Raw genomic sequence first — 48,949 nt, forward strand, 5'->3', positions numbered from 1 at the left:
CCTTGCGGATGCGGAGGGCGCTGGCGCCGAGACTTTCCGGTGGCGGCAATAGGCTGCCATCTGGACGGCTGGCTGCGGTGCTGAGCAGAATGAGCTGAATGTCGGTCAATTTGGTCATAAGCGGTCTCCTCACGGAGCGGCACCCTGCCGCTCCCACCACCCACAGCCCCGCCGATCAGGTCGGTCGGGGCAGCGGCCATATTTATGGGCCGCGATTCGATGACCCACCGTTCGCTCCGTTCGGCAGCGAAGTCGAATGGAATATCGAGGCAGCCTAAAAGCTGGTTATGGACTGTAGCGGCGGGTTCGTCCTTGGTGCGGTCAAGGAGGCCACAGCTATGGACGATCCTGATGCGCATGATCTGATCGGGCATTTGTTTGCGTTGATCACGGCCCGGCTGGAAGATGCAGCCACCTTGGCTGCCAATGGTCAGTCGGCAGACTTGACGCAAACGTCCAGGCTCATCGCTGATATCAGGCGGGAGATAGACGACGCCCTGTCATGCCTTGGCGCGGCGGAGGCGGTCGCTCGTGCAGCTGCCTCTTCGATCGACTGATCCCTTCTCGCCTGCGTGGTGATCTATGATACTTGCATTGGGCGGCCCCGGTCTGCCACTGCATGGGCCGGACTTAACGCGACGGAGCGATGTTGGTGGCCCGCCGGGCAAGACGTAGACGGCCAAGCCGGAAGGCAAGGCGGGTTATCCGCAGACGCCTGGTTGGCTGCGCCATCATCCTTTTTGGTCTGGCGACCGCAGGACTTGTAATCTGGAGTTCGGCGAGTTGGCTTGGGCTAGGGAAACCCGAGGCACCGCTCAACCTCACGATGGACGAGGCGCGCGCCATCAACGCCGACATCCCGTTCGTCGATGGCCCCGTTCGACCAGCGAAGCCCTACATTTTCCGCGGTTTGGCGAAAACCAGGCAGGAAGCCGTGGACTGCCTGGCGACGGCGGCGATCTATGAAACGGGCCGATCATCGGACGGGCAGCGGGCCGTTATTCAGGTCATCCTTAATCGTGTGCGCGGCGCTGGATTCCCGAAGACGATCTGTGGCGTAGTCTATCAGGGATCGGACAAGAGCACCGGATGCCAGTTCAGTTTTGCCTGCGACCGATCACTGACCCGCCGTCGTGAACCGCGTGGATGGGGCGCTGCGCGTCGCCGCGCGAGCCGCGCATTGCAGGGGTATGTGTATGCGGCGGTCGGCACCGCCACGCATTACCATACCGACTGGGTGGTGCCCTATTGGAGTGCATCGCTGGATAAAATTGCGAAGGTGGACACCCACATATTTTATCGCAGACCGATGCCGAGGAAAGGATAGTCAGGGCAACGCCGGTGAACAGGCAGGCACCACGTTCCGGCAAGGCTTGGGACATTGCCGAATGTCCGCTTCAGAGTTACGAACCGACCTTAGCTGACATTCGCGGCGTCCGAACCATCGATCAATCTAATGGGGGCTATCCGTTCTATGTAGGTTGCGCCCAACTTGAGCGTCACCCAGAAGCGGTCGTTGAATAGCTATATCAAAGGTCCAACCCCAGGACCTTATCTGAGGCTTCAAACAGGCGCGATCAATCAAACGGTTGCCACCAAGTGAGACGTGCTGGAGCATGTAGGTGTAATCGTTCCGATGCATCCCGAGTTGCGGTTTCAGCATCCGCGGGTGAAACACACAAACTCTGTAGAATCATAGTAGCCATGTGCTCGATGTAGCGACGCGATCTAGGCGCTCGCGTTAATTGTCGTATGGCTTCGGCTTTAGCGCCCATGATGAGGTCGATCGCCGTATCGAGGTCACTAATCTTAAAATCGCCTGATGCAATTCCAGCATTCAAATCCATCGCGATCTGTCGCAAGGTGCCCGCGTCACGACTAAGAAATTGCGCGTGGGAAACGAAGGATCCCCAATGTCGGTCAATTGCGGCACGCGAGAGAAAAAGCTGAAAACCTGTTGCTGCCCGAAGCTTTGGATCGACCAGATCCTCATAGATCAACGCATAGGACACTGTCAGCTCGTCTGCGAGTTGGGCGCCAAGCTCTTCGACGGCTTGCTCGAGTGACGTAAAATATTTGTAGAACGTCGCACGGGAAAGCTTCGCTACGTTGAGAATGTCGTCAACGACGGCAGGCGAAGAAAGACTTTCGCCAGGGTAAGTCGCCAATACCGCGTCGAGAATCTGGGCCCTCGTACGAGTACGCTTTGTACGAGCCGCCCGCGTGCGGTGGTCCTCGGAACGCTTGGGTTCTGAAAAAGCCAGCTCTGTCATAGGTGCCGCTTATCAATAATATCGCGAGGCTGGCAATCTGCTTCTCATCAAAATAGACATTAACGTACATCTTGACTACGAATGTATGCCTTGATAAGCAGCTTCTTGAGCGGAGGCTGCTGCCAAAAAGAAGGCGCGAAAACGCGTTCTTGTGTTTTCGATAAGACGCCCGACAGCAATTTTTCGCTCCACCATTTGAGCGTTCTTCCCAGGCATGGCGCTGGGGAATGATGCGTTTGGAATGAGCGTTGGCGTGATTTTGCAATTGGCTGAGTCGAGCTCGGTGATTTTTAGGCAGCGTTGGAAGATTAGGTTTTTCTCAAGAGGGGACAGTTGGTGAGAAAGCAGAATATCAAATTCGGATCGTTGGGACTGGGTATTGGTGCCTCCCTGTTTGGTTCGGCCGCACTTGCGCAAACGACTGGCGTGAATGAAACACCGCCAGTGGCGTCTTCGACGACGAGTGGCGGCATTGACGATATTGTTGTGACTGCTGAGCGTCGCGAGCAGAGCGTACAAAAAGTGCCTCTAACCATTCAGGTCGTCAGCGGCACTGAACTGGCTAAATCCGGCGTAACTTCGGCCATCGATCTGAATAAAATTACGACAGGCGTCGAGATAGGAAAGGGTGGATCAAACAATCAGATTTTTATCCGTGGCGTGGGTGCTTTTGCATTTAGCCCTTTGTCCAGTCCAGGCGTCGCTTTCAACGTTGATGGCATTTATGTGGGTCGGCCAAACGGTGTTGACGGCAATTTCTACGACATTGCACGGGTGGAAGTGCTGAAAGGCCCTCAAGGGACACTTTACGGGCGAAACGCAAACGGAGGTTCGATAAACGTCATAACGAACGAGGCGACACTTGGTCGGCGTACCCTGGACTTGAACATTGAAGGAGGAAATTATAGCCTTCTACGCGCAAACGGCGCGATTAATCTGCCGGTGGGAGATAATGCAGCCATTCGCGCCGCCTTTAACCTCGTGCATCGCAATGGATATCTTTCCGATGGCGCGAACGACGATATCCAGCAGTCTGCCCGACTGCGCTTCAAGTGGATGCCCGACCCGGATGTAACAATTCAGCTAAATGCCGACTATTCCCATCTCGGAGGGAAAGGCGGAGATTATGTATATCTTCCGCGTCGACCGGGTGCGAGCCCCTATGAGGCGCAAACTGCGCCGGCAGCAAATGCTTACATGCATGGTTTCGCGCCGCTTGGTCCGTTTGTAGCGGATTTGCAACCTGATACCGCACAAAACACAGTTCTTTATAATTTCAGTGCTCAGGTCGACTGGCGGATCGGTGATTTCGCGACATTGACCGTCCTCCCGGCATACCGACGCGTAGAGGCGCGCTATGTGACTCACTTTGCATCGCGCTTTCAGGGAGACGAGGACACGCGTCAGACTTCCGTGGAGGCGCGCCTGGGCAACAGCACGGCCGACTTTACTTGGGTAGTTGGTGCTTATTACTATAATGAAAAAGCGCCTAACTCAATCAATGACGTTTTTGTAAGCGATGTTCTCCAGAACTTTCACATCGTCTATTCCCCAAAAACCGAAGCTTATGCGACTTTCGGTCAGGCAACCGTCGGAATTGTAGATGGACTAAGGCTGATCGCAGGCGGCCGGTACACGTATGAGATGCGCCGATTGCAAGGATCTCTCACAAGTCTGCTGACCACCCCACCCACAGTTCTGGAGGAGTTTGGCGGCGCCAAGAATTTCCGAGGTTTCACTTACAAAGTGGGAGCTGAGTTTGATCTGTCACCGAGCAACATGGTCTTTTTGACCTACAGCACCGGCTTCAAATCCGGTGGTTTAGCACAGACTGTCGCTCCTCTGGCGGTTTTCAAACCGGAAAAGCTGGCATCCCTGGAGCTCGGTTTTCGGAACCGCTTTTTAAACAATCGTCTCCAGCTTAACTTTGGCGCCTATCATTGGAAATATAAGGCTTTGCAGGATCAGCGCGTCGGCATAGATCCGTTAGGCGTTGCAAATTTTCTGACTTTCAATTCGGGCGCAGCGACGATTTATGGTGCAACTGTCGATGTTTTGGCAAAACTAACGCCATCAGATACGCTGAGCTTTGCTGGCGAATATGCCCATTCACGCTATGACAGTTTCTTCATCCAGACACCTGCGCCTTTTTTCCAGGCAGGAAGTTTAGGGTGTCGCCAAGCTGGGCCGTTTGCACCAGGCGCGTCGCTTCCGTACCGCCAATCCACAGGTAGCACGACCAACGATGGACCGTTTCCCGTATTTGTAAATAATTGCGCCGGACTGCAAGTAGCTCGCGTGCCCGAGTGGACCGGGACGATCTCCTACGGCCATACTTTCGATTTGCCCAGTGGCGCATCTCTGTTAATTGATGCATCCGCAAAATATTCAAGCGCCCGCTGGATAAACACCGAATTCATACCGGTTGAGCGCGATGGTAAATATGCGGTGCTGGATGCGAATGTCACGTACACTGCCGCGGATGGAAAATACTCTATCGGTATTTTTGGCCGTAACCTGACAAAAACTGTATACTACACGGGCGGCGTACAGGCAGTTTTTGTTCCGGGCCTCTTTGCCGCGAATATAGCACCACCACGAACCTACGGCGTGCGAGCAGACTTTAAGTTTGGTCAGTAATCCCTGCTGCTTAGATCTGACATTTATATCTCACGGTGACGGGATAAGCTCAGAAGAACGTCAGAGTATTAATTCTAATCCAAGTAGTTTCCGGCGCTCGTAAAGTATTCTGATATCTAGGCGTCAGAGTTGGATCGCCGTTCCTCGAAATGAAAATCCTGGGAGCTTAATTTGACTCGCAAGCGCATTCTGATTGTTGGTGCCGGACCTACGGGGCTTACCCTCGCGATCCTACTTCGTCTTCGCGGCTTTGATCCGATTGTCGTCGAACGCCGTGAAAGCTTGACCAGCTTCCCGGCGGCGCATGTTATCAATACCCGCTCCCAGGAAATTCTAGCGGAAATGGGGCTCGCCCAGATCGTACACGATCGGGGCGATCCTTCCGCCTTGAGCAGCCTTGTTGCGTGGGTCGAAAGCATGGCGGGGCGGGAATATGGTATCCTGCCTATCCAGGTGCCGACCAGCGACGAGCGCGGACCACTAAGCGCTTTTTGCGCGGTCAATATGCCTCAAAATCACTTTGAACAGCTATTGTATCAAGAGCTAAATAAACTTGGCGGATCAGTCCGGTTTGGCGAAGAAGTTACCGGCATCGACAATTTAGACACGGGCGCTGTCGTGACGACTCAAACATTTGGTGGCTATAGCCAGACCACAATCGAGGCCGATTGGGTTATCGGTTGCGACGGAGCGGGGAGCGTGGTGCGAAGATCGCTTGGTATCGACATGGTTGGGCCGCGTACTATCGCTCGCTTTATGACGATCTATTTTCGAGCAGATCTGGATCGTCTGCGCTTGGGCCGCCAAGGCTTGCTCTATTGGATTGGTGGTAAGGACTCTCGGGGGGTCTTCATCTGCTTCGACAAAGAAGGGCGAACTTGGGCGATGCTCGTCCCGATCGGTGAGGCTTCATTAGAAACATTCGGGGAGGAAGCTGCGCGTAACATCGTCCGGAAAGCGATCGGAAGTGAAGAGGTTCCTGTCGAGCTTCAGGGGCTTAGCAGCTGGAACATGAGTGCGCAGGTAGCAACCAGCTACCGACGGGGGGATGTCCTACTTGCAGGCGATGCCTGTCACCGCTTCCCGCCTACGGGCGGCTTGGGAATGAACACCGGGATTCAAGATGCTCACAACCTGGCTTGGAAGCTATCAGCAGTCATTAAGGGACAAGCCCCAGAGACGCTTCTCGATACATATGAACAGGAACGTCGACCGGTCGCTCAGCGAAACACCGATCAGAGCGTGCATAACCTGCAGAAGATGGGCATGATCGACGAGGCCCTTGGCATTCAGACTTTAGCGCCGGTCAGCCACCAAGCAGGAGAAGGCCCAATAACGCCTTACCCACCCGAAAAGTTGGGGATCGACGGCGGGTCCCAAGCGGCTGTCGCTAGACGGGCGTTGGTGCAAGGCGCCATCGACGAGCAGGCGGAGCATTTCGCCCAAGGAGCCGGTATCGATCTTGGCTTCTCCTACGATGCAGGTGCTTTCATCCCAGATGGATCTGCGCCGCCATCAAATAATCCCTGCCATTATCGTCCAGATGCGCATCCTGGAGCGCGATTGCCTTTTGCATCTGTGGATGGGAGCCATGCGCAGTCCACGCTCGCGGCAGTTCGTCGTGACGGGATCACGTTGTTTGTGAATGGACTTCTATGGTCCGATGTCGTCAATCAAGTTTCCAACGAGACGGGCATTCCTATCTATGCTGTCGTTCTCGATACAAACCGCTTCGGCCCGTCTTGCACAAATTTATTGGGCATCAATCCTGGCGGCGCGGTTGCCGTGAGGCCTGATGGTCACGTTTTGTGGCGATCGCGCGACCTGCCGTCCGACCCCCATACTGCGCTACATCGCGCCGTTCGGGTCGGTCACGGTTGGTCCCTGCAGAACGACGGCCAGAATGATAAGACGCGGCTGAAGGAGACTTTGTAGGATGACTACGACCGATGACGATCTGAGCTATCTATCAATTTCGCAGATTCAGCATGGCTTTTCCGCCGGTTCGCTGACCTCCCTAGTCCTTACGCGAGCATTTCTAGCTCGGATCGCAGCGCATGACGAGCACCTTAGATGCTTCGTTCGGGTCATGGCGGAAAGCGCTCTGGCCGAGGCGAAACAAGCTGACGTCGAGCGGGAGTGCGGGTTTGCCCGCGGACCGCTGCACGGCATTCCAGTAGCGATCAAGGATTTGATCGAAACGAAGGGCGTGGTGACCACGTCGGGAATGCCGATCCGCGCGGATTATGTACCGGACGAAGATGCGGCGGTAGTTAAACGGCTTCGCAACGCCGGCGCCGTAATTCTCGGCAAGCTGGCGATGACCGAAGGCGCAACGCTTTTTCACCATCCGTCGATCGCGGTTCCTCGCAACCCATGGAATCCCGATCATGACCCCGGATTCTCATCCAGTGGGACCGGGGTTGCCGTATCGGCTGGTTTTTGCGTCGCGGCGCTGGGATCCGACACGGGTGGTTCGATCCGCATACCTTCGGCTTACAACGGCATCACAGGTTTGAAGCCGACTTGGGGTCGTGTGAGCCGCCACGGCAGTTTCCCTCTCGTGGAATGTCTCGACACGATCGGCCCTATGGCGAGATCGGCGGAAGCGGCGGCAACCATACTTCGCTATATCGCAGGGCCTGACCCACTTGACCCCTCAGCCGAGAAGGTTGGCGTTCCAGATTACCTCGCTACCATCCGACAAGGCGTCAGCGGAGTGACGATTGGTGTGGATTGGAATGCTATTGAAGGCGATTGCTCCGCCGATGTGGTTCGAAATCTCCGGCATGTCGCGCATACACTTTCCGAAGAGGGCGCGAGATTTCGTTGTGTAACTTTGCCGGCAGCCGACCTCCCACTCATGATGACGGTCGCCGCCGCTGGCGCTGCAGAGGTGCATCGCGCATCCTATAAATCGCGATCGGCAGAATATGGACCTTCCATAAGACCGCTTTTGGATCAGGGATTGAGCGCATCTGGAACAGACGTGGCAACAGCGATCAATTCGATAAATATATATCGCGCTCAGTTACGGGCGTTGTTTACAGAAGTCGATCTGGTTTTGGCACCATCCATGACGACCACAGCGCCGCCGATCGGACTGATTGAGACCGAAACTATGGCCGATCTGAACGCGCTGCTTCGACGCACGGCCTACACCATGCCGTTCAATGCATCGGGGAGCCCGACCATCACCTTTCCAACTGGCTTTGCAGAGGGTCTCCCAACCTCTGCCCAAATTATCGCGCCCCATTTTGATGAAGCGCTGTTATTTCGTGCTGCGCACAGCTTCCAATCGAGAACAGATTGGCATCTTCGTCGTCCTCCGATGTACCACGGCGCAGGTTTAAAAGAACAACCGAGGGCAACTTAAACATTCCGCTTTGAAGTTCGGCGCCAATCGATTTTGGGCATGGTCATAACCACTGTTTATTCCAGCAGTTGAAAACCAATCCCCACAGGCGGCGATCAACACGTTTAGAGAGGGCAATAATATGACGACTGAAACTGTGGATCGGACGCACCCGGGCAGCACAATGGTCAGTCCTAGCAAGCTCGCGCATTTTGTCGTGCGTACCAGTCGGTACGCTGAGATGCTTGCATGGTATAAATATGTACTGAATGCAAAACCGGCCTTTGAAAACGAGTCGTTGGCCTTTCTCTCATATGACGACGAACATCATCGCGTCGCGATCCTCAATGTTCCACAACTCGGTGAGCAGCCAGAGGGGATTGCAGGCATTCATCACGTAGCGTTCACTTACGACAATTTCATAGACCTGTTGGAAAATTACGAGCGGCTGGCAGAGCGCGGAATCAAACCGATCTATTCAATCAATCACGGTCCAACGACATCCCTCTATTACGTCGATCCCGATCAGAACCAGCTAGAGTTTCAGGTCGAGAATTTTGCGACTAGCGAGGAATCAGGAATGTTTTTTTTCTCACCAGCCTTTGCCGAGAACCCAATCGGCGTCGAAATCGATCCAGCCGACTTGCTTGTAAGGTTGCGCGCGGGTGAATCGGCGGAAGAGCTGAAGCGACGGGCGGACGTCGGTAGCCGCGACCTTTCTGATGTGAAGCTGCGTTAAGGAAATGGCCGCCATTGATTTGGACGCCCGCATCGCAATCACCGATGCAATTCACCTCTATTATCACTTTGTCGACTCGGGGCAGGCCTCAAAGGTCGCGCGGCTTTTCGCGGCCGACGCAAAACTGACCTTTGGCAAGGGATCGCCTAAACCCGGCACGATTGAAGGCGCAGCGATTGCGGACGCGATGCGAGATAGAGAGGCCCAGACGGCGGCCTTCACACGGCACGCGGTGACCAATATCGTACTCGATGGGGTCAATGCGGATACAGTTTCGGCCAGCCACATGCTGATCCTCTTTCGTTCCGACGATTCAAGCCGCTCCACGTTACCGACCTTTGTTGCGGATGTCGAAGATTGCTGGGTACTTGATGGCGACGCGTGGGCTATCGCCGATCGATTGATCTCACCACGCTTTGCAGCCTGACGCCATACGACCGAGAGATGAAGCCAATGAAAATACTTTCTTATGTGTATGGAGGTAGCGAGGCTCTTGGAATCATGACCGATGGGATCATCCCAATTGCCCGTCACCTGCCTGAAGCTCCAGCAGACATGATTGCGCTCATCGCGGATTGGCCCAATTGGTCCGATGAAATCGCCTCGCTTGCCTGCGGGCCCGCAGAGATTGCGCTCGATACAGTCCGCCTCCTGCCGCCAATTAGGCGACCAGGGAAAATTTGCTGCATCGGCCTCAACTATGCGGACCATGTTGCCGAATCGAACATGGACTCGCCCTCGGACCAGCTCTGGTTTTCCAAGCCTGCGACTGCGGTGATAGGCCCGAACGATAACATTCGTTTGCCGCGAGTCTCTGAACAGCTCGACTATGAGGCTGAGCTTGTGGTCGTGATCGGCAAGGTGTGCCGCTATGCCAACACTGAAGAGGCGCGCGCCGCGATCTTCGGCTATTGCGTCGGGAACGATGTAAGTGTCCGTGACTGGCAATTCCGGACGTCGCAGTTCATGCTTGGCAAATCCTTTGACAGTCACGCCCCGCACGGACCGTGCATCGCGACCGCTAATGAGATCGACGTTTCCAACCTTCATATTCAGTGCCGTGTTAATGGAGAGACACGGCAGTCCTCAAATACACAGCAGCTGATCTTCGACCCGATCGAGCAGATTCAGCATCTCTCGCAGGTTATGACCCTCGAGCCGGGCGACCTCCTTTTTACCGGTACGCCGAGCGGGGTCGGGGCTGGCTTCAAGCCTCCCCGCTGGCTGCGCGAAGGCGATGTCGTCGAAACAGAAATCTCGGGGATCGGAGCCATGTCGAACCGGGTGATCGCGGACTGAATGTTGGATAGCCGAGAGCTGATTGCTGGAAGCGCAACATTCTGTAATTCGTCAGATCGGAAATCACGGCGGCGATTAGCGCCCTTAATGGGACATTCGCGACAGTCTGCTTCGTTGCGCTCCCTTAAAGGAAGCTGCCGTTCCTCATGCGCGGGACGATTGATAACTGGTCTCGCGACAACGGCGATGATCGGCGTTGACGACAAGTCGCAGACGCTTGTCAGCTTGCCGAGCGACTATAAACGCGACATTCTATTTTCGAAGGAATGCTACTAATGTACTCGACCGCAAGCAGCGGAAATGACGGTCTGGTCGGCCAGAATAGTAGCGGTTTGCAAGCGCTGACGCTTACATCTAAGACGCTGGAGGTAGTTCCCGACTGCCACGTAAGCGAACACCTCTTCATATGATCTTGATATCTGGCTTAGGAAACTGATGCGGCGCGCTACGATGCGACCCGATAGGTAACGACTGCGCGTTCACATGGCCTGACGCGTACTCACGCGTCCTCAATTTCGGCTAATTCAATCGCCTTAACGACAGGCGGCATCAAGACTGATGCCAATGTACCCAGCTTGCTTCGTACTGCGCTCGCTATACTCGGGTCGGCCGCGATCTGGGTGAGCGCTGCGTTCTCGTATTCGCTCCTGTTTTTAAATCGCAGGCCCGTTGCCAGCCTGGTCAAAATCTGCGTGCGCCGAATGGGGTACCGTCGCACGATACCTGCCAAATCTTTCGCTTCGATGAGCGCACTCAGGCGAGCGGCTTCCGCTGGATAGGGCGAGTCTATGGTTATGTTCAGCGGAGCGTCGCCGTTGGCGACCAGCGCATGGCGATCTGGAGCGCAAGAGATGATCGCTTGGCGCACATGCTGCGCGCTAACCATCCCTGCCAGCAATTTGATGTCGGCCTCTTTAAGGCTTTCCAACGCTTTAATTTTTGCGTTTTCGAGCAAGGCCGTTGGATTAGCTTCACTACCCAAAACCTGCCTCACCGCGATCGCGGCCATCACTTCGTCGCTGTAATACAAGCTTTCTACGGAATAGGCTGGTAACGCGTAAATATTGCTGTCGGCTAACGAAGCAATCTTTTCAGCCGTCTGGCTGTCGTTATCGACTAGCCCATAGGCATCGATATGATGTAGGGCTTCCACCATCCTGAGACCCGCGACCGCTTTTTGAACTTCTACGCAGTTATTACGCGAGCGGACTGACACCTCGGGGAAAAGAATTTCGTATAGCGGCTGATCCAGGCTACTTTGAACTCCCTCAACGAACAAAATTCTGCGGCGCGATCCGAGTATATCGATACGAATATCTTCAGGCACTTCTTCAATCGATGGCAACAGGTTCGCGTCCCAGCCAACGACGGTGCCCGCCTCCGTCCAAATGCAGCCGCGCACGAGCAGTGCTTGCGCATTTTCAATCTCAGTTGGCAAAGAGAGCTCATGTGTGCTGATTATAAATGCACAGTCCTGACGCTCACTCATAAGCGATACTAACAGCGGTACCACAATTGAACGATGTAAATGAAGTTCGGGTTCGTCGATGAGGAATACGGAGCCCGGTTTAGCCGAAATCACTTCAGCGGCAAGAATCATCGCAGATCTCTCACCGTCCGACATTTTCACGATACCGTAAGGATTAGAGGCGCTCCGCGTCGCCATCATCTCGCCAGTTACCATTTTGAGGCGGATCGGCAAGTTACCCTGCTCAAAAAGCTGATTGGCCTTCTCCAGCGGAGAATCTCGCAGCATTAGGCGGTCGATGGCAGACGATTCTCGACCATGCAATTTGATATCGGCGGTCGCATCGAGGCTATACTGTGCCTCCTTTGCTTGAAGGTCGAACACTGCCTTTTCGTTTCGATTGGTTCCGGAAACAGGCCGATAGCGCGTCTCAAGTTGTCGATCCCAATGGTCGCGATTTTGATCATACTGGCGGCGGGCCGCGGCGGTCATCGTCAGACCTTCTTGATCGAAGTAGGCTGGCCGCGAACCCGGCAAGTAGACAACGTCAGGTGCCATTTCGCTCACCAAACGATGGACAAGCGCCGACTTGCCTGTGCCGTTGCGCCCGAGAATGAAGGTCGGCCTACCGATCGCAACAGGCAATGTTCCCTCAATGCCAGGAACTGCGATCTCTTTTAAAATAGCAGGACCTTCGGTATTTTCGTTAGCGTCTTCGTTGTCCGTCATTGTTACGCCCCGCCGAAAGCCGTGAAATTGTCACCAACGCCCGATTTGGTGGCTCAGCGTGATACTGGCAAGAGGAGTTTGAACCGTTCTGGGTGCCCATGCCAAAGGGCTCCAGCTGATCTGCCTCATCGGTTGTCCTGAGTCAGCACGAAGTCAAATGAGGTGGACAATTGTGACAATATGTTCAGTCCTTCATCTCCAAGAAACGAGAGAAACGTACGATGGCGTTTGGGATCGCTAATTGACCAGTCTACACGGGTGCGGGCGCTTGCCGAACGTCCGAGTTGAACGCCCATGAGTAGGTTCCGTCAGGACCAGAGATTTAACCCAACTGATGAGATTGATCGCCATTGGTCGCTAGCCGTCAGAAACCGGACCGTCCGAATCCGGGAAACGAAAATCCGGCCATGAACGTCGTAGAAGGGTCGACATCGGTAGACCGCAGCTGGGACAAAGCTGCCGATCGCTGCCGCCGGCAAGAACGACCGGTAGCGCCAATACCGGCCATCCTTGAAGTGCCATGTCGTCCTATATTCGCTGGACCGTGTTCGACAAAGGTGGTGTGCGCTCGAAGCGAAGTTGGTGGGTGTTCTGCTCGATCTGCGCGAGCGCGCGAACAGCGATGTGGTTGCCGAAGCGGTGAAGCCAGTACCACCGGGTGAAAGGCGTCAATCAAACCTGCGGCGCTGAACCCCGATCAATTGTTGGCTGCCGCAGCGACATGAACACGACTGCCGCGGTCGCGAGCGTTACAGTGGCGAGGCAAACGGTCAGCGCGCTGAATGCGTGAGTGTAGCCTGTGAGCAGTATCGGCAGCGGGACTTGAGGTGCGAGCGCCGACGCGCCATCCAGGTCGCCCGTAGCAAGCCGCAGCGTGATCGCCGACGAGTTACCCGGCTGCGGAATGAGGTCTGACACCTGCGATTGTGCCAGGCCGTTCAGCAGTGCCGTTACCAGCGCTAAAGCAATGCCCTCTCCTGCCACGCGAACGGTTCCAAAGATGCCCGCCGCCATGCCGGCACGTTCCTTAGGCACAACGCTGACCGCAAGACCGTCCATCAATCCCCACGGGAAGCTGATGCCCACGCCGATGACAAGGAGAGTTGGCGCGGTCGCGGCAATGCCTGCACCGATCGGGACTTGGCCTAGCCAGAAGACTCCGGCGCTGGCGACTACGAGGCCAAGACCGCACAGTATCGCAGGGGACAGCCAACGGGTCAGCGATCCCGCAAGAAGCGGCAGGATCAGTAAGGGCGCTGACATTGCGAGCATCGTTCGGCCGGCTTCCGAGGCGGTCATCCCATCGATGCCAACGAGGCGGATTGGCAGCAGGATAAGAAGCACGACGAAGCCGTAGGCGGGCGCGGCGGCAAGAATTTGTACGCCTACAAATTGCCGATAGCGAAACAAGCTCAGGTCGAGCATGGGGCGAGCAACGCGACGTTCAATCACAATGAACATGGCCAGAAGCGCAACCGATAATCCAAACAAAATCAGCACAATCGGGTGGGACCAGCCGCGGTCTGGCCCGTCAAGGATCGCCGCCGTCAACGCAGCAAGCGCCAGCGTGAAGCTGAAGCATCCCGGCCAGTCGACCGCTGTGGCGTCAGGGTCCTTCGTCTCCACGATCGAAAACATGCCAATGATGAAAGCGAGTAGATCGAAACCGACAACCACCGCGAAGATGCTTCGCCAGCCGAACGCCTCGAATAGATAGCCGGAGGCGATCGGCGCGACTGACAGGCCGATTCCGAAGCTTGCTCCCACAAAACTGAACGCCCGCATTCGTCCGGGCCCATCGAACTCCTGTGCGAGAACGGCCATCCCAGCGGACATCGCAGCAGCGGCGGTGACGCCCTCTGATGCGCGGATCAGGTTGAAACTGGTCATGTCCGGCACGAGGGCGAGCATTAGCGACAGGATAGCGAACCCGCCAGTTCCGATCGCGAATACCAGCTTGCGACCATATCGATCGGCCAGCGTGCCGGCCGCAAGAAGCAGGCTTCCAAAGGCCAGCAAATAGGCGTTGGTGGCCCAGCTGATCGAAACCGGCGAGCCGCCAAGCGCCATGCCGATGCTCGGCAGGGCCACAGTTGGCCCCGTAAACGCCAGCGGCATTGACGCTGAGGCGAGGCACACAGCCACAAGCACAGCCATCGAACGCAACCTTGAATTTTCGTTTGTCATGATGGTTTCCTGGATGTCTGGCGGGCACCGAAGTTCGGTGCAGACATGTAATCCGCCGTGGATCTTTCATTTGAACTGGCTACGCCGCCAGTGCCTATGGTGCGGCCAAAGGCCGAGACCCCCACGATGATTGGATTTTGCAATTTTTTAGTGCTTGATAAATATCCCAACGCACGTCTTACGCAAGGAGTTTTTTAGTGCGCGATAAAGAATCTGGCCGGTCAGGTCGACCTCGGTCCTTTGATGTCGATGCAGCCCTTGAATTAGGGCAGCGACTCTTTCATGAGCGCGGCTATGACGGGGTATCCCTCGCAGATCTGACGCATGCGCTGGGCATCGCTGCTCCGAGCTTCTACGCCGCTTTCGATAGCAAGGCGGCGTTCTTTCAAAAGATCCTAGGTCGTCACGCCAGCGCTACGCCCCCGTTCGATGAGTTCTTGATTGAGGGGCACCCCATCGCCACTGCAATTGAACAGTTCCTGGTCGCGCGTGCCGTCACATATAGCGAGCAGGCTCTGGCAAAGGGCTGCCTGGTGTTGGAAGCCACACACAACTGCAGCGACCCTAGTGCGTTATCCGCCGCCGAACAGATTGCCGAAGACGGCCGTCTGCATATGCGCGACCTTCTAGCCAAGTCGCGACCGGATTTGTCAGAGCCCATCAGCGATCTGGTAGCCTCCATGATGCACGGGCTGTCGGCACTCGCACGTCAGGGGTGGTCAACTGACCGTTTGGTCGCGGCCGCAAGAAATTCGGCTCTTTCGGTTCGAGCGATGGTTGAGAACGCGAAGCCCGGCGCGCCGGGCGGAAGTGCGGCTACCTGAAGCCAGTACAGGACCACGCTGGCCGACGGCAGCTGATGACCTTCGCACTGGCAATGGCTAACGCGCCTAGTCGGCCTGTTGCGAACGCCAGATTTCGAGCGTGTCGATGACCTGGTGAAAACTGACGATCTTGCCATCGGCAACACGGACGACATGCATGTACTGTGCGTCAAATGGCTTTCCGGTCGCAGCCATGATGCCCTTCGATCGGCCTACGGCAACCACAACATCGCCGGCGTCGATCAGCTCGGTCGGTCCGGCCACATAATCATGAAACTCATTGGCGATCCGACCAAACACGCCGTCCACGACCGCAGCGGGAGTCAGGTAAGGATTGCGGTCGCCTAACAGAAAGTTCTCGGATTCCCTCCAGTCGAGATCATCGCTCAAAGTCGCTACGACGTCTTCGATGTTACCTTCCACGAAACTGTCGTAGAACTTCTTGACGATGGCGATGCCAGTTTGCTCAGTCATGATGCACTCCATGAATAAATGGTTCGGTATCCAGATATTGGATTGTAGCTCTGAGCCCGGATGACCCGACAACTGCTCCTGAAGAGCCGCGGTCTGCCACTACACCCACCTGCCGATATCAGACGGTGCGGATCGTTCCGCCGTCGATGACGAACTCAGCGCCGTGAATGGCGGCCGCCCGGTCGGCGGACAAATAGGCGATAAGGTCGGCCACCTCCTGGGGCTCGGCTCCGCGGCCGATTGAAATCCCGCCCAGCGCATCGAGCACGAAGTGACGCGCGTCCTCGATCGTGCCGCCATTGGCTGCTTGAAGCATGGCGAGAAAATCTCCCGTGGCTTCCGTCATGATCCAGCCAGGCGAGACAGCGTTGACGCGTACGCCTTTTGGCCCGAGCTCCTTCGAGATCGATTTGCTGTAGGTCCGAAGCGCAGCCTTTGCGGCGGCATAGCCGGTCGTGGATTCCGGCAGCGGCAGAACGGACTGGATCGAGGTGACGTGCACGACCACGCCCTTGCCTCGTTCGAGCATCTGCGGGATCAGCAAGCGGTCGAGCCTAACGGTCGCCAGCAGGTTGAGGTTCAACTCAGCAAGCCAATGCGCGTCCGTCAGCGCGACAAAGCCGCCGGCAGGAGAAGCCGAACCCCCGACGACGTGCGCCAGGATATCGATCCCACCCAACTTCTCCACAGCCGCCGTGGCAAGTGCTTCGCCGCCTTCGGGCGTGGTCAGGTCCGCCTGGACATATCCGACGCCCTCGATCGTATCCTTGATAGCCCTTGCGGCCGTGATGACCTGCGCACCGCCAGCAAGAAAGCGCTCGACGGTCGCGCGGCCCAGTCCTTTGGTGCCACCGCTCACGAGCACGCGCTTGCCGGCAAACTCAGTGGGATCAGCTTTGATGCTCATAGCGTGATCTCCAGCGTCTTGATGGCGTCGTTTGCGAGCGTAAAGCGGTAGGTGAAGCGGAGCGGGCTGCCCGGAAAGTCGCCGTGCGCGGGACCTTCCACCACGACGTCGTTGCCCTCTTCCCGCACGGCATCGGGCATGAAGATCGCCTTCACCGGGATAACCTCATCCTCGAGCAGATGGCGGATCGCCGCACGTCCCTCGAACCGCTTTCCGTTATCGATGACGACGGCGTCGTGCTGAAAGGGCCTTATCAGGCCGTCGATATCGAGGCGGGCATTTGCCTCGACATAGTCGGCGATTGGTTTGGGTAGATCAATGCTCATCGTCATCTCCTCAGCGGTGACGACGCAGATTTAGCGATGGACATTCCGCCTGATAATCAAGACAAATCGCCATAGCGTGTCACGGAAATCGGGATAATGAGTCGCCATTCGCTGATCGAGCTGGAGGCAGTGCTTGCCATCGTGCGGTGCGGTTCGTTCCGGGCGGCGGCCCTCGACCTTAATCTGTCGACAACGGCCATCAGCAACGCGGTGGGCAAGCTCGAACGCGAGCTTGCCGTGCGGCTGTTCAATCGCACCACGCGTAGCGTCTCACTCACACATGCCGGGCGGATTTTCGTTGCGCAGATCAAGCCAGCGCTCGAAGACATCCAAAAGGCGATGAACACCGCGCGCGCGCAGCAGGAGGTGCCGTCGGGAACGTTGCGCATCAACGCCTTCGCGACGGCAGCGCGCGAGATCATGGCGCCGCTCGTGCTGGCCTATCTGCAGCGTTACCCGCAGGTGCACATCGACCTCGTTACAGAAGGGCGGTTGGTCGACGTCGTCGCCGCAGGCTTCGATCTGGGGGTGCGCAGCTCGGACTTTGTGCCGAGCGATGCGATTGCCATCTCGCTCGGTCAGGTAAGGCGCATGGCGGTCGCAGCGTCACCCGCGTTCTTTGAAAGCCGGAAGATACCCCAAGTCCCGCAGGAGCTGCTTGGCTACCCCTGTTTGCGGATCAGGCTCCCCAATGGGGCCTTATTCCAATGGCGCTTCGAGAAGGACGGCGAGGAGCTACAGATCGACGTCGAGGGACCGATCACGCTCGACGAGGCCTCCCTCTCGCGGATCGCAGCGACGAATGGCGTCGGGATCGGATATTTCATGGAAGCCGATGTTCGCGAGGATATCGTTGCGGGCCGGCTCGTGCGTATCCTCGAAGACTGGACGCCGCCGCTTGCGCCACTGTGCCTCTATTACTCCAACCGGCGCAATTCCTCGGCCGCTTTCCAAGCCTTTATCGCGCTTGCCCGCGACTTTGCCGCCGGGCGGCTTTCGCCGTCCTGAGCCGGACGGCTAAGCCCTTGTGCGCCGATCGCTCGGTACCGCCCGGTGGCGGTCAGTACCGCGCAGCGAGAGCAGCAAACGTTCGCCGGCCTGCCCGCAAGGCCCTGCGCCTGCTGCACCAAGCGCAGGGCCTCGCTCAACATTACAAACGGTGTTTCGCCACCAGTATGTCGCCGGCTCGTTCGCCGACCACGACGCATGGCGCTTGGGTGTTGCCGGTGGTGATCCTGGGGAAGATCGATGCATCGGCGACCCTGAGCCTCTCGAGGCCGTGGACCGCGAGCGATCCATCCACCACCGACAAGTCGTCGCTCCCCATCCGCGCCGTGCCGCACTGATGCCAGTAGGTGACCGCCGCGTCGCGGATGAACCGATCATCTAGGGCGGCCCCCGCCCCAGGTATGACCTCTCGTTTCACGTAAGGCGAAAAGGCCGCCCCGTTTCCGATGTTTCGACACAAGCGTACACAGGCACGCGCTGCTTCCAGATCACGCGGGTCGGACAGCATGTTGGGATCGACCAGCGGCGCCTTGTGTGGATCGGGCGATCGTAACCGGACCTCGCCACGGCTGTGCGGCTGGGCCAGGCCGGCGAACATCGTCCAGCCGTGCTCCGGCACGCCCAACGCCGCGGTTCGCTCGCTGGGGACCGGGAACTCGACCTGACAGAAAAGCAGATCGGGCGCCTCGAGCTCCGGACGGCTCTTCCAGTACAACGTGGCTTCACTGCCGCTAGCCTGCGGAGCGATGGGTTCACGATACTCCCAGGTGCAGCCGAATGATACGTGATCCTGCAGGCCCAGACCCACGCCGGGCAGGTGGCGCGCCACAGGGATGCCGTGATCAGCAAGGTGCCGGTGATCGCCGACGCCAGACAGCATCAGCAGCTTCGGGGTGTTGATCGCGCCCGTGGACAGGATCACTTCCGAGCCGGCGCCGATGGTCAGGATCTTGCCGCCGCGCTCGACCTCCACGCCGGTCGCCCGCGAGCCATCGAGCAGCACCCGTCGAACCAGCGTGTCGGTTGCGACCGTCAGGTTCGGCCGACCGAGGATCGGGTGGAGATAGGCGCGGTAGATCGAATGCCGCCGCCCGTCGCGGACCAGCATGTCGGTGATAGCGACGCCACCCGCTCCCTCCATCATGCGTCCGTTGGGGCTGTCGAACCGCGGGATGGCGAGCGCCTCAGCTGCGTCCAACAGGGCACCCGCAATCGGGCTCGGGTCTCGTGCCGGCTGCACCCAGACCGGCCCGGCCGTGCCGCGATACTGTGGATCGGGCACACCCTGCCAGTTCTCGATGCGCCGATAGATGTCGAGCACCCGCTCATATCCCCACGCAGCGTCATCCGCATGCTTGGCGAAATGGTCCCAGTCGGCGCGGTGTCCCCTGGCCCAGACCATGACGTTGATACTCGATCCGCCGCCCAGCCCGCGCCCCATCGACATGGGGAGCGTTCGACCGCCCAAATGCGGATTTGGTTCTGCCTGGAACCCCCAGTCGCGCTCGGTTCCCAGATTGCTGGGCCACTGGGCCGGGTTCAGGACTGCCTCGTGCTCGTCGCTGCCGCCGGCCTCGATGAGGAGGACGGACACATCAGGGTTATCGGACAGGCGCCGGGCGATCACCGACCCTGCGGCACCGGCGCCGCAGACGATGAATTCATAGACCGGCTTCAGATGTTCTTCGCGATCCCGGCGGGCGCGCGTTGTCAGTGCCCCGAGGACATCGGAGGTGGTGTTCATCGAATTGGACCTTTCTGAATGCGGGTCATCAAGCCGCGGAAGCGAACCTCAGCGCGGGGTCGAGCCCGCCTGGTGGGCCGCTTCGTCGATCACATCGGAGACGACCTTAGGCTGAGTGAAGAAGAGCGCGTGGCTTGCCGCGACAGTGGTGACCTTCGCCCCGATGCGCTTGGCCATGCTCTGCAGCATCCGCTGATCAAACGCCTTGTCGTCGGTTGCGATGACAGCCCAGCTCGGCTTGGTCCGCCAGGCGGCATGCTGCAGCTTGACCTCAAAGCTCGCCATGTTGATCGGCGCTTGCGACGCGTTCAGAAAGTCGGCGTCAGCCTTGGTCGCATCCGCAGCGAAACCCGCGGCGAAGCTGTCGGACTTCACATAGCCGAAACCGTCCTTGGTCGTCTCGATCACGAACTCCGGCGGCGTCGTATAGCCCTGATACTGCTGCGCGGTCGTCTCGCCCACGTCTGGAGACAGGGCGGAGACGTAGACCAGGCCACGCACCCGTGGATGATCCCCGGCCTCGGTGATGACGGTGCCGCCCCAGCTGTGCCCCACCAGTATGGCCGGCCCATCCTGCCGGTCCAGCGCACGCCGCGTAGCGGCTACGTCGTCTTCGAATGAGGTAAGCGGGTTCTGCACGATTGTGACGCGGTAGCCGCGCGCGCTCAGGGTGTCGTAAACTTTGCGCCAACCCGACCCGTCGGCGAATGCCCCGTGGACAAGGACCACGTTCCTAGTCGCAGCCGGCTTGACGGCCGGGGCCGTTGCCTGGGCAAGTGCTGCTGGCGGTGTCAGCGTGAGCGCTGACGCGGAAAGGATCAAGGCCGTCACGAGCGACTTCATCGTACATCTCCTTAACAACGGCGATAACTGTTATCGCGATATGTGTTATCTAGTTGCGATTCGGCGGCCTGTCCACCATAAAGTTTATCGCGATATCTTTTTGTGGAATTTACTCGATGCCGAAGACCGAAAATCCACCCGTGCCGCTCGACGAGCAGCTTTGCTTTGCGATCTACTCCGCCGGGATCGCGATCCAACGAGCGTACAAGCCGCTTCTCGATGCGCTCGGCCTGACCTACCCGCAGTATCTTGTTCTGAATGTCCTCTGGCGCGAAGCTGATCAGACGGTCGGCGCCATCGCACACCAGCTTGCGCTCGAATCGAGCACGCTGACACCACTCCTCAAGCGCCTTGAGGTAGCCGGCTTGATCCGGCGCGCCCGGAATCCCGAGAATGAGCGGCAGGTAATCGTGTCGGTCACCGACAAAGGCACCGCGCTTCGCTCGAGGGCGGGTTGTCTTGGCGATACGCTCCTGATCGCATCCGGCGAAACACCTGCCGCGCTAGGCAGGCTCAATCGTCAGATGGCCGAACTGCGAGATGCGGTTTACGCCCATATTGGCGGTTGGGAGGCGCCGGAGTTACATTGATGCGATCACCCACGGTTCGGCGAGTTGATCAGCGCAGAGGTATTGCCCGCCGTCGGCCTGCGTCCCGAACGCGTCGGGCGAGCGCGCCGAGCTCCTTTCGGGCCGGCAGCGCCGATCCTCCTCGGTAGGAGGGGCCGTTCGCTCGCGTTGGCAGGAGCCACGAAGCGCCGGCGACGCATAAATTGATGTAGAAAGGCACTCTCAGGGTCGCCTTTGGATCGAGCGATGCCACCGACGTCGCACGAGCCCTCAGGTCGGCCCGTTGAAGGCTGATCTTGGGACTTACCTGCCATTCGCCAGAGTTATGGCGAATGACAGCTTTTGCCGTAATCTGCCATGAGGATCCGCAACCTGCAGTCATGCGGCATTTGGTCTCCTTGAGCTACGTCCCATGCGATGTCCCGGGCCGGACGTTAGGGCAGGAAGCGGGATGAACCCTCGCTCGTCGCCACCTTGGCGTCCGCCGTGAGTTGCTGATTTGAGCCGCTTGAACAGGTCACGGTGGACGACGGTCCCTCCATGCATGTCGGTCGTGACACTCATGACTTGGAACGATGTGCCATCAACAACATTATGTGTCCGATAGCAGGGCAAAATATATGATCTCCGTGTTGATAGTCGAAGACGAGATTTTTATCGCTATGGAGATCGAGCGCATTTTAGAGGATGCCGGGTATAACGTCGTCGCGATCGCTACGGACCAATCCGAAGCGCTATCGTCCGCGCAAAATGCTCAGTTGGCATTCGTCGATGTTAATCTGCGCGACGGCCCTATCGGACCACGGATTGCGCACGAGCTTGCCTCGCAACATGGCACGCGGGTCGTTTACGTCACGGCTAATCCATCTCAGATCGGCGAGCTTGCGCCCGACGCAATTGGTTGCATCCAAAAGCCCTTTACCGCGGATGCTATATTAGCCGCCGCTGCCAGGGATCGCACCTATGACCGAGTATGAGGCCGTCATCCGCGTTTAAGCGCTGATACCGGGGCGCGTTGCAGCGAGGAGCAGGGCACCGTCAGTTCCACCCGCAGCCCATCTGGATTCCACTCTCGCGAGATCGATCCGCCCAATTGTCGGACAGCGCTGAGTTCAATCAGTTGGGTGCCGAATCCTGAATTTTCCGGCTGCGAAACCGTCGGTCCGCCGACCTCTTGCCATTCCAGCTTAGCGAACTGTTTGGTTGAGCGGCATTTCAAATGGACCTGCCCGTCGGGCAGAGACAGTGACCCGTATTTGGCAGCGTTAGTTGCAAGCTCATGAAAGACCAGTGCCAGGGGCGTGGCCGAACGATCATCAATGGTGACGTCTTCGCCATCAATAGTGACCCGTTCGACATAGGTCTCCAGGAGCTCGCCCAGCATGCCCAAAAGGCTGTTCTGGCCTACGACCGGGCGCGAGTGTTCGCTGTGCGGTCTAACAAAATCATGCGCGCGGCCGAGCGCCATTATGCGATCACGCAAATCATCTGCCACGCTTCGGACTTCGGGATGATGCCGTGTCGAAAAACTGATCAAACCGGTGATGACCGAGAAGATATTCTTGATCCGGTGACTAAGCTCCTGCGCAATCACCTCGCGCTGCACCTGGATCATCTTCTGCTCATGGATATCGGTGCAGGTACCAAACCATCGTGTGATCGCGCCACTGTCGTCACGGATCGGAAGTGCGCGGCCAAGGGTCCAACGATACTCGCCTTGCGCATTGCGGAGCCGGTACTCAATCTCGTAGGGCTCGCCGCTCTCGAGCGAATGTCTCCATACCGACCACGCTCGCTCCTGGTCTTCGGGATGGAACATGCCATTCCACCCTTCGCCATCGGTCGATCCCGGCTCAACACCCGTATATTCATACCAGCGGGCGTTGTAGTAATCGTGGAAGCCGTCGGGTCGTGTTGACCAGACCATTTGTGGCATTGCATCTGCAAGCACGCGGAATTTCGCTTCACGCTCATTGATCTCTCGGTCGCTGCGACGGCTCGATCGCCGGGACGTCAGAAACAACATAACGTGCGAAGCGAGCAGGTTGAGCCCTTGCCGCTGTTCCGACGTCAAATCCGCGCGGGGTTGGTTGTCTATGACGCAGAGCGCGCCCAGTTTTATGCCATCCTCGGATACCAAAGGAGCACCGGCGTAGAAACGAATATAGGGATCGCCTGTCACCAAAGGATTATGGGCAAAACGCGGATCGTGCGTCGCATCGGGAACGATCATGATATCGTTACCAAACATCGCGAAGGCACAGAAAGACTGCTCACGTGGTGTCTCGCGCACTGTCAGCCCAGTCCGCGCAGGAAACCACTGCCGCTTGTCCTCGACAAAACTTACCAAAGCTACTGGCGTATCACAGAGTGTTGAAGCAAAATCGGTGATCGACTTGAGCGTTTTATCGTTCTCCAGTAATAGTAATTCGAAACTCTGCATGTCTTGCAATGCCTACCGATAAGATGAATTTTCTACAGCGAAATCCTCTAATCATGCCGGTCAAATCAGAGTTCGATTACGCCGGCGAATTAATTGGAGGGAGAGCCGCTTCTGAAAAGGATTTCTGGGATTGCTGCGCCAGCAGCAATCCCAAGATAGATTTAAATCTTATCGCCGAGCGCGCCCTTGACGCTGCCCTTTACGTCCTGACCCGTCCCCTTGAGCTTTTGCGCCGCGCCTTCTGCAACAAGCTTGTCATTATCGGTCGCTTTGCCGATGGCTTCCTTGGCACTGCCAACAGCCTTGTTACCGGCAGCGCTCAATTTATCGGTAAGTTCACCCATATTTGCCTCCTTGCATGCTTTCCGCTCAATGCGGCAACCGGAAAACTCAAGCGGCTGGACGCCGGTTCCCGATCGCGAAGGCGGTAAGAGACGCCGACGATGGTCTATATGCGAAGTGGTCATATTCGCAGCCTCTTCTGGTCCAACTTCTCAGTCGAGAATGGCGCCCGCTGTCCAAACCAAGGAGGGAATGGCGTTCGTGTTCCGTTCCAGCTATATTGGAGTTGCCGCCCGCCCGGCGACGAAACCTAATGACCGGACTAGCGCGTGAAAGACACTGACGAAGACGCTCGCATCCTTGCAGAGTTTGCCCGAACCGGAAGCGGTCCTGATCCCTTCTCGTCCGCGGTCCGAACGACGCGGATGCCAATGCTGATCACCGATCCCGGCCAGCCGGACAATCCCATCGTTTTTGTCAACGATGCGTTCTCGCGACTCACCGGCTATGGCCGTCATGAAATTATTGGACGCAATTGCCGGTTCCTCCAGGGACCAGAGACCGATCGTAGCGAAGTTTCTCGGCTACGCGACGCGATCGCGGCGAAAACGCCCATTGAGTTGGACCTGCTCAACTACAAGAAGGATGGCGCGAAATTTTGGAATCGTGTGCTGGTTTCGCCTGTTTTCGACGTTGATGGCGCGCTGACTTACTTCTTCGCCTCCCAGTTCGACGTTACGCTCGAGCGTGAGCGCTTGGCTCAACTGGAGCGGGAGCGCGGCGATCTTGAATCCGAGGTTGCTCGCCGCGACGCCGAACTGATCGCAAGCGAGCAGCGACTTCGCTTCGCCCTGAAGGCGGGCCAAATGGGCTCGTGGAGCCTGGACATCCAGTCGCAGCGGATGATCGCTTCAGAAGGGTGTAAGGAGAATTTCGGCCGGCCGGTCAGCGAACCTTTCTCTTATGACGACCTCATGGCAGCGGTTCACCCCGATGACAGGCAGATGCGCGATGAAGCAGTAGCGACAGCGATCGCTAAAGGCACGTTGCTCGATGTCGAATATCGACTGCTGACACCTGGTGGGGAGGAGCGCTGGGTCCAGATCCGGGGACAGGCAAACTACCGAGCAGACGGGACACCGCTGGCAATGATCGGTGTATCGCAGGATATCACGCGTCGGAAGCGGGACGAGGAGCATCGCAACCTCCTCGCCGGCGAGCTTAGCCATCGCGTGAAGAACAGCCTCGCCATGATCCAGGCGATCATTTCGCAAACGCTGCGCCGGGCCAATTCGCTGGACGAAGCTGGCGAGACGCTTCAGGCGCGTGTGTTCGCGATGGCTGCAGCAAACGACATTTTGGTGCAGCAAAGCTGGGAAGGCGCTTCGCTACGCGACCTCCTCAAACGCACGCTTGCCCCATTTGGCGCGGATGACGGAGCGCAATTTCACCTCGCCGGGCCAGACGTCAGCCTTCCCCCTCGCATTGCAACGTCGCTCGCGCTTGCCATGCACGAAATGGCAACCAACGCTTCGAAATACGGAGCGCTGTCGGTCGATGAAGGGGAAGTTCGCATTGTCTGGGAAATAGGTACCGATCAAGATACCCGGCGCTTGTTGCTGCGCTGGACAGAGGCTGGCGGCCCTCCCGTTTCTACGCCTGATCGATCAGGGTTTGGGACAACGCTGATAGAGCGGGTGCTCGCGCGCGACACGGGTGGCACAGCCAAAATTGATTATGCGCCTCATGGCGTAACTCTGGTTATCGACGCCCCGCTCCATAACGACGGCTTGTAGATTTGATAATAAGGCCGCCAAGTGCTGGCTGGATCCACAAAGTTGGCCCTAACGGACGTGCTGATGTTCACGGAATCCGGTCGGCCGCCACGATATGCAGAAAATCGCGCAGCGCCGACCGCGGCCGCGCCAAGGGTTCAGGTTCGAGCATGGGAAGGGAGATAGACAGACCGTCCGGTCGAGGCAAATGCCCCGACCGGGTTCAGAAGCGCCGGCCACCCCCAACAAGGTCGCAGTCTCCCCGAAAGGCGTAGTCGGCAGTCCCCACGATCGTGATCCGGCCGCTGCGGCGATCGATCGCAATCCGCGGCTTGTTGAGCCCGTTCAGTCGATAGGTCGCCGTGATCCGGTCGGGCGCGAGTGCAACGTCAGACAGGTCCCACCAGCCATCCTGGCCGTGCGAATTGATCGGCGGGATCAGCTTCTTCGGCAGTCGGATCCGACCGCCGCCCTGCCAAAACTGGAGCATGAGCGATGCGTCGAAATGCTCCTGGGTCAGTCCGTTCTGCGTCCCATAATTATAGCGTCGTCGCCGGTCGTCCCACGTCCAGGTCGGACTGCTGGCGATGGTCGGCCTTTGCCCGTCGCCGAAGCAGACAAGGCCGAGTTCCACCTCACCGGCCGCCGCGGCCGGACCATTCTCGACATAGCTTGGCGCGCCCGTCCGGGGCGCCGGCAAGCCGCCCGCGAGTCGCGGCGGGTCTCTCCGCCGATCGCCGTGGGACGCCGCATCACGCCCGCAGTCGGCCGGCGGCGTGGCCAGGATGGCAGAATAGCGCCCGTCAGACGTCGTGACCGAGAGGCATTCGCGGAGACCGCCATGCCACCAGTAGCTCCATTTGCGATCATCACCGGTTTGGGTGCGAACGAACACATAACCGCGTCGCTGGAGTTCGCTTTCCCCGCTCGATCCCCGGGCTCCCACCAGATCGGCGACTGCCGGCGGTGTCTGCGCTGATGAGGGATATGCCGCGCAGCAAAGCAAAAGGGGTAGCACGCGATGCCTACGCATGAGCCAGTCCTTTCATCCCCCGGCCGCCATTCTAGCGAGTGAACAGAACCCCGACCAGAATAAGCAGGGCGAAGCTTTCCACAAAGCACCGTAGCGTATCGCCCACCGCACGGATTAGGCCGATCTTGCGCTTCGCGGCGAACCAGCGCGCCTCGGCCGTCATGAAATGTAGGAACGCCGCTGCGAGAATGGCAAGGCACGCGATCCGCGCCAATGACCAGCCGAGCGTCGCCAGCGTCGTGCTCAGGCTGAGCCCAAGCGCGAACAGGGCGGCGGGATAGCATTGCGCATAAAATGGCTGGCGCAGGCTCTCCCGGTCGATCGACTGGTGCGTCGCGCGTAAGAGGCGGAGCGCATAGACCAGCGGAAAGATCGCGAAGACGAACACGCGCAAGAGAAGCGCGCTGCTGTCATCGGTGATAGTGGCGGCGAGGCCATGGCGGTCAGCGACGATCTGGTCTGTCTGGCCAAGGGCGACCGCGAGGCCGTGGGCAACCAGCAATGTAAGGATCAGGAAAAGCGGCGGGCTGAGCGCGTTGGAATATTGCTTGTCTTCGGGAAGAAGCAGTTGTCGGTCCGCATAGGCCATCATGTCCAGCGGCCTGGTCATCGCCCGCCAGAATGTAAGCGGATAGAAGACGAGCCAGCTCATCACCTCGTAAAGAAGCTCGTCGAGCGAGTTGAGCCATTTCATGAAGTCCATCGGCCTATGATCAGCCCAAAAGGTGCTTCAAAGCAATTTTGAAATCGTAGCGCGGCGGCGAGCCGACGGGCGAACAGCGATTCAAGTCGACCAGGAAAGCCTCACCGGACCCCTCGTTAATCTGGCGACCGCCCATATTCCCCCTTACGCCTGAATCTGTCAGCCTTGGCGGGCGACCCGCCCCATCCCGTTTCAGGTTGCTTGTCCCAGCATTTGCGCAACTGCCTTTGACCCGAGGCGCGTTAAGTACATGACAGGGCCCTGCCTCCTCGCTATTGGCGTTTCTCGTGCATCGGCTGCGTCGCCTCGTCCTTGCCAATCGGCCCTTCGCCTGCGCGATCATCGCACTTGCGCTGATCATGAAGATCGCCATTCCCTCCGGCTTCATGCCGACCGTGTCGAACGGCCAGATCGTCGTTAGCGTCTGCTCCGGCATGGGACCGACCACGATGGTGATCACGATTCCCGGCCTAGAGCACGGGAAATCGGACGGCGGAAGCCAGCACGGCAAGACGGAGCAACCCTGCGCGTTCGCGGGCCTTTCAGCGCCATCGTTGGCGGCAGCCGACCCGATCCTGCTGGCAGCAGCCATCCTGTTCGTGCTGGCGCTCGGCATGCGTCCGCTGCTGCTTACGGCGGCAAGCGCATCTCCCTATCTTCGACCACCGCTAAGGGGTCCCCCGGCAATCTGATTTCATTGGTCGCATGAGCGAGGGTGGGACGCGGGCACGCATTGGCGTGCCCGCGGACCGCGCGCTGATGCATCCGTATTAGATCGTCCGGCCTGAGTGCGTCATTGCCTCGGCCTGGCGTGCCGAGGAATCATCACATGAACAGTTTTGTCGCCGGACCGGCGGGCCTCTCGCCCGTCGCCGTGACGCGCAACCGTCATCTGGCTGCGCAAGATCCTGCGCCCTTTATATCGTGGCTGCGCCAAACCCGGCGTTCGGCGTGGCTCGCAATCGGCCTGTGTCTGCTGTTCCGGGCCGGTGACGCGCTAATTCATGACGGGTCGCTTGCGCCCGGATCGCCAGCTCTGGCGGCGGGCGTTGCACGATGACGGAGATCCTTTCGTCTGACCGGGCAGGCCCATGGGACCGCGCGGCGGGCGATGCCGCCGAGATCCGCATGGTGTCGCCGCGTTCGACGCTGCCCTTTCCAGGCCGCTATCTGCTGATCGCTGCCAGCGCGACCGCGGCGCTCGTCTCGCTGCGCTTCGTGCTGCTGGGCGCTTGGCCGGTGCTGATCTTCTCGATGCTGGACATCGGCGCGCTCGCTGTCGCGCTGCACATCTTTAACCGCAGCCCCGTGCCCGAAGAACGACTGCGCGTGGTCGGCGGACAGGTCGAGCTGGAACGGATGGACGGTCGCGGTCGGCGATCGCGCATTACGTTGCCCGCCTTCTGGACACGGCTGGAAGCGAGCGGTCGCACCGAACTCGACCATGAGCTGTGGCTCGTGTTTCGGCGCGAGCGCCATCGGATCGGGCAATGCGTGTCGGCGGACGAGCGGCGCGCGATCGAACCGCGCATCCGCGCCATCCTCGAGCACGCGCGCGGCCGGTTTGCATGACATCGCGTACCCGCATCCTGCTTCGCCAGTTCCATCTCTGGCTGGGGCTTGGCCTGGGCGGGCTGTTCGCCCTGCTGGGGCTGACCGGCTCGGCGCTCGTCTTCTACATCGAGATCGACCGGGTGCTGCATCCGGCGGTCGAGCAGCATGTGAGCACGTCCGCACCGGACTGGGATTCCCCCACATGGGACCGTACGCTCGCGACCGGGCGGGCGCGCTGGCACGATCCGCACGGCAGCTGGTCGTTCGAGGCCACCGGAGAGGGCGGCGCGATTCCGGCGCGCTATTACCCGTCCGATCATCACAGCCATCACGCCGAACGCGAGATGGTGTGGTTCTCAGCCGACGGCGAGCGCGTGCTACGCGCCGAGCCGTGGGGCGGCTATCTGATGAGCTGGCTCTACGAGCTGCACATGCATCTGCTCGCCGGGGAGGTCGGCAGCCAGATCGTGGGCTGGTCGGGCTTCGCGATGCTGGTGCTGCTGGTGAGCGGCATAATCGTGTGGTGGCCACGCGGGTCCTGGCGCAAGGCGCTCGCCTTCAAGCGTCACGCCGCGCCGATCCGACGGCTACGCGATTTGCACAAGCTCTCTGGCGTGTGGAGCATGGCCTTGCTCTTCATTCTGGTCGGCACAGGCGCGCTGCTGGCGCTGCCGGCGATCAAGACGCAGCTCCTGACGGCCGCGATCACAGCGCCGGACAAGGTGCCCGACCCGCAATCCAGCGCATCGAGCGGCCAGCAGATCCCCATCTCCGAGGCGCTCGCCGCCGCGCATCGCGCCGCGCCGGACGCGCGGCTGGCCTTCATCGACGTTCCGGGGATCGGATCGGAGCCGTTCCGGATGCGCGTGCAGATGCCGGGCGATCCGCACCGCCGCTTCCCGAGCAGCTTCGTCTTCGTCGATCAATATTCTGCCCGTGTCCTGGCGGTGCATGATGTCCGGCAGGGCAATGCCGGCACGACGACCGCCAAATGGATCCGCGTCCTGCACGACGGATCAGTTGGCGGTCTCGCGACCCGCATCCTCGCCATCATCCTCGGTCTGGTTCCTCTCGGTCTGTTCGTGACCGGGTTCCTTCACTGGCGCCGGCGCCTCGCCGCCCGCGCCCAATCACATGCAACAGGGAGTCTCTCGTGAAAGCATCGCTCATCGCCATCGCCGCCTGTCTCGTCGCATCGCCCGCGCTCGCCCAGAGCGCCGACGACACCGATCGCCCGGAGCGCGACACGATCATCGTGACGGGCCAGCAGCTGGAAAAAGAGCCCGAAGTCTCCGGCCGGCTCGGCCTCACCATCCGCGAGACCCCGGCGGTGGTGGACGTCGTCACGCAGCAGGATTTCCAGCTGCAGGGTGTGCGCACCGCGATCGAGGCGATGAACGCCGCGCCCGGCGTCGCCTCGGGCAACCTGCCGGGGTCGATCGGCTCGGTCTCGATGCGCGGCTTCCACCGTGCGGTGAACTATCTTTACGACGGCGTGCGCATGGCCAATTCCGATGTGGGCCTGCGCAACTTCGACGCCTGGTCGTTCGAGCGGATCGAGGTGATCAAGGGGCCGGCCTCGGTCACCTCGGGCGAGGGCGCGCTCGCCGGCGCGATCAACTTCGTGCCGCGCCGCCCCAATCTCGATGGACTGAGCGGCGAAATGCTGGCGAGCTACGGCAGCTTCGATACCGCGCGCCTCGCGGGCGACATCAACGTGCCGCTCGGCAAGACCGTCGCGGTGCGCGGCGACGTCTCCTTCTCGCGCTCGTCGGGCTGGATCGACGACACCGACGGTCGCACCTTCGCCGCGACCGGATCACTACTGTTCAAGCCCAGCGACCGCTTCTCGCTGGTGGTGTCAGTCGATCATTTCGAGGATCGGTTCAACACCGCCTATTATGGCACGCCGGTCGTCTCGCGCGCTGTCGCGCGCGACCCCTCCTCGGCAGTGTCGGGCAGCTCAGGCCTCGTGCTCGACAAGGCGATGCGCCGCACCAACTACGACTACACCGACGGTCATGACGGGTCGAACACGACCTGGCTGCGCGCGCGGGCCGAGTATGCCCTGACCGACTCTCTCAAGATCATCAGCGACACGAGCTATTACGACAGCTTCCGCGATTATAAGGACGCCGACGAATATACGTTCAACGCGGCGACCGGACTGATCGGCAGGGGCGCGACCTACATCAGCCACGATCACCAGTACTGGAACCAGCGGCTGCACTTCGCCTTCGACGGCCGGATCGGAGGGCTTCGCAATCGCTTCACCATCGGCGCGGAATATGGCGAGACCGACTTCTTCACCGTGCGCCGCTTCGGCACCGGCACGGCGCTCGACCCGTTCAACCCGGTGCGCGGTACCTTTCCGGCCGACACGCCCGCCAATTTCGCCACGCGGCAGGACGTCACCGCCAAGGTCGACAGCTTCGCGATCTTCGCCGAAAACGCGCTCAACCTGACCGATGAGTGGCTGGTGGTCGGCGGCATCCGCTATGATGACGTCAAGCTCGACCGCCGCGTGCTCAATGCCACCAGCAGCGCGGTGCAGACCTACGGCCAGACCTATCATCCGATCTCATGGCGCGCCGGCACGGTCTACAGCGTCACGCCGCGCACCCAGCTGTTTGCCCAATATACCCATGCGGTGACGCCGGTCAGCGGGCTACTTTTCCTCAGCGCAGCCAACGCCGCGTTCAAGCTCACCACCGGCTACAGCTACGAAGGCGGCGTCAAGACCTCGCTCACCGGCACGGGCGTCGAACTGACCGCTTCGGCCTTCTATATCCGGCAGGATGACATCCTGACCCGCGATCCGACCAATCCCGCGGTCGTGTTCCAGGGCGGCGCCCAGCGGTCGAAGGGCGTCGAGCTGTCGCTGAGCCTACCGGTCACCCCGGAACTCAATGTGACGGCGAGCGGTACGCTGCTCGACGCCAAATATCTTGAGTTGATCGAGGCCGGCGGCGTCAATCGCGCGGGCAACCGGCCGCAGAACGTCCCCGAACGGCTCGCCGATCTGGTCGTGACTTACGCGCCCAAGGCTCTGCCGATCACGATCGTCGGCAGCATCCGCCACAATGGCGATTTCTACACCGAGACCGCCAACGTCACCAAGGTCAACGCCTTCACGACGTTCGATGCGGCGGTCTCGTGGAATGTGCCGTTCGGCACGCTGACCTTGCGCGGGCGCAACCTCACCGATGAGTTCTACGCCGACTGGTCGGGCTACGCCTCGGGCCTCGTCTTCGTTGGCGCGCCACGCAGCGTCGAACTCTCGTTCACCCGCAAATTCTGAGCCGCCCCGGCTCTTAAAAAATTCCAGAAAGTAACTGACGCGAAGACATCGATCATCGCACTGACCACGGCAATCGCAGTCGCATCCCCTGCTGTCTGAGCCACGCCGGATTTGCTGGAGGCTTTAACTCTTAAGTTGATGAAGCCTATATGAGCAAGACGATGAACAAGCTTGTGCCCGAGGTGCTCGAGCGGGCGATTCGGATGGAACTGGATCCAAGCGGAATTATGCATGGCGCTGTGCATCGCTGCTATTGATCGGCAAAAAGATCGACCGCTCGCCGCCAACCCTGAATTAGTGTGTGAAGAAGGCTGAGGTCGACAGCGGCAAGCGGGCGCGCGTCACAACCAATGTTGCGGACAAAATAAAGGCGCTGGAACGAAAGGTTCGCAAGCTGCGGCAAGCAAACGAGTGCTGGGCAAAGCGTCTGCATATTTTGCCTAGGCGCGGCTCAACCGCCCGTTCAAGCAATAATCGCATTCATCAACGATCACCGCGATGTCTAGTCCAGCAGCGCACCGATCGGCACTTCAAAATACAAAGCTAGTTTCTCGACCACGTTTATGGTCGGATTACGCATCCCGCGTTCAAGATCGCTCACATAAGTGCGATGAATCCCGGCTTCGAACGCAAACTGTTCCTGCGATAGCTCGCGCTCCTGACGGAGGCGTCTTAGATTGGCAGCGAGGCGTTGACGAACATCCACTTGCCGACCGTGAAACCATGTCGACAATCGTTCTACAGACGATGAGAGACAATTGACTTGACTTGAGCCCCGCATCCGAGCGCATTGCCTGTCACTGATTGTCGACAGGACTAGCATTATGAATATGCCTTGCCAGATTTCGCCGGACAGGTCCGAAAGGACCATCGCCCTCACCTATCATTCGTCCGCCCGCGAAAAAGCGTTCGAGCATGTGTTTCTGGGTCAGCTGTGCCTTGAGTTACTGGAGCGTGGCGTCGATTACTCGGTGCTCCATGCCGAAGTGGACAAGGACGGTTATGACCTAGTCGTGGAAGCAGGCGAGGTCATCCGCCATATTCAGCTCAAAGTGATGATCGCTGGCGGCGCTCGCGCAGACGTGTCAGTCAACACGAAGCTTGCTTCCAAGCCCTCTGGCTGCGTGGTCTGGCTTGTGTGGGATCCGACGATCCGAGACTTCGGCGCTATTCGCTGGTTTGGGGATAGTCCAGGAAACAAGCTTCCCGCTTTAGGCGATCGGATTGCGCGGCACAGCCGCGCCAATGCGCTTGGGATCAAGGCAGAACGCCTTGCGCATCGAATCGTCCCGGTTCGTCGCTTCGACAAGGTGGATAATATGGGCCGGCTGGTCGACATCCTGTTCGGAAAGGCCGGCATCCAGACCGACGGATCGCAGGAGTCGGCATGATGAGCTTCTCACTGCCCTGGTCCCTACCGATTATCTTGGGTGGTATAACGCTGTCCGCCATCCCATCGGCCGCTGTCGCGAAAAAGCCCCCCTCCCCGACCTGGCAAGCACAGCACATATCTGATCCTATCACGGGCGCCGCCCGCTGCGTTGTCTCCGCTTTGGACTATGTCGGGCGTACCCGATTCTCGCGTACCGGCTATCTCTACCCAATCGTCGAACTCAATGGCGCGGCTGGACTGCTGGTGGGGGTAAGTAGCGGTGGACGCTTCCGCCTGCCCACTGGCGATATTCTTTGGCGCGTTGATGATAAGCCATTTCGGGAACTCAAGGCCGCTGACAATCCGCCAGTCGCGGGCGGTGTCACTATGTCGGCACAGGGTGCTTCGGTGGATCCCGCGACGCAGGCTTTGCAGGAGGCCATGACCACGACCATGCGCATGGCTGCGGGCATGTCTGCGACCAGCACCCTGGCCAGCGGCGTTCGCGCCAAGGAGATGCTGGTGGAGTTGCGCTCCGGGCGCACGCTCCTTTTCCGCACGGCATCCGCGGCAACTAACTATGGACTTGCAGATCCAGGCATCAACCGAGTCGGGCAAATCAAGGATGGAGAATTAAGGCCAATTCCCCTCGACGAAAGCTTTGAACCGGCGCTGCGCGCCTGCAGCATTGAGTGACCAAGAAAAATAAATTACAGCAATCTCGGTTACTTATGGCTCATCAGGGACTAAATAGCGACTTATCTAGGTAGTATCTATTTACATCCTGATTGTACCGAGCGTATCACCCTCATCAGATTAGGAGGGTGACGTGACTGAAGCGGAAATGGATAAGATCACAATCGGCATGAAGGCGAAGGCCGAGAAGGTGCGCGCACTCAATGCGGCAGGGGTCTCGACGAGCGATATCAGCCGGTACCTCAAGATCCGCTACCAGCATGTCTATAACGTCCTCCTCCGATCGGGCGCGATCACCAAGGCTATGCCTGAAGCAGAGAAGTTAGAGATCGTCACCGCCCAAACGGACGTGAGCGGCAACATCATATTGCCCAAGCGCCTCCGCGAAAAATACGGCATTGTGCCAGGTGAACCGGTTTTCCTGCAGGTAGGCGAGACCGGGCTGACCCTGATTGGCAGGGCCACAGCGCTGCGCCAAATCATGCAAAGCGCCCAAGAGAAAATGCCCGATCAAGCCGCCCTTATTGAGGCGTTGCTAAGTAGCAGGCCGTCGGGGGGTTAACCTCTGGCGGCTGGGTAAATACATAGGAGTTACCTGTGAACATCACTGACGTCACCCGCGGGGAGGGATTGATCCACTCCCTGAAGGTAGAACTGCGCCTTGCGTCATCAAATCCGCCAAGCGCAATACCCGTACCCATAGCGATCGGCAGATCGAGCAAATTGCGTCCTCGATCCGCCAGTTCGGTTTCACCAATCCCATACTTATCGATGAGGAAGGGCGGATCGTTGCTGGCCATGGCAGGTTCGCTGCTGCCAAACTGCTCGGTATGGATGAGGTGCCGGTCATCGTCCTGACAGAGCTGTCGGAGGCTGAGCTGCGGGCTTATGCGCTTGCTGATAACAAAATCGCTCAGAATGCCGGCTGGGACGCCAAGCTCTTGGCGATCGAGTTTGAAGAACTGCATGCCATCGAGAAGGCGTTCGATTTGGAGATCACAGGTTTCTCCACCACCGAGATTGATCTCCTGAGCCAGATGACGCCGGAAGAGGCCAAGCTTGAGCATGTGCCCGAACTCGACAAGCGCGCGACCCGCGGCGTTGAGCGCGGTGACCTGTGGGTATTGGGTAAGCACCGCCTGTTATGCGGCGATACCCGAGATCCGGAGAGCTTCACGCGGCTCATGCAGGGCGACCTGGCGCGGCTCGTCTTCTCCGATCCGCCATTCAACGTAAAAATTGATGGGCATGTCGGAGGGCTGGGCAAGACGAAGCATGCCGAGTTTGCCATGGCCACGGGCGAGATGAGCAAGGAGGAGTTCACTCGCTTTCTTGAGACCGCATTCCGTAACGCGGCGGACGTTAGCATGGACGGCGCTATTCACTATCAGTGCATGGACTGGCGGCATATCGACGAGATGACGGACGCGGGGTCGGCAGTGTATAGCGACCTCAAGAATATCTGTGTCTGGGCGAAGGATAATGGCGGCATGGGCAGCTTTTACCGCTCTCAGCATGAGTTTGTATTCGTCTGGAAGGTTGGGTCGGCGCCCCACCTCAATACGGTCGAGCTGGGCAAGAACGGTCGATACCGCACCAACGTCTGGAACTATCGGGGCGCTACGAAGACCGGCCCTGACGCCGAACTCGCGCTGCATCCCACAGTAAAGCCTGTTCCTATGATCATGGACGCGATCAAGGATACGTCCAAGCAGGGCGAGATCGTGCTCGATCCTTTTGGCGGTTCGGGCTCGACGTTGATCGCAGCAGAAAAGACGAAGCGGCGGGCAAGGCTGATCGAGTATGAGCCCGGCTACTGCGAGGTGACGATCAAGCGCTGGCAGAAGCTGGTGCGGATGCCCGCAATCCTGGAAGCAACGGGTGAGACGTTCGAGGCAGTCTTGGCGCGCCGGTGCGAGGAGATGGAACGTCGGGCTGATGAGGCCCTGGGCCTTGGAGAAGCAGCATGACAGCCCGGAAAGCAGATGGCCGATTCAAACAGGGGGTGTCCGGCAATACGAAAGGACGCCCGAAATCCACGCGAAAGGAGTTGCGCACGCTTGCCGATTTTGATCGCGTAACACTCAAAGTCGCAAACCAGACGATGTTGGTGAAAACGGCGCAGGGCAAAGAGGAAACCATCTCGCGCTTCGAAGCGAACCTCCGCGCTCTTGCTAACGGCTCGGCCGAAAACAGGTTGGGATGCAAGAATTTCATTCAGTTCACCAGGGAGGCGGCGGCCGAAGAAACTGCTCGATTAAAGCGCCAGGCCATTCGGGAAGAATATGACAGCCAAACGGCCCTCGGTCGGCGGCCAGCCTATATGCGACCGGTGGACGAAGAGTTTTGATGCGAGGGGATTTGGATCGCTCCGTGCAAGAGCCACTCTCAGCGCGTAGAGAAGCTTCTTCGACGCACGCCTATCTCCGGATTCTGACGCAAGCTAATCGCCGTGTGACTATCAGAGACGCATTAGGCAAACGACGATATGTGACGCTGTTTGAGGCAAGGCTGATCGAACTCGCTTCTACGCACTGTCAGCGCCGGCTTCTTTGCGAGAACTTTATCAAAGCGGTTAGGCTCGCAGCGACGGAGCTTGGGCGCTTGAAAACATAGGCCACGCGGTCTGGAGCGAAAATACCGCCCGATATTCCGGAAACCCGCCCATATCGCCAAATGGCCCGGAATATCGGAGCTTTGTGCCGAAATACGCCAAATGCGCACCCAGCTTCAAAACAGGCAAAAAATGCCTGATGCATGGCGCGTAACGTCCTGAATCTGAATTATTTGGCGCCTGTTCTGCCTGATATGGTTTTTTGGCGCTAGACCGCAATAATATCACAAAGCACTGAAATATGGCTATATTATCCGGAGTTTCGCCGCTTCGAAAAGTGAGAAGCGGGAGAAAAAGTTTCAGACTAGTTCGCTCTGGACTGCAAGCCGCGCCAACCCCGTTCGCCGTCAGCGTTTCGCCATGAACAGGCCGATGACGGCCAGCGGCAGGCCGACGCCCAGCCATGCCGCCACATCATTCAGCCCATCGTCAAGCAGGCCGAGCACAAGACCGGCAAGCGTCGCAACGCCGATGATAGCTGGCCAGATCAGCGTCCGGCCGAGGCCGCGGCGGGGAATGCGGGTCATCCAGCCATAGTCAAAGACATGGGCGCGCGGCCACGTCCATTGCCCTTGCTGATCCAAAGATACAATCCGCTGCCAAGGACAATGATCGACACAATGTCGAGCAAGGCCCAGATGATCTTGAGCGGCAGGCCGCCATAATCCCCGAAATGCAGCGGCTGCGAGAGCAGCAGCGCCTGCATGTACCAGGGCATGGGCTTCACTGCGCTGAGCGCGCCGCTCCGCGCATCGACCAGCACCGGGGTCAGCAGCTTTTCCGTCGCGGTAGTCCGGCCCTGCAGGAAGATGGCGAGATGATGGCTGCTGCTGAACGTCCCGCCGGGAAAGGCCACAAATTGGGGCCGCATGCCGGGCGCCGCCTGCATCGCCTTGTCCACCGCATCCTGAACCGAGGACAGTTGGCGCGGCACCGGCAATCCCCGGTAGGGCGTAATCAGGGCCGCCAGTTCGCGCGCCTTCCAATAGTCGGTTACAGGCGTCGCGAGGGTATTGATGACCCCCGTCAATCCCACGACCAGCGCCCATAGCAGCGTCGTGACGCCCAGCAGGTTGTGATAATCGGTCCAGCGCACCCGCATCCTTTTGGTCCGCCGGATCGCGCCGAACGGAAGGCGCGCCATGAACGGCGCATAGAGTGCCACGCCGGAGACGATGGCCACCGCGAACAGCAGGCCCATCGCGCCCAGGAACAGCATGCCTGGCAGGCCAAGGAACATGTCGGTGTGGAGTTGCAGCAGGAAATCCATGATGCCGGCGCCCGCCCCCTCGTCGGCCGGCAGCACTTGTCCGGTCCGTTGGTCCAGCGACATGAAATGCATCGCCGCAGGCGGCGCGTCGGGCACTGGCCCGGTGGTGACATTGACCACGGGGCGATCCGTATCGAAGCTCATATAAAGCGGCACCTCGCCAGGCCGCGTCCGCAATGCCCGGTCAAGAATGCTGTCCAGCGAGAGCAAAGCCGTCCCTTCGGGCAGGCGGGCAAGCGCCGCCGGTTCCCGCGTCAGTCCATCAATCTCGTCATGGAAGATCAGCGGCAGCCCCGTCACGCACAGCATCAGCAGGAATGCCGTACAGACGAGGCTCGACCACTTATGGACGAACGCCCATGCCCTTATTGTGCCCGTACGCATCGGATGCCGATAGCATCGCGATCGCAGCAGGTCAGAATTTTTTGGTCACGGTCGCTATGATCTGCCGGTTCTGACCGAAGAAGCAGCCCTGCGGCGTGCAGCGGCCGGCATAGCGCTTGTCGAAGATGTTGCTGCCGTTCACCGCAAGACGCCATCCGGGAATGTCATAGTGCAGGGCGGCGTCGAACAGGGTGGTCGCCGGGCTGACCAGCGGAAGGCTGTTCGACTGGTTGCCCCAGCTTGAGCTGAGATAGCGGACGCCGACGCCTCCGCCCAGACCCGCCAGCGGACCAGTCGCCTTGATGTAATCGATGAACAGAGTCGCCTTGCTCTTGGGCGTCGCAGGCAGGCGCGCACCAAGCTGGTCAGCGTCATTGGCATCAGTCACCCTGGCGTTGGTGTAGGTGTAGGACGCATTGATGCTCAATTGCTCGTGAATGCGGGTCACCAGTTCCAGTTCGACACCCTCCGACGTCACTTCTCCGGTCTGGACCTGCGCATTGGCGGGGACGCCGCCAGTGCCCGCGCGCGGATCCAGCGTGGCCACATTGGACTGCTTGATGCGGAATATGGCGGCGGTGGCGAACAGCTTGATGTCGTTGCTCAGGCCCCGCGCATCATATTTGACGCCCGCTTCCCACTGCTTGCCTTCTGTCGGCTTGAACAGCGTACCGTCAAATGTGGCGCCCACGATCGGCTGGAAAGAGGTCGCATAGCTGACATAGGGCGCGATACCCATTTCGGAGACATAGGTGCCGCCCACGCGCCAGGTGAACTTGTCGTCCTTGGTCTTGGTGACCGGCGGGAAGGCGTAGCTGGTGCGCTCAACCCAATCCTGCCGTCCTGCAAGGCTCAGGATGAAGCCGTTCAGCTTGATCTGATCCTGCGCATACAGTCCGCTCTGCTTCAGCCGCACGTCCAGATAGGGCGCGCCCAAGGTCAGCGCGGGGATCGGGGTCGCGCTATACACCGGATCGAACAGATCGATGCTCGTGGCGCCGCCAAAGGCAAAGGCCGCTTGATTGCGGTAGTTGCGATAATCGAAGCCGGCGAGCAGGCGATGTTCCAGCGGGCCAGTGGCGAAGTTGGCGTCGATGCGGCTGTCGATCGCGAACTGCTTGCTCTTTTCCGACGATGGGAAGTTGGCGCGCGACACAGTGCGGTTGTCAGGGCCAAGGCCGGTTGGATAGACGACTTGCTGATATTCATCATAGTCGCGCCAGCTCGTATTCTGGGTGAAGGTCAGCGCGCTGGAGAAACGGTGCGTGAATTCATAGCCCGCGCCCCATTGTTCACGGCGATAGAAATTATAGTCCGGTTCGCCCAGATTGATGCCGCGCGACACCTTGCCGACCGGATTGGGATACAGCACGCCCAGCGCCGGCAGGAAGCCGTTGGTGTCGCCGCGCACCTTGTCCCACTGATAATAGCCAAGGCCGGTGATCTTCGTGTCCGGGCCGATCTGATAAGTGACCGCGGGTGCGGCATAGGTCCGCTTGGCGGTAACATAATCGGTTTGGCTGTCGCGATCGCGATACAGGCCGGTCAGCCGGGCGCTGAGGCCATTGGTCAGTTCGCCAGTGACGGTGCCTGCGATCTGCTTGTAATCGTCCGTGCCATATTTCGCCTGCACCTCTCCGCCAAATTGAGCCGACGGACGGCGGCTGGTCAGATTATAGATGCCGCCTGGCGGCGTGGTGCCATACAGAACGCTGGCCGGACCGCGCAGGATATCGATAGCCTGAAATCCATAGAGGTCGATGCCGACATTATCGATGGTCGAGCTGACCGGGGCCTGAAGTCCGTCGATATATTGCGTCGGGATGAAACCGCGCTGGCGGAGGAAATCGAAACGCAGGTCAGGACCATAATTTTCGCCGACCGCACCCGCCGTATAGCGCACCGCCTGCTGCACATCGATGAAGTTGAGCAGGTCGATCTGATCGCGGGAGATCACGGAAACCGACTGCGGCGTTTCAATCAGCGGGACGGAAGTCTTGCTCGCGGTGATTGCGCCATCGGGCACGAAGCGGCGGGCGGTGACGATGATCGACCCGTCATCCTGCCGCGTGGTCTCCACGCTGGGCGCATCCTCCGTCACGTCCGGCTCGGCGGCCTGAGCATAGGCGGCCATGGGCGCGAGCGTGGCGGCGCCGGCCAACAGGATCGCGAACAGATGAGCAAAATTGCGGCGCGTAACTGACATGATCAAACCCCTCAGACCGGCTTCACCGCCCATTGCGGCAGCCGCCTTAAATGCGCCATTGCAGCAAGTGCGAATTAGTTGCAATAATTGAGATAGTCCGGATGCGATTTTTGGGGGCCACTGTTGCATTCTTGTCAAACAGCGCAAATACGCCGGTTCCGGTCGGTTAACGGCCAGCGATGGCACCTTCACAATCATGGCATGACCCATGGCGCTGACGGCCGCGCCTGATATCGGCCGCGACGGCGGCGCGGGGGCCATCGGCAAATGGTCGGGGCCTGCGCTGTTCACGGTCGGCTTTCTGGGCGTGACCGCTGGCGTGCAAATGAGCGACCGCGGCCTTCAGGCGATATTGCTGTCCGCCATTCAGAACAGTTTCGCCGTCAGCGACGCAACCATAGGCGCATTGCAGGGGCTGGCCGGCGTGTTGGTTGGCAGCGCGATCGCCGTGCCGCTCGCCCGCCTGGCCGATCGCCTGTCGCGCAAGGGGGTACTGCTTGGCCTGATCGTCGGATGGACCGCCCTGATGGCGCTCAGCGCGATCGCGCCGAATTTCCCTCTGTTCTTCATTGGCCGCGCGGCCTCCGGCGTTACCGAATTCGCGATGATCCCCATCGTCTATTCAATGATCCCCGACCTTGCGCCAGAACGGCATCGCGTGACCGCGAACCTGACCTTCGCGGCGCTGATGGCGGCCGGGGCCAGCGCAGGCTATTATTTCGGGGACGCGATCCTGCGGGCGGCGGACCTGCTGATACCCTTTGGCTTGGACCCGTGGCGCAAGGCGATCCTGCTGCTGTCCCTGGCGGGCGTACCCCTGTTGGCAGTCGGCCTCCCGACCGTTGACCCGCCACGGCGCATCATCGCGTCCGACATCGGAACGACCGGCTCGCTTGCCCTTTTCCTCCGCGACCGCTGGCGAGCGGTCGGCCTTTTCGTGGGGGTGGCGGGCAGCCTGATGATCGCGGTGCAGGCGCTCAATCCGTTGATTGCACTGGCGCTGGAGCGGCGCTTCAACGCGGACCTTGGCGTTATCGGGCACGCCCTGGGATGGGTGACGTTGATCACCAGCATCGGCTGCCTGCCGGTCGCCGGTTTTCTCGACCGCATGCTCGGCAAGCGCTTCGGCCTGTCCGCCCGGCCGATCATCATGGGGGTCAGCGCCGCCGCCGCGATCCCCTGCGCCGCCATGCTGATGGTCGCCAAAGACGTCGACTGGGCGCTGACGGTCGTGACCCTTTTCCTGTTCCTCACATGCACCGCGAACGCTCTGGTTCCGACAATGCTGCAGGACCTGACGCCCGCGTCGCTGCGCGCCCGCAGCTTCGCGATATGGAGCTTTGTGGTGTCGATATTCTGCGCCATTGGGCCGCTTGTCGCGGGCGCATTGTCCGACCTGTTCATGCACGGCCAGTTGCTGCTGGCGATAGCGATCACCGCCATCCCCGCCCTGTGCATTTCCGTTGGGTGCGCTGCGCGTTCCGCCATGCGTCCGTCCCGGCAATAGCTTCGCCTTTCGGCAAAGCTGCCACCCTCGTTATGACGCGGGCGTTATCATTGCCGTAACGGAAAGATGGGCATAGGAAGCCGCGGAGAAGGAATTCGACACGTCCAACCCGACATACGGCAGCGGCGTCACATCCAGCGCCAGCTTTCAGGAGATATAATCCATGTCACTTCGCATCAACGCTCAGGCCCCCAATTTTTCGGCGGAGACCACACAGGGCACGATCGATTTCCATGAATGGATCGGCGACGGTTGGGCGATCCTGTTTTCCCACCCCAAGGATTTCACGCCCGTCTGCACGACCGAGCTTGGTTATATGGCGAAGCTGAAGCCGGAGTTCGACAAGCGGAATACCAAGATCATCGGTCTCAGCATCGACCCGGTCGGCAACCACGCCAAATGGGCGGAGGACATCGCCGAAACCCAGGGAACAGCGCCCAACTATCCGATGATCGGCGACACCGACCTGAATGTCGCCAAACTCTACAATATGTTGCCGGAGGATATTGACGGCGGTTCGGACGGCCGCACCGCCGCCGACAACGCAACCGTGCGGACGGTGTTCATCGTGGGACCGGACAAGCGCATCAAGCTGATGCTCAGCTATCCCATGACCACAGGACGCAATTTCGACGAGATACTGCGCGTGCTGGACTCCATCCAGCTCACCGCCCGGCATCGCGTTGCCACCCCCGTCAACTGGCGGGATGGAGACAAGGTGATCATCGCCGGGTCGGTTTCGGACGATGAAGCCAGGACCATCTATCCCAATGGATGGGAAGCGCCCCGCCCCTATCTGCGGATCGTGCCCCAGCCGGAATAATCGGCACGGCCAAAGGCCATCCTTGCGCGTGGCGTTCAGCGTTCGCGCGGCGGGGCGATTGCAGCATATAGGCCGGGCGAAACCGGAATCTTCGCCCGGCCGCTCTCAACATTACATCTGAGTCAGATGCCTGATAAAGCGACCGGCCGGATTGCGGCGTGGGCGCACCGCGTCTAGGCACCTGATCAATGCCCTTTGCCTCCCCCCGGCATCTGTCTGACGACGATAGCGCGCCGTTGCGGCGCCGGAGCCTCGCGCTGTTGCTGGCGGTGGCGCTGCACGCGCTCATCCTGCTGCTGTTTTTCACGCTGGCCCCGTCCGTGCATCTTCCCAAGATGGAGCGCATGCCGACCACATTCTCGCTGACGCCCGACCGGAAACAGGCGGCAGAGCAGAAGGAGTCCGGGGCCGAGACGAAAAAGGCCAGTGGCGGCGCACCGAAAAAGCCTGCAGAAAAGCTTGTCGAAAAACCCGTTACGCCCAAACCGCCCCTACCCGATCTGCCCTTCGTGACGTTGAGCAGGGAGGATTTCGCCGCCGCCGACATTTCCAAGATGCCTCCGCGTGCGGGAGCGGGACAATCGGCGGGACCGGACAGCGGCAAGGGCAGCGCCGCCGCCTATGGTCCCGGCGAAGGGCCCGGCGGCGAACAGCTTTATGACGCCGACTGGTATCGCAAACCCACACATGCCGAGCTTGCGACCTATATGCCGCCGGGCAATAGGCAGACGGGCTGGGGCCTGGTCGCATGCAAGACGGTCGAGGATTATCATGTGGAGAACTGCCAGGCGCTGGGCGAATCGCCCATGGGGTCGGGTTTTGCGCGCGCGGTCCGGCTTGCCGCGTGGCAGTTCCGGGTGATCCCGCCGCGGATCGGCGGACGGCCGCAAATCGGGACATGGGTGCGCATTCGCATAGATTATATCGAGGGGGAGATTAGGCCCCGATAAGAAGGCATCCCCGTGGCCGCGCCGCTGGCGAAAGCCTGCAGACGCGGCCGACACCGCGACTGGCGGCATCAGTCCGAAAGGGGATGGACCAAAGCCTGCAACACGGCAGCAGGCAAAGAGTTCCGCTCAGCCCTCCGCCAGCGCCTCTGTGATCAGTTTACGGCTGTTTTCTATGCCGTAGAGCGCGATGAAGCTGCCCATGCGCGGGCCTTGGTCGGCACCGAGCAGGGTCTGATACAGCGCCTTGAACCAGTCGCGCAGTTCGGCGAAGCCGAATGCTTCATCCTTGCCGATGGCGTAGACGATATTCTGGATGTCCTCCCCAGACGCATCGCCGGGCAATGCCGCGAGTTCCGCGTCCAGCTTGCGCAGCGCCGCCGCCTCATTGGCCTCCGGCGCGCGGCGCTTGAGCGTCGGGGCGACGAAATCGCGATGATAGGCCAGCGCATGACCGATCAGCCGGTCAAGGTCGGGATAGGTTTCGGGGCTGGCGTCCGCGACATAGTTGCGCAGATAGCCCCACACCTGATCCCGGCTCGCGTCGCCCATCACGCCGACAAGGTTGAGCAGCAGGCCGAATGTCACCGGCAGGCTGCCCTGCGGCAGAACGCCGTCATGAATATGATGGACCGGATTGCCCAGCTTCTGCTCAATCGCTTGGTTCGGATAATTGCCGCGGAACTGCCAATATTCATCCACGGCGCGCGGGATGACGCCCATATGGAGCTGCTTCGCCTTTTTCGGCTCGCGATAGGCGTAGAAGGCCAGGCTCTCCTGCGGGCCATAGGTCAGCCATTGTTCGAGGCTGAGGCCGTTGCCCTTCGACTTGGAGATTTTCTCGCCCTTTTCGTCGAGGAACATCTCGTAATTGAAGCCCTCCGGCGGACGGGCGCCGAGCGCGCGGCAGATTTTCGAGCTTTGCGTGACGGAATCGATCAAATCCTTGCCCGCCATCTCATAGTCGACGCCAAGCGCGACCCAGCGCATCGCCCAGTCGACCTTCCACTGCAGCTTCGCGCCGCCGGACAGAATCGATTGCTCGACCGTCTCTCCTTCGTCGACAAAGCGGACCAGCCCTGCCTCGGCATCCACCACCTCGACCGGAACCTGAAGGACGATACCGCTTTTCGGGCTGATCGGCAGGACAGGCGAATAGGTCGCCTGCCGCTCCTTGCGGAGTGTCGGCAGCATGATGTCCATGATCGCCTGATAATGACGCAGCACGCCCTTCAACGCCTCGTCGAACGCGCCCGAGCGATACTGCTCCGTCGAGGACATGAATTCATAGTCGAAGCCGAAGCGGTCGAGGAAATCCCGCAGCATCGCATTGTTATGATGCGCGAAACTCTCAAACTTGCCGAAGGGATCGGGAATTTCGGTCAGCGGCTTGCCCAGATGTCCGGCAAGCATTTCCTTGTTCGGCACATTGTCCGGTACCTTGCGCAGGCCGTCCATATCGTCGCTGAACGCGATCAGCCGCGTGGGAATGTCCGACAGGGCATGGAACGCCTGCCGCACCATCGTCGTGCGCAGAACCTCATTGAAAGTGCCGATATGCGGCAGGCCGGAGGGGCCATAGCCGGTTTCGAACAGCACATGCCCTTTATCCGGCGCGCCATTGGGATAGCGCTTCAGCAGCTTGCGCGCTTCCTCATAGGGCCAGGCCTTCGATGCGAGCGCGGCGTCGCGCAGGGTGGTGATGTCGGTCATGGCGCTGGCCTTTAGCGGTAGTTTCCCGTCTCTTTAAGTCTTTTTCAGTCTCCGCCGTTATTGGAAGGCGCATGCGTAACGATCCCGTCCTCCGCGCCCAGGCTCATGACCGGTCCATGCGCGCCTTGCTGCAGGCCGAACTGGCCCCCGGCGAGCGCACATTGTGGAGCGGCGCGCCAGACGCCCGGCGCATGAAGGCGGATTTCGTCATCTGGGCCTTCGCCATTCCCTGGACGGTCTTTTCCTGCGTCTGGACAGGGCTTGCCGCCAGTAGCTGGCTGGTGCGAATGCCGCGCACGGAAATGGAATGGGGCTTCGGCATCGCCTTCCCCCTGTTCGGCTTCCCCTTCATCCTTGTGGGCGTGTGGATGCTGAACCAGCCCTTCGCCAACCGGGCGAAAGCGCGCCGGACCATTTACGGCCTGACCGACCGCCGCCTGATCCGCGTGATCGACGGCAAGCAGCGCAAGGTCGAATCCGTCCGCATCGACCGGATGGGACCCATCGACTTTACGGTGGCGCGCGACGGCTGGGGCACGCTCAGCATCCAGACCGGCAGCCATGTCGACAGCGACGGCGACCGGGTGACCGACCGTTTCGTGGCGGCGGCGATCCCGGAGGCGGAGAAGCTGCACCGGATGATCGTCGCGCAGCAGGGCGCGTAATTGGACGATCAGTGGCGCGATGCGTTGGAGATGAATATCATTCCCCCGTTCGCTTCGAGCGTAGTCGAGAAGCCGCGCGCAAGGCTTCTCGACTACGCTCGAAGCGAACGGAGGTGGTATGACGAAGGCGACCGTTACGGTTTCCGAAAAATTAACCATGCAGGCGTAACGATACACGCGAAAGGGTGGAACGATGCAGGCACGCGGACGTAAACGGATAGCGGTTGAGATCGCCGTGACGGTGACGACCGTGCTTGACTCCCAACAGGGAACCATCGTCGACCTGACCGAGGACGGCGCGCTGATCACGGGCGCGAGCATGGCGCAGGGCAGCCAGATCGTCATCGACCTTGACGGTGACAGCATTTTCGGCCGCGTGATGTGGTCGGAAGTCGATCGCATGGGCGTCCGCTTCCCCTTCCCGCTTGGCGAAGGCCCGCTCCATGCGGCGCTGGAAATGGCGCGCGCGGCGGTGAACATGCCGCCATTGCCGAGGCAGGCGGCAGCAGCGCGCGGCGGATTCGGGCGGCGGGTTGCCCGCTGACGGCTGCAATCCGGGGGACCCGAAGCGCGTTCGGGCCGATAAATCCAACGAAGTTGCGGAAGTTGCGGGTTGTGGCGCGATTTGGCCGGATTTTGCCCGGAAAGTCGCATGTAGGTCGCACAAAAGTCCCATGTAGGTCTCACCCGCGTCCCACTTGCGTCTCACATACGTCCCACTTGCGTCCCATGTGCGTCTCACTTGAGTCTCATCTACGTCGCACCTGCGTCCCATGTACGTCCCACTTGCGTCGCACTTACGTCCCACATGCGTCGTATGCACATCGCACATAGGTCGCACTTGCGTCCCGGTTGCGTCGCATCGGCGCGTTGGCCGGATCGTTGAGGCGATGCCCCGCAGGCGGGTTTTGCATGCTGTTCCATGTGGGGAAGTAGAGCATGGACGCCGGGTTGTAGGACAGGAGTTTGGCTTTGGCCGGGCGTTCCAGAACCGCCAGATACGAAGGCTTCGTCATGCCCTCATCCGTCATCCCGGACTTGATCCGGGACCCATCGCGCCATGGGCACCCAAGGCGTATAGAGGAGAGATGGGTCCCGGCGTTCGCCGGGATGACGAAGGGTTGTGTTGGCGAACGACCATAAGCGGACTCTCTCTCTCCGTTCGCCCTGAGCTTGTCGAAGGGCTGCACTTCTTCTCAAGAACAGGACAGGGCTTCGACAAGCTCAGCCCGAACGGATCAGGGAGAGCTGTCAGACCGCTAACCACCCTTCTCGTCATCCCCGCGAAGGCGGGGACCCAACGCGCCTTGGGCGTGCAAGGCGTAGGAGGGGAGATGGGTTCCCGCTTTCGCGGGAATGACGAGTCATACGAGAGCTAAGGCAAGTATCCACCCATTTCAGCCGCCAAGTTCCCCACCCTGCAAGGGAGGAGCTAGGGGTAGGTATGCCGCGTCAGCGGCAGCTTGTCGGGGTAAGCCGGGTGCTCGCTTCGCTCGCGACCCACCCCCTTCGTCATCCCGCACGTGATGCGGGATCTATTGGCTCTACGCCCGCGTGACTGCACAAGCTCTTGCGCTCATGAATCCCGGATCACGTCCGGGATGACGAAAATGTGTTACGGCACAATGTCCACTCCCCTCATTTCAGCCGCTCACTCTCATAATGGCGCGCCAACGCGAAAAGCAGGTTTCCCCTTTGTTCCGCTTTCCCTAAGAGGGGAAGCGCATGGCATCTCCCTCCCCCCTTTCCTTTCCGGCGCTGCACGCCAGCCATGGCGGCATCTGGATGCGCGAGGGTGGCGAGACGCGGGAGGCGTCCAAGGGGCGGGCCATCTCCATCGCGGCGGAGACGCCGGTCATTCTGCTGAATGCGCCGCTGGCCGGGCAGCGGCTGGGCTATCCTGAGCTGAACGGCCTCGATCTGCTGGAGCTGTGGGCGTTCGTCCATCCGGCGCGATTTCTGGTGCCGACGCCGAAGGGGCTGGCCGAAGCGCTGGGGCTGGAGACGCCGCAGCGGGAGGGCGACATTCCCGCGCTCTACCATGCCGCCGCGCAGGCGCTGATCGCGACGCTGGCCGACCCGGAATGGGCGGAGCGCGAGGGGGCGTGGACGGCGGCGCAATCGCTGCACCGGCTGCGCTGGCCCTGGGCGCAGCTTGTGACGCCGCATCTGCCGACGCCGAAGGAGGCCGAGCGCTGGCTGTTTTCCAAGCTGCCGGAATGGGAGGAGGGCGCCGCCCGTCCCGCGCCGCGCACGGTGACGCTGAACGGCGAGGC

Annotated in this window: 47 protein-coding genes and 1 pseudogene (1 of these 48 running past the window's edge); 29 read left to right on the plus strand and 19 right to left on the minus strand. The window is 59.8% G+C overall.

All coding sequences use genetic code 11. The features are described 5' to 3' along the window. On the minus strand, nucleotides 1-118 hold the start of the coding sequence (locus BHQ40_RS08785; RefSeq protein ID WP_070154946.1) for a DUF3489 domain-containing protein. It extends 401 nt beyond the left edge of the window; only the first 118 of its 519 coding nucleotides appear in the window; the start codon lies at nucleotides 116-118; its stop codon lies off the left edge, out of view. 220 nt (nucleotides 119-338) lie between these two features. On the opposite strand from BHQ40_RS08785, the gene BHQ40_RS08795 reads away from it, so the two are divergent. After that, a complete protein-coding gene (locus BHQ40_RS08795; RefSeq protein ID WP_139139243.1) occupies nucleotides 339-557 on the plus strand; it encodes a hypothetical protein in 219 nt (72 codons plus the stop codon). A gap of 269 nt (nucleotides 558-826) precedes the next feature. Next, entirely contained in the window at nucleotides 827-1,327 is a 501-nt protein-coding gene (locus BHQ40_RS08800) for a cell wall hydrolase (protein WP_070154952.1), read from the plus strand. Between the two features lie 250 nt (nucleotides 1,328-1,577). Here BHQ40_RS08800 and BHQ40_RS08805 read toward each other — a convergent pair whose 3' ends face one another. Next, on the minus strand, nucleotides 1,578-2,273 hold the full coding sequence (locus tag BHQ40_RS08805; RefSeq protein ID WP_070154953.1) for a TetR/AcrR family transcriptional regulator: 696 nt from the start codon (nucleotides 2,271-2,273) through the stop codon (nucleotides 1,578-1,580). Nucleotides 2,274-2,609: 336 nt separating this feature from the next. On the opposite strand from BHQ40_RS08805, the gene BHQ40_RS08810 reads away from it, so the two are divergent. The 6 genes from BHQ40_RS08810 (at nucleotide 2,610) to BHQ40_RS08835 (ending at nucleotide 10,306) form a co-directional block, all read left to right on the plus strand. After that, entirely contained in the window at nucleotides 2,610-4,913 is a 2,304-nt protein-coding gene (locus BHQ40_RS08810; RefSeq protein WP_171905812.1) for a TonB-dependent receptor, read from the plus strand. Between the two features lie 171 nt (nucleotides 4,914-5,084). Then, nucleotides 5,085-6,848, plus strand: a complete 1,764-nt coding sequence (locus BHQ40_RS08815; RefSeq protein ID WP_070154956.1) for an FAD-dependent monooxygenase — start codon at nucleotides 5,085-5,087, stop codon at nucleotides 6,846-6,848. Between the two features lies 1 nt (nucleotide 6,849). After that, the gene (locus BHQ40_RS24985) at nucleotides 6,850-8,289 is read left to right on the plus strand and encodes an amidase (protein WP_083276799.1); all 1,440 of its coding nucleotides are present in this window, start codon (nucleotides 6,850-6,852) and stop codon (nucleotides 8,287-8,289) included. Nucleotides 8,290-8,410: 121 nt separating this feature from the next. Next, nucleotides 8,411-9,007, plus strand: coding sequence for a VOC family protein (locus BHQ40_RS08825; RefSeq protein ID WP_216094866.1), 597 nt, complete (start codon nucleotides 8,411-8,413; stop codon nucleotides 9,005-9,007). 4 nt (nucleotides 9,008-9,011) lie between these two features. Beyond that, complete coding sequence (locus tag BHQ40_RS08830; RefSeq protein ID WP_070154960.1) at nucleotides 9,012-9,434, plus strand: nuclear transport factor 2 family protein; 423 nt, start codon at nucleotides 9,012-9,014, stop codon at nucleotides 9,432-9,434. A gap of 74 nt (nucleotides 9,435-9,508) precedes the next feature. Then, on the plus strand, nucleotides 9,509-10,306 hold the full coding sequence (locus BHQ40_RS08835; RefSeq protein WP_253183299.1) for a fumarylacetoacetate hydrolase family protein: 798 nt from the start codon (nucleotides 9,509-9,511) through the stop codon (nucleotides 10,304-10,306). A gap of 499 nt (nucleotides 10,307-10,805) precedes the next feature. Here the strand turns inward: BHQ40_RS08835 and BHQ40_RS08840 are convergent, their stop codons facing one another. Together BHQ40_RS08840 and BHQ40_RS08845 are read right to left on the minus strand one after the other, a co-directional pair. Continuing rightward, on the minus strand, nucleotides 10,806-12,503 hold the full coding sequence (locus BHQ40_RS08840; protein WP_083276800.1) for an AAA family ATPase: 1,698 nt from the start codon (nucleotides 12,501-12,503) through the stop codon (nucleotides 10,806-10,808). Between the two features lie 672 nt (nucleotides 12,504-13,175). Next, a complete protein-coding gene (locus tag BHQ40_RS08845; protein ID WP_216094867.1) occupies nucleotides 13,176-14,690 on the minus strand; it encodes an MFS transporter in 1,515 nt (504 codons plus the stop codon). Nucleotides 14,691-14,887: 197 nt separating this feature from the next. On the opposite strand from BHQ40_RS08845, the gene BHQ40_RS08850 reads away from it, so the two are divergent. Further along, nucleotides 14,888-15,514 (plus strand): TetR/AcrR family transcriptional regulator, encoded by a 627-nt coding sequence (locus BHQ40_RS08850; RefSeq protein WP_070154964.1) that lies wholly within the window; start codon nucleotides 14,888-14,890, stop codon nucleotides 15,512-15,514. A 66-nt stretch (nucleotides 15,515-15,580) separates the two neighbouring features. Here BHQ40_RS08850 and BHQ40_RS08855 read toward each other — a convergent pair whose 3' ends face one another. From BHQ40_RS08855 to BHQ40_RS08865, 3 genes are all read right to left on the minus strand, one after another. Then, entirely contained in the window at nucleotides 15,581-15,988 is a 408-nt protein-coding gene (locus tag BHQ40_RS08855; protein ID WP_070154966.1) for a nuclear transport factor 2 family protein, read from the minus strand. A 118-nt stretch (nucleotides 15,989-16,106) separates the two neighbouring features. After that, complete coding sequence (locus BHQ40_RS08860) at nucleotides 16,107-16,895, minus strand: SDR family oxidoreductase (protein WP_070154968.1); 789 nt, start codon at nucleotides 16,893-16,895, stop codon at nucleotides 16,107-16,109. Continuing rightward, the gene (locus BHQ40_RS08865; RefSeq protein WP_070154969.1) at nucleotides 16,892-17,221 is read right to left on the minus strand and encodes a nuclear transport factor 2 family protein; all 330 of its coding nucleotides are present in this window, start codon (nucleotides 17,219-17,221) and stop codon (nucleotides 16,892-16,894) included. Before BHQ40_RS08865 ends, BHQ40_RS08860 begins: the two co-directional genes overlap by 4 nt. A 96-nt stretch (nucleotides 17,222-17,317) precedes the next feature. Between BHQ40_RS08865 and BHQ40_RS08870 the strand changes: the two genes are divergently transcribed. After that, nucleotides 17,318-18,229, plus strand: a complete 912-nt coding sequence (locus BHQ40_RS08870; protein ID WP_070154971.1) for a LysR family transcriptional regulator — start codon at nucleotides 17,318-17,320, stop codon at nucleotides 18,227-18,229. A gap of 142 nt (nucleotides 18,230-18,371) precedes the next feature. Here the strand turns inward: BHQ40_RS08870 and BHQ40_RS08875 are convergent, their stop codons facing one another. Both BHQ40_RS08875 and BHQ40_RS08880 read right to left on the minus strand, forming a co-directional pair. Further along, nucleotides 18,372-19,973 carry a GMC family oxidoreductase gene (locus tag BHQ40_RS08875; RefSeq protein ID WP_083276803.1) on the minus strand — a complete coding sequence of 534 codons (1,602 nt, stop codon included), beginning with the start codon at nucleotides 19,971-19,973 and terminating at the stop codon, nucleotides 18,372-18,374. A gap of 48 nt (nucleotides 19,974-20,021) precedes the next feature. Then, complete coding sequence (locus BHQ40_RS08880) at nucleotides 20,022-20,816, minus strand: alpha/beta fold hydrolase (RefSeq protein ID WP_070154973.1); 795 nt, start codon at nucleotides 20,814-20,816, stop codon at nucleotides 20,022-20,024. A gap of 116 nt (nucleotides 20,817-20,932) precedes the next feature. Here BHQ40_RS08880 and BHQ40_RS08885 point away from each other — a divergent pair, with 116 nt between their 5' ends. After that, complete coding sequence (locus tag BHQ40_RS08885; RefSeq protein WP_070154975.1) at nucleotides 20,933-21,406, plus strand: MarR family winged helix-turn-helix transcriptional regulator; 474 nt, start codon at nucleotides 20,933-20,935, stop codon at nucleotides 21,404-21,406. A 599-nt stretch (nucleotides 21,407-22,005) separates the two neighbouring features. Further along, nucleotides 22,006-22,362: a response regulator gene (locus tag BHQ40_RS08890; RefSeq protein WP_083276804.1), complete on the plus strand. Its 357-nt coding sequence runs from the start codon at nucleotides 22,006-22,008 to the stop codon at nucleotides 22,360-22,362. A gap of 5 nt (nucleotides 22,363-22,367) precedes the next feature. Here BHQ40_RS08890 and BHQ40_RS08895 read toward each other — a convergent pair whose 3' ends face one another. Together BHQ40_RS08895 and BHQ40_RS08900 are read right to left on the minus strand one after the other, a co-directional pair. Further along, a complete protein-coding gene (locus BHQ40_RS08895; RefSeq protein WP_070154979.1) occupies nucleotides 22,368-23,828 on the minus strand; it encodes a PAS domain-containing protein in 1,461 nt (486 codons plus the stop codon). 161 nt (nucleotides 23,829-23,989) lie between these two features. Beyond that, nucleotides 23,990-24,172: a CsbD family protein gene (locus tag BHQ40_RS08900; RefSeq protein ID WP_070154981.1), complete on the minus strand. Its 183-nt coding sequence runs from the start codon at nucleotides 24,170-24,172 to the stop codon at nucleotides 23,990-23,992. Nucleotides 24,173-24,439: 267 nt separating this feature from the next. Between BHQ40_RS08900 and BHQ40_RS08905 the strand changes: the two genes are divergently transcribed. Continuing rightward, nucleotides 24,440-25,906: an HWE histidine kinase domain-containing protein gene (locus BHQ40_RS08905; RefSeq protein WP_070154983.1), complete on the plus strand. Its 1,467-nt coding sequence runs from the start codon at nucleotides 24,440-24,442 to the stop codon at nucleotides 25,904-25,906. 202 nt (nucleotides 25,907-26,108) lie between these two features. Here BHQ40_RS08905 and BHQ40_RS08910 read toward each other — a convergent pair whose 3' ends face one another. Together BHQ40_RS08910 and BHQ40_RS08915 are read right to left on the minus strand one after the other, a co-directional pair. Then, nucleotides 26,109-26,780: a hypothetical protein gene (locus BHQ40_RS08910; RefSeq protein ID WP_253183301.1), complete on the minus strand. Its 672-nt coding sequence runs from the start codon at nucleotides 26,778-26,780 to the stop codon at nucleotides 26,109-26,111. Between the two features lie 169 nt (nucleotides 26,781-26,949). Continuing rightward, the gene (locus BHQ40_RS08915; protein ID WP_171905813.1) at nucleotides 26,950-27,612 is read right to left on the minus strand and encodes a hypothetical protein; all 663 of its coding nucleotides are present in this window, start codon (nucleotides 27,610-27,612) and stop codon (nucleotides 26,950-26,952) included. Nucleotides 27,613-27,908: 296 nt separating this feature from the next. Here BHQ40_RS08915 and BHQ40_RS08920 point away from each other — a divergent pair, with 296 nt between their 5' ends. The 5 genes from BHQ40_RS08920 (at nucleotide 27,909) to BHQ40_RS08940 (ending at nucleotide 32,476) form a co-directional block, all read left to right on the plus strand. Further along, complete coding sequence (locus BHQ40_RS08920; protein WP_070154988.1) at nucleotides 27,909-28,313, plus strand: hypothetical protein; 405 nt, start codon at nucleotides 27,909-27,911, stop codon at nucleotides 28,311-28,313. A 137-nt stretch (nucleotides 28,314-28,450) separates the two neighbouring features. Continuing rightward, entirely contained in the window at nucleotides 28,451-28,681 is a 231-nt protein-coding gene (locus BHQ40_RS08925) for a hypothetical protein (protein WP_070154990.1), read from the plus strand. Beyond that, a complete protein-coding gene (locus BHQ40_RS08930; RefSeq protein WP_070154992.1) occupies nucleotides 28,678-29,193 on the plus strand; it encodes a DUF2244 domain-containing protein in 516 nt (171 codons plus the stop codon). Before BHQ40_RS08925 ends, BHQ40_RS08930 begins: the two co-directional genes overlap by 4 nt. Continuing rightward, nucleotides 29,190-30,332 carry a PepSY-associated TM helix domain-containing protein gene (locus BHQ40_RS08935; protein ID WP_070155056.1) on the plus strand — a complete coding sequence of 381 codons (1,143 nt, stop codon included), beginning with the start codon at nucleotides 29,190-29,192 and terminating at the stop codon, nucleotides 30,330-30,332. The genes BHQ40_RS08930 and BHQ40_RS08935 overlap by 4 nt, the downstream gene beginning before the upstream one ends. After that, a complete protein-coding gene (locus BHQ40_RS08940; RefSeq protein WP_171905808.1) occupies nucleotides 30,329-32,476 on the plus strand; it encodes a TonB-dependent receptor in 2,148 nt (715 codons plus the stop codon). The genes BHQ40_RS08935 and BHQ40_RS08940 overlap by 4 nt, the downstream gene beginning before the upstream one ends. Nucleotides 32,477-32,978: 502 nt before the next feature. On the opposite strand, the gene BHQ40_RS24990 is transcribed toward BHQ40_RS08940, so the two are convergent. Beyond that, complete coding sequence (locus BHQ40_RS24990; RefSeq protein ID WP_083276808.1) at nucleotides 32,979-33,182, minus strand: helix-turn-helix domain-containing protein; 204 nt, start codon at nucleotides 33,180-33,182, stop codon at nucleotides 32,979-32,981. A 211-nt stretch (nucleotides 33,183-33,393) separates the two neighbouring features. Between BHQ40_RS24990 and BHQ40_RS08945 the strand changes: the two genes are divergently transcribed. The 5 genes from BHQ40_RS08945 (at nucleotide 33,394) to BHQ40_RS08965 (ending at nucleotide 36,894) form a co-directional block, all read left to right on the plus strand. Continuing rightward, nucleotides 33,394-33,867 carry a hypothetical protein gene (locus tag BHQ40_RS08945; protein ID WP_139139246.1) on the plus strand — a complete coding sequence of 158 codons (474 nt, stop codon included), beginning with the start codon at nucleotides 33,394-33,396 and terminating at the stop codon, nucleotides 33,865-33,867. Continuing rightward, nucleotides 33,864-34,544, plus strand: coding sequence for a hypothetical protein (locus BHQ40_RS08950; protein WP_070154994.1), 681 nt, complete (start codon nucleotides 33,864-33,866; stop codon nucleotides 34,542-34,544). The genes BHQ40_RS08945 and BHQ40_RS08950 overlap by 4 nt, the downstream gene beginning before the upstream one ends. A 133-nt stretch (nucleotides 34,545-34,677) precedes the next feature. Next, nucleotides 34,678-35,106, plus strand: coding sequence for an AbrB/MazE/SpoVT family DNA-binding domain-containing protein (locus BHQ40_RS08955; protein ID WP_070154996.1), 429 nt, complete (start codon nucleotides 34,678-34,680; stop codon nucleotides 35,104-35,106). A 106-nt stretch (nucleotides 35,107-35,212) separates the two neighbouring features. Then, nucleotides 35,213-36,514, plus strand: coding sequence for a site-specific DNA-methyltransferase (locus tag BHQ40_RS08960; RefSeq protein ID WP_216094869.1), 1,302 nt, complete (start codon nucleotides 35,213-35,215; stop codon nucleotides 36,512-36,514). Further along, nucleotides 36,511-36,894: a DUF5681 domain-containing protein gene (locus BHQ40_RS08965; protein ID WP_070155000.1), complete on the plus strand. Its 384-nt coding sequence runs from the start codon at nucleotides 36,511-36,513 to the stop codon at nucleotides 36,892-36,894. Before BHQ40_RS08960 ends, BHQ40_RS08965 begins: the two co-directional genes overlap by 4 nt. Before the next feature lie 611 nt (nucleotides 36,895-37,505). Here BHQ40_RS08965 and BHQ40_RS08970 read toward each other — a convergent pair. Genes BHQ40_RS08970 through BHQ40_RS08980 form a run of 3 tightly spaced genes read right to left on the minus strand, consistent with a single transcriptional unit; the run spans nucleotide 37,506 to nucleotide 41,018 of the window. Next, the gene (locus BHQ40_RS08970) at nucleotides 37,506-37,685 is read right to left on the minus strand and encodes a hypothetical protein (protein ID WP_070155002.1); all 180 of its coding nucleotides are present in this window, start codon (nucleotides 37,683-37,685) and stop codon (nucleotides 37,506-37,508) included. Beyond that, a complete protein-coding gene (locus BHQ40_RS08975) occupies nucleotides 37,682-38,812 on the minus strand; it encodes a PepSY-associated TM helix domain-containing protein (protein ID WP_070155004.1) in 1,131 nt (376 codons plus the stop codon). Before BHQ40_RS08975 ends, BHQ40_RS08970 begins: the two co-directional genes overlap by 4 nt. A gap of 31 nt (nucleotides 38,813-38,843) precedes the next feature. Then, nucleotides 38,844-41,018 (minus strand): TonB-dependent siderophore receptor, encoded by a 2,175-nt coding sequence (locus tag BHQ40_RS08980; protein WP_070155062.1) that lies wholly within the window; start codon nucleotides 41,016-41,018, stop codon nucleotides 38,844-38,846. Nucleotides 41,019-41,226: 208 nt separating this feature from the next. On the opposite strand from BHQ40_RS08980, the gene BHQ40_RS08985 reads away from it, so the two are divergent. The 3 genes from BHQ40_RS08985 (at nucleotide 41,227) to BHQ40_RS08995 (ending at nucleotide 44,298) form a co-directional block, all read left to right on the plus strand. Then, complete coding sequence (locus BHQ40_RS08985; protein ID WP_070155006.1) at nucleotides 41,227-42,525, plus strand: MFS transporter; 1,299 nt, start codon at nucleotides 41,227-41,229, stop codon at nucleotides 42,523-42,525. 163 nt (nucleotides 42,526-42,688) lie between these two features. After that, nucleotides 42,689-43,348, plus strand: coding sequence for a peroxiredoxin (locus BHQ40_RS08990; protein WP_070155008.1), 660 nt, complete (start codon nucleotides 42,689-42,691; stop codon nucleotides 43,346-43,348). Between the two features lie 188 nt (nucleotides 43,349-43,536). After that, entirely contained in the window at nucleotides 43,537-44,298 is a 762-nt protein-coding gene (locus tag BHQ40_RS08995; protein WP_070155011.1) for a hypothetical protein, read from the plus strand. Nucleotides 44,299-44,424: 126 nt separating this feature from the next. On the opposite strand, the gene BHQ40_RS09000 is transcribed toward BHQ40_RS08995, so the two are convergent. Beyond that, entirely contained in the window at nucleotides 44,425-46,008 is a 1,584-nt protein-coding gene (locus BHQ40_RS09000; RefSeq protein WP_070155014.1) for a lysine--tRNA ligase, read from the minus strand. 71 nt (nucleotides 46,009-46,079) lie between these two features. On the opposite strand from BHQ40_RS09000, the gene BHQ40_RS09005 reads away from it, so the two are divergent. Both BHQ40_RS09005 and BHQ40_RS09010 read left to right on the plus strand, forming a co-directional pair. Next, nucleotides 46,080-46,673: a hypothetical protein gene (locus BHQ40_RS09005; protein WP_070155016.1), complete on the plus strand. Its 594-nt coding sequence runs from the start codon at nucleotides 46,080-46,082 to the stop codon at nucleotides 46,671-46,673. A gap of 193 nt (nucleotides 46,674-46,866) precedes the next feature. After that, nucleotides 46,867-47,217, plus strand: coding sequence for a PilZ domain-containing protein (locus BHQ40_RS09010; RefSeq protein WP_070155019.1), 351 nt, complete (start codon nucleotides 46,867-46,869; stop codon nucleotides 47,215-47,217). A gap of 253 nt (nucleotides 47,218-47,470) precedes the next feature. Here the strand turns inward: BHQ40_RS09010 and BHQ40_RS09015 are convergent, their stop codons facing one another. Then, nucleotides 47,471-47,689: a hypothetical protein gene (locus BHQ40_RS09015; protein ID WP_139139247.1), complete on the minus strand. Its 219-nt coding sequence runs from the start codon at nucleotides 47,687-47,689 to the stop codon at nucleotides 47,471-47,473. A 709-nt stretch (nucleotides 47,690-48,398) separates the two neighbouring features. On the opposite strand from BHQ40_RS09015, the pseudogene BHQ40_RS09025 reads away from it, so the two are divergent. Further along, nucleotides 48,399-48,949: pseudogene (locus BHQ40_RS09025) on the plus strand (ATP-dependent DNA helicase); the annotation flags it as partial.

Source organism: Sphingobium phenoxybenzoativorans (assembly GCF_001757355.1).
GTDB classification, from domain to species: domain Bacteria; phylum Pseudomonadota; class Alphaproteobacteria; order Sphingomonadales; family Sphingomonadaceae; genus Sphingobium; species Sphingobium phenoxybenzoativorans.

What these genes read in the sequence shown, in the direction of transcription:
- BHQ40_RS08795 (WP_139139243.1), top strand. Translation starts at nt 339, where the DNA reads ATGGACGATCCTGATGCGCATGATCTGATCGGGCATTTGTTTGCGTTG.
- BHQ40_RS08800 (WP_070154952.1), top strand. Translation starts at nt 827, where the DNA reads ATGGACGAGGCGCGCGCCATCAACGCCGACATCCCGTTCGTCGATGGC.
- BHQ40_RS08805 (WP_070154953.1), bottom strand. Translation starts at nt 2,273, where the DNA reads ATGACAGAGCTGGCTTTTTCAGAACCCAAGCGTTCCGAGGACCACCGC.
- BHQ40_RS24985 (WP_083276799.1), top strand. Translation starts at nt 6,850, where the DNA reads ATGACTACGACCGATGACGATCTGAGCTATCTATCAATTTCGCAGATT.
- BHQ40_RS08825 (WP_216094866.1), top strand. Translation starts at nt 8,411, where the DNA reads ATGACGACTGAAACTGTGGATCGGACGCACCCGGGCAGCACAATGGTC.
- BHQ40_RS08830 (WP_070154960.1), top strand. Translation starts at nt 9,012, where the DNA reads ATGGCCGCCATTGATTTGGACGCCCGCATCGCAATCACCGATGCAATT.
- BHQ40_RS08835 (WP_253183299.1), top strand. Translation starts at nt 9,509, where the DNA reads ATGACCGATGGGATCATCCCAATTGCCCGTCACCTGCCTGAAGCTCCA.
- BHQ40_RS08840 (WP_083276800.1), bottom strand. Translation starts at nt 12,503, where the DNA reads ATGACGGACAACGAAGACGCTAACGAAAATACCGAAGGTCCTGCTATT.
- BHQ40_RS08845 (WP_216094867.1), bottom strand. Translation starts at nt 14,690, where the DNA reads ATGACAAACGAAAATTCAAGGTTGCGTTCGATGGCTGTGCTTGTGGCT.
- BHQ40_RS08855 (WP_070154966.1), bottom strand. Translation starts at nt 15,988, where the DNA reads ATGACTGAGCAAACTGGCATCGCCATCGTCAAGAAGTTCTACGACAGT.
- BHQ40_RS08860 (WP_070154968.1), bottom strand. Translation starts at nt 16,895, where the DNA reads ATGAGCATCAAAGCTGATCCCACTGAGTTTGCCGGCAAGCGCGTGCTC.
- BHQ40_RS08865 (WP_070154969.1), bottom strand. Translation starts at nt 17,221, where the DNA reads ATGAGCATTGATCTACCCAAACCAATCGCCGACTATGTCGAGGCAAAT.
- BHQ40_RS08870 (WP_070154971.1), top strand. Translation starts at nt 17,318, where the DNA reads ATGAGTCGCCATTCGCTGATCGAGCTGGAGGCAGTGCTTGCCATCGTG.
- BHQ40_RS08875 (WP_083276803.1), bottom strand. Translation starts at nt 19,973, where the DNA reads ATGAACACCACCTCCGATGTCCTCGGGGCACTGACAACGCGCGCCCGC.
- BHQ40_RS08880 (WP_070154973.1), bottom strand. Translation starts at nt 20,816, where the DNA reads ATGAAGTCGCTCGTGACGGCCTTGATCCTTTCCGCGTCAGCGCTCACG.
- BHQ40_RS08885 (WP_070154975.1), top strand. Translation starts at nt 20,933, where the DNA reads ATGCCGAAGACCGAAAATCCACCCGTGCCGCTCGACGAGCAGCTTTGC.
- BHQ40_RS08890 (WP_083276804.1), top strand. Translation starts at nt 22,006, where the DNA reads ATGATCTCCGTGTTGATAGTCGAAGACGAGATTTTTATCGCTATGGAG.
- BHQ40_RS08895 (WP_070154979.1), bottom strand. Translation starts at nt 23,828, where the DNA reads ATGCAGAGTTTCGAATTACTATTACTGGAGAACGATAAAACGCTCAAG.
- BHQ40_RS08900 (WP_070154981.1), bottom strand. Translation starts at nt 24,172, where the DNA reads ATGGGTGAACTTACCGATAAATTGAGCGCTGCCGGTAACAAGGCTGTT.
- BHQ40_RS08915 (WP_171905813.1), bottom strand. Translation starts at nt 27,612, where the DNA reads ATGAAATGGCTCAACTCGCTCGACGAGCTTCTTTACGAGGTGATGAGC.
- BHQ40_RS08925 (WP_070154990.1), top strand. Translation starts at nt 28,451, where the DNA reads ATGAACAGTTTTGTCGCCGGACCGGCGGGCCTCTCGCCCGTCGCCGTG.
- BHQ40_RS08930 (WP_070154992.1), top strand. Translation starts at nt 28,678, where the DNA reads ATGACGGAGATCCTTTCGTCTGACCGGGCAGGCCCATGGGACCGCGCG.
- BHQ40_RS08935 (WP_070155056.1), top strand. Translation starts at nt 29,190, where the DNA reads ATGACATCGCGTACCCGCATCCTGCTTCGCCAGTTCCATCTCTGGCTG.
- BHQ40_RS08950 (WP_070154994.1), top strand. Translation starts at nt 33,864, where the DNA reads ATGATGAGCTTCTCACTGCCCTGGTCCCTACCGATTATCTTGGGTGGT.
- BHQ40_RS08965 (WP_070155000.1), top strand. Translation starts at nt 36,511, where the DNA reads ATGACAGCCCGGAAAGCAGATGGCCGATTCAAACAGGGGGTGTCCGGC.
- BHQ40_RS08970 (WP_070155002.1), bottom strand. Translation starts at nt 37,685, where the DNA reads ATGACCCGCATTCCCCGCCGCGGCCTCGGCCGGACGCTGATCTGGCCA.
- BHQ40_RS08975 (WP_070155004.1), bottom strand. Translation starts at nt 38,812, where the DNA reads ATGCGTACGGGCACAATAAGGGCATGGGCGTTCGTCCATAAGTGGTCG.
- BHQ40_RS08980 (WP_070155062.1), bottom strand. Translation starts at nt 41,018, where the DNA reads ATGTCAGTTACGCGCCGCAATTTTGCTCATCTGTTCGCGATCCTGTTG.
- BHQ40_RS08985 (WP_070155006.1), top strand. Translation starts at nt 41,227, where the DNA reads ATGGCGCTGACGGCCGCGCCTGATATCGGCCGCGACGGCGGCGCGGGG.
- BHQ40_RS08990 (WP_070155008.1), top strand. Translation starts at nt 42,689, where the DNA reads ATGTCACTTCGCATCAACGCTCAGGCCCCCAATTTTTCGGCGGAGACC.
- BHQ40_RS08995 (WP_070155011.1), top strand. Translation starts at nt 43,537, where the DNA reads ATGCCCTTTGCCTCCCCCCGGCATCTGTCTGACGACGATAGCGCGCCG.
- BHQ40_RS09000 (WP_070155014.1), bottom strand. Translation starts at nt 46,008, where the DNA reads ATGACCGACATCACCACCCTGCGCGACGCCGCGCTCGCATCGAAGGCC.
- BHQ40_RS09005 (WP_070155016.1), top strand. Translation starts at nt 46,080, where the DNA reads ATGCGTAACGATCCCGTCCTCCGCGCCCAGGCTCATGACCGGTCCATG.
- BHQ40_RS09010 (WP_070155019.1), top strand. Translation starts at nt 46,867, where the DNA reads ATGCAGGCACGCGGACGTAAACGGATAGCGGTTGAGATCGCCGTGACG.
- BHQ40_RS09015 (WP_139139247.1), bottom strand. Translation starts at nt 47,689, where the DNA reads ATGACGAAGCCTTCGTATCTGGCGGTTCTGGAACGCCCGGCCAAAGCC.